The 57,671-nt window shown below is 45.3% G+C and carries 56 protein-coding genes, 1 tRNA gene and 2 riboswitches (1 of these 59 running past the window's edge); of the genes, 12 read left to right on the top strand and 45 right to left on the bottom strand.

What is annotated here, in order from left to right; genetic code table 11:
• The 21 genes from purC to RUW00_RS15565 all read right to left on the bottom strand — a co-directional run.
• Positions 1 to 444, bottom strand: partial view of a phosphoribosylaminoimidazolesuccinocarboxamide synthase gene (gene purC, locus RUW00_RS15660; RefSeq protein WP_007609852.1) — the 5' portion only. It extends 276 nt beyond the left edge of the window; 444 of the gene's 720 nt are visible here — the first part of the coding sequence; it begins with the start codon at positions 442 to 444; its stop codon lies off the left edge, out of view.
• A gap of 75 nt (positions 445 to 519) precedes the next feature.
• Positions 520 to 1,812 (bottom strand): adenylosuccinate lyase, encoded by a 1,293-nt coding sequence (gene purB / locus RUW00_RS15655; protein WP_014417100.1) that lies wholly within the window; start codon positions 1,810 to 1,812, stop codon positions 520 to 522.
• Positions 1,812 to 2,993: a 5-(carboxyamino)imidazole ribonucleotide synthase gene (gene purK / locus RUW00_RS15650; protein WP_022552700.1), complete on the bottom strand. Its 1,182-nt coding sequence runs from the start codon at positions 2,991 to 2,993 to the stop codon at positions 1,812 to 1,814. Before purK ends, purB begins: the two co-directional genes overlap by 1 nt.
• The gene (gene purE, locus RUW00_RS15645; RefSeq protein WP_007609846.1) at positions 2,947 to 3,435 is read right to left on the bottom strand and encodes a 5-(carboxyamino)imidazole ribonucleotide mutase; all 489 of its coding nucleotides are present in this window, start codon (positions 3,433 to 3,435) and stop codon (positions 2,947 to 2,949) included. Before purE ends, purK begins: the two co-directional genes overlap by 47 nt.
• 132 nt (positions 3,436 to 3,567) lie before the next feature.
• A riboswitch (purine riboswitch) is annotated at positions 3,568 to 3,669 on the bottom strand.
• 78 nt (positions 3,670 to 3,747) lie between these two features.
• Positions 3,748 to 3,945 carry an NETI motif-containing protein gene (locus RUW00_RS15640; RefSeq protein WP_007609843.1) on the bottom strand — a complete coding sequence of 66 codons (198 nt, stop codon included), beginning with the start codon at positions 3,943 to 3,945 and terminating at the stop codon, positions 3,748 to 3,750.
• A complete protein-coding gene (locus RUW00_RS15635; RefSeq protein ID WP_014469850.1) occupies positions 3,942 to 4,496 on the bottom strand; it encodes a DUF2179 domain-containing protein in 555 nt (184 codons plus the stop codon). The genes RUW00_RS15640 and RUW00_RS15635 overlap by 4 nt, the downstream gene beginning before the upstream one ends.
• 122 nt (positions 4,497 to 4,618) lie before the next feature.
• A complete protein-coding gene (locus RUW00_RS15630) occupies positions 4,619 to 4,792 on the bottom strand; it encodes a Fur-regulated basic protein FbpA (protein ID WP_076983410.1) in 174 nt (57 codons plus the stop codon).
• A 138-nt stretch (positions 4,793 to 4,930) separates the two neighbouring features.
• Positions 4,931 to 5,713, bottom strand: coding sequence for a hypothetical protein (locus RUW00_RS15625; RefSeq protein WP_021495184.1), 783 nt, complete (start codon positions 5,711 to 5,713; stop codon positions 4,931 to 4,933).
• Between the two features lie 197 nt (positions 5,714 to 5,910).
• Entirely contained in the window at positions 5,911 to 7,233 is a 1,323-nt protein-coding gene (locus RUW00_RS15620) for an NCS2 family permease (RefSeq protein ID WP_007408891.1), read from the bottom strand.
• A gap of 131 nt (positions 7,234 to 7,364) precedes the next feature.
• Positions 7,365 to 7,466: riboswitch (purine riboswitch) on the bottom strand.
• Positions 7,467 to 7,589: 123 nt separating this feature from the next.
• Complete coding sequence (locus RUW00_RS15615; RefSeq protein ID WP_280144912.1) at positions 7,590 to 9,032, bottom strand: DUF4179 domain-containing protein; 1,443 nt, start codon at positions 9,030 to 9,032, stop codon at positions 7,590 to 7,592.
• Positions 9,014 to 9,547: a sigma-70 family RNA polymerase sigma factor gene (locus RUW00_RS15610; RefSeq protein ID WP_021495186.1), complete on the bottom strand. Its 534-nt coding sequence runs from the start codon at positions 9,545 to 9,547 to the stop codon at positions 9,014 to 9,016. The genes RUW00_RS15615 and RUW00_RS15610 overlap by 19 nt, the downstream gene beginning before the upstream one ends.
• Positions 9,548 to 9,864: 317 nt before the next feature.
• Positions 9,865 to 11,097 (bottom strand): MDR family MFS transporter, encoded by a 1,233-nt coding sequence (locus RUW00_RS15605; protein ID WP_280144911.1) that lies wholly within the window; start codon positions 11,095 to 11,097, stop codon positions 9,865 to 9,867.
• Between the two features lie 64 nt (positions 11,098 to 11,161).
• Entirely contained in the window at positions 11,162 to 11,371 is a 210-nt protein-coding gene (locus tag RUW00_RS23035) for an aminotransferase class I/II-fold pyridoxal phosphate-dependent enzyme (protein WP_327945690.1), read from the bottom strand.
• On the bottom strand, positions 11,355 to 11,648 hold the full coding sequence (locus RUW00_RS15600; protein ID WP_230456658.1) for an isocitrate lyase/phosphoenolpyruvate mutase family protein: 294 nt from the start codon (positions 11,646 to 11,648) through the stop codon (positions 11,355 to 11,357). Before RUW00_RS15600 ends, RUW00_RS23035 begins: the two co-directional genes overlap by 17 nt.
• A 14-nt stretch (positions 11,649 to 11,662) precedes the next feature.
• Positions 11,663 to 12,874: an ATP-grasp domain-containing protein gene (locus tag RUW00_RS15595; RefSeq protein ID WP_025649886.1), complete on the bottom strand. Its 1,212-nt coding sequence runs from the start codon at positions 12,872 to 12,874 to the stop codon at positions 11,663 to 11,665.
• Entirely contained in the window at positions 12,837 to 14,099 is a 1,263-nt protein-coding gene (locus tag RUW00_RS15590; RefSeq protein ID WP_094296454.1) for an ATP-grasp domain-containing protein, read from the bottom strand. Before RUW00_RS15590 ends, RUW00_RS15595 begins: the two co-directional genes overlap by 38 nt.
• 347 nt (positions 14,100 to 14,446) lie before the next feature.
• On the bottom strand, positions 14,447 to 15,988 hold the full coding sequence (gene guaA / locus RUW00_RS15585; protein ID WP_014417088.1) for a glutamine-hydrolyzing GMP synthase: 1,542 nt from the start codon (positions 15,986 to 15,988) through the stop codon (positions 14,447 to 14,449).
• 162 nt (positions 15,989 to 16,150) lie between these two features.
• Positions 16,151 to 18,358: a DUF4129 domain-containing transglutaminase family protein gene (locus tag RUW00_RS15580; RefSeq protein ID WP_280144908.1), complete on the bottom strand. Its 2,208-nt coding sequence runs from the start codon at positions 18,356 to 18,358 to the stop codon at positions 16,151 to 16,153.
• Between the two features lie 18 nt (positions 18,359 to 18,376).
• Entirely contained in the window at positions 18,377 to 19,561 is a 1,185-nt protein-coding gene (locus RUW00_RS15575; RefSeq protein ID WP_280144907.1) for a DUF58 domain-containing protein, read from the bottom strand.
• Positions 19,561 to 20,523, bottom strand: a complete 963-nt coding sequence (locus RUW00_RS15570; RefSeq protein WP_315956665.1) for an AAA family ATPase — start codon at positions 20,521 to 20,523, stop codon at positions 19,561 to 19,563. The genes RUW00_RS15575 and RUW00_RS15570 overlap by 1 nt, the downstream gene beginning before the upstream one ends.
• Before the next feature lie 138 nt (positions 20,524 to 20,661).
• Entirely contained in the window at positions 20,662 to 21,534 is an 873-nt protein-coding gene (locus RUW00_RS15565) for a cation diffusion facilitator family transporter (protein WP_014417084.1), read from the bottom strand.
• A gap of 386 nt (positions 21,535 to 21,920) precedes the next feature.
• On the opposite strand from RUW00_RS15565, the gene gabP reads away from it, so the two are divergent.
• The 4 genes from gabP (at position 21,921) to RUW00_RS15545 (ending at position 25,624) form a co-directional block, all read left to right on the top strand.
• On the top strand, positions 21,921 to 23,306 hold the full coding sequence (gene gabP / locus RUW00_RS15560) for a GABA permease (protein WP_012116987.1): 1,386 nt from the start codon (positions 21,921 to 21,923) through the stop codon (positions 23,304 to 23,306).
• A 108-nt stretch (positions 23,307 to 23,414) separates the two neighbouring features.
• On the top strand, positions 23,415 to 24,953 hold the full coding sequence (cotA, locus tag RUW00_RS15555; RefSeq protein WP_014417082.1) for an outer spore coat copper-dependent laccase CotA: 1,539 nt from the start codon (positions 23,415 to 23,417) through the stop codon (positions 24,951 to 24,953).
• 204 nt (positions 24,954 to 25,157) lie between these two features.
• Positions 25,158 to 25,367 (top strand): cold-shock protein, encoded by a 210-nt coding sequence (locus RUW00_RS15550; RefSeq protein WP_007408879.1) that lies wholly within the window; start codon positions 25,158 to 25,160, stop codon positions 25,365 to 25,367.
• Positions 25,368 to 25,465: 98 nt separating this feature from the next.
• On the top strand, positions 25,466 to 25,624 hold the full coding sequence (locus tag RUW00_RS15545) for a hypothetical protein (RefSeq protein WP_003155794.1): 159 nt from the start codon (positions 25,466 to 25,468) through the stop codon (positions 25,622 to 25,624).
• Between the two features lie 30 nt (positions 25,625 to 25,654).
• Here the strand turns inward: RUW00_RS15545 and RUW00_RS15540 are convergent, their stop codons facing one another.
• Positions 25,655 to 26,701 (bottom strand): TolB family protein, encoded by a 1,047-nt coding sequence (locus RUW00_RS15540; protein ID WP_012116984.1) that lies wholly within the window; start codon positions 26,699 to 26,701, stop codon positions 25,655 to 25,657.
• Positions 26,702 to 26,766: 65 nt separating this feature from the next.
• Positions 26,767 to 27,135 carry an RlpA-like double-psi beta-barrel domain-containing protein gene (locus RUW00_RS15535; protein ID WP_007408877.1) on the bottom strand — a complete coding sequence of 123 codons (369 nt, stop codon included), beginning with the start codon at positions 27,133 to 27,135 and terminating at the stop codon, positions 26,767 to 26,769.
• 363 nt (positions 27,136 to 27,498) lie between these two features.
• Between RUW00_RS15535 and RUW00_RS15530 the strand changes: the two genes are divergently transcribed.
• The 4 genes from RUW00_RS15530 to RUW00_RS15515 all read left to right on the top strand — a co-directional run bounded on the left by RUW00_RS15530 (position 27,499) and on the right by RUW00_RS15515 (position 32,287).
• A complete protein-coding gene (locus RUW00_RS15530; protein ID WP_007408876.1) occupies positions 27,499 to 28,539 on the top strand; it encodes a 2,3-butanediol dehydrogenase in 1,041 nt (346 codons plus the stop codon).
• 187 nt (positions 28,540 to 28,726) lie between these two features.
• Entirely contained in the window at positions 28,727 to 29,224 is a 498-nt protein-coding gene (locus RUW00_RS15525) for an RNA polymerase sigma factor SigV (protein ID WP_003155802.1), read from the top strand.
• Positions 29,224 to 30,084: an anti-sigma-V factor RsiV gene (gene rsiV / locus RUW00_RS15520; protein ID WP_021495203.1), complete on the top strand. Its 861-nt coding sequence runs from the start codon at positions 29,224 to 29,226 to the stop codon at positions 30,082 to 30,084. Before RUW00_RS15525 ends, rsiV begins: the two co-directional genes overlap by 1 nt.
• 271 nt (positions 30,085 to 30,355) lie before the next feature.
• Positions 30,356 to 32,287, top strand: coding sequence for an acyltransferase family protein (locus RUW00_RS15515; RefSeq protein ID WP_280144905.1), 1,932 nt, complete (start codon positions 30,356 to 30,358; stop codon positions 32,285 to 32,287).
• Between the two features lie 42 nt (positions 32,288 to 32,329).
• Here RUW00_RS15515 and RUW00_RS15510 read toward each other — a convergent pair whose 3' ends face one another.
• The 8 genes from RUW00_RS15510 to gutB all read right to left on the bottom strand — a co-directional run bounded on the left by RUW00_RS15510 (position 32,330) and on the right by gutB (position 40,124).
• Complete coding sequence (locus tag RUW00_RS15510) at positions 32,330 to 33,334, bottom strand: SPFH domain-containing protein (RefSeq protein ID WP_014417078.1); 1,005 nt, start codon at positions 33,332 to 33,334, stop codon at positions 32,330 to 32,332.
• A gap of 26 nt (positions 33,335 to 33,360) precedes the next feature.
• Complete coding sequence (locus tag RUW00_RS15505) at positions 33,361 to 34,122, bottom strand: TPM domain-containing protein (protein WP_014417077.1); 762 nt, start codon at positions 34,120 to 34,122, stop codon at positions 33,361 to 33,363.
• The gene (locus RUW00_RS15500) at positions 34,122 to 35,147 is read right to left on the bottom strand and encodes a TFIIB-type zinc ribbon-containing protein (RefSeq protein ID WP_017419002.1); all 1,026 of its coding nucleotides are present in this window, start codon (positions 35,145 to 35,147) and stop codon (positions 34,122 to 34,124) included. The genes RUW00_RS15505 and RUW00_RS15500 overlap by 1 nt, the downstream gene beginning before the upstream one ends.
• 50 nt (positions 35,148 to 35,197) lie before the next feature.
• Complete coding sequence (locus tag RUW00_RS15495) at positions 35,198 to 35,884, bottom strand: PspA/IM30 family protein (protein WP_280144904.1); 687 nt, start codon at positions 35,882 to 35,884, stop codon at positions 35,198 to 35,200.
• A gap of 114 nt (positions 35,885 to 35,998) precedes the next feature.
• Positions 35,999 to 36,316, bottom strand: a complete 318-nt coding sequence (locus RUW00_RS15490; protein WP_014417074.1) for a YjdJ family protein — start codon at positions 36,314 to 36,316, stop codon at positions 35,999 to 36,001.
• 232 nt (positions 36,317 to 36,548) lie between these two features.
• Positions 36,549 to 37,511 (bottom strand): carbohydrate kinase family protein, encoded by a 963-nt coding sequence (locus RUW00_RS15485; protein WP_280144903.1) that lies wholly within the window; start codon positions 37,509 to 37,511, stop codon positions 36,549 to 36,551.
• 101 nt (positions 37,512 to 37,612) lie between these two features.
• On the bottom strand, positions 37,613 to 38,989 hold the full coding sequence (locus RUW00_RS15480; RefSeq protein ID WP_190664110.1) for an MFS transporter: 1,377 nt from the start codon (positions 38,987 to 38,989) through the stop codon (positions 37,613 to 37,615).
• Positions 38,990 to 39,062: 73 nt separating this feature from the next.
• Entirely contained in the window at positions 39,063 to 40,124 is a 1,062-nt protein-coding gene (gutB, locus tag RUW00_RS15475) for a sorbitol dehydrogenase (protein ID WP_280144902.1), read from the bottom strand.
• Positions 40,125 to 40,324: 200 nt separating this feature from the next.
• Between gutB and RUW00_RS15470 the strand changes: the two genes are divergently transcribed.
• Positions 40,325 to 42,802 carry a tetratricopeptide repeat protein gene (locus tag RUW00_RS15470; RefSeq protein ID WP_280144901.1) on the top strand — a complete coding sequence of 826 codons (2,478 nt, stop codon included), beginning with the start codon at positions 40,325 to 40,327 and terminating at the stop codon, positions 42,800 to 42,802.
• Between the two features lie 89 nt (positions 42,803 to 42,891).
• On the opposite strand, the gene RUW00_RS15465 is transcribed toward RUW00_RS15470, so the two are convergent.
• The 4 genes from RUW00_RS15465 to groES all read right to left on the bottom strand — a co-directional run bounded on the left by RUW00_RS15465 (position 42,892) and on the right by groES (position 48,126).
• Positions 42,892 to 43,335 carry a hypothetical protein gene (locus RUW00_RS15465; RefSeq protein ID WP_280144900.1) on the bottom strand — a complete coding sequence of 148 codons (444 nt, stop codon included), beginning with the start codon at positions 43,333 to 43,335 and terminating at the stop codon, positions 42,892 to 42,894.
• Between the two features lie 19 nt (positions 43,336 to 43,354).
• Complete coding sequence (locus RUW00_RS15460; RefSeq protein WP_280144899.1) at positions 43,355 to 45,931, bottom strand: hypothetical protein; 2,577 nt, start codon at positions 45,929 to 45,931, stop codon at positions 43,355 to 43,357.
• A gap of 234 nt (positions 45,932 to 46,165) precedes the next feature.
• A complete protein-coding gene (gene groL / locus RUW00_RS15455) occupies positions 46,166 to 47,800 on the bottom strand; it encodes a chaperonin GroEL (protein ID WP_003155941.1) in 1,635 nt (544 codons plus the stop codon).
• Positions 47,801 to 47,841: 41 nt separating this feature from the next.
• A complete protein-coding gene (groES, locus tag RUW00_RS15450; protein ID WP_003155970.1) occupies positions 47,842 to 48,126 on the bottom strand; it encodes a co-chaperone GroES in 285 nt (94 codons plus the stop codon).
• Positions 48,127 to 48,362: 236 nt separating this feature from the next.
• Between groES and RUW00_RS15445 the strand changes: the two genes are divergently transcribed.
• Together RUW00_RS15445 and RUW00_RS15440 are read left to right on the top strand one after the other, a co-directional pair.
• On the top strand, positions 48,363 to 49,097 hold the full coding sequence (locus tag RUW00_RS15445; RefSeq protein ID WP_280144898.1) for a CPBP family intramembrane glutamic endopeptidase: 735 nt from the start codon (positions 48,363 to 48,365) through the stop codon (positions 49,095 to 49,097).
• Positions 49,094 to 49,285, top strand: a complete 192-nt coding sequence (locus RUW00_RS15440; RefSeq protein WP_280144897.1) for a YdiK family protein — start codon at positions 49,094 to 49,096, stop codon at positions 49,283 to 49,285. Before RUW00_RS15445 ends, RUW00_RS15440 begins: the two co-directional genes overlap by 4 nt.
• A 38-nt stretch (positions 49,286 to 49,323) precedes the next feature.
• Here the strand turns inward: RUW00_RS15440 and tatC are convergent, their stop codons facing one another.
• Genes tatC through moaC form a run of 4 tightly spaced genes read right to left on the bottom strand, consistent with a single transcriptional unit; the run spans position 49,324 to position 51,434 of the window.
• Positions 49,324 to 50,082 carry a twin-arginine translocase subunit TatC gene (gene tatC, locus RUW00_RS15435; protein WP_007609791.1) on the bottom strand — a complete coding sequence of 253 codons (759 nt, stop codon included), beginning with the start codon at positions 50,080 to 50,082 and terminating at the stop codon, positions 49,324 to 49,326.
• A gap of 6 nt (positions 50,083 to 50,088) precedes the next feature.
• Positions 50,089 to 50,259, bottom strand: coding sequence for a twin-arginine translocase TatA/TatE family subunit (locus tag RUW00_RS15430; protein WP_003155981.1), 171 nt, complete (start codon positions 50,257 to 50,259; stop codon positions 50,089 to 50,091).
• A gap of 18 nt (positions 50,260 to 50,277) precedes the next feature.
• On the bottom strand, positions 50,278 to 50,925 hold the full coding sequence (locus RUW00_RS15425; protein WP_003155984.1) for a redox-sensing transcriptional repressor Rex: 648 nt from the start codon (positions 50,923 to 50,925) through the stop codon (positions 50,278 to 50,280).
• Positions 50,922 to 51,434 (bottom strand): cyclic pyranopterin monophosphate synthase MoaC, encoded by a 513-nt coding sequence (moaC, locus tag RUW00_RS15420; RefSeq protein ID WP_003155986.1) that lies wholly within the window; start codon positions 51,432 to 51,434, stop codon positions 50,922 to 50,924. The genes RUW00_RS15425 and moaC overlap by 4 nt, the downstream gene beginning before the upstream one ends.
• Positions 51,435 to 51,573: 139 nt before the next feature.
• Between moaC and RUW00_RS15415 the strand changes: the two genes are divergently transcribed.
• Positions 51,574 to 53,502, top strand: coding sequence for an ABC-F family ATP-binding cassette domain-containing protein (locus RUW00_RS15415; protein WP_088056308.1), 1,929 nt, complete (start codon positions 51,574 to 51,576; stop codon positions 53,500 to 53,502).
• 224 nt (positions 53,503 to 53,726) lie between these two features.
• On the opposite strand, the gene tsaD is transcribed toward RUW00_RS15415, so the two are convergent.
• The 6 genes from tsaD to RUW00_RS15385 form a co-directional block, all read right to left on the bottom strand.
• The gene (gene tsaD / locus RUW00_RS15410) at positions 53,727 to 54,767 is read right to left on the bottom strand and encodes a tRNA (adenosine(37)-N6)-threonylcarbamoyltransferase complex transferase subunit TsaD (protein ID WP_020955419.1); all 1,041 of its coding nucleotides are present in this window, start codon (positions 54,765 to 54,767) and stop codon (positions 53,727 to 53,729) included.
• Positions 54,760 to 55,215 carry a ribosomal protein S18-alanine N-acetyltransferase gene (gene rimI / locus RUW00_RS15405; RefSeq protein ID WP_003155993.1) on the bottom strand — a complete coding sequence of 152 codons (456 nt, stop codon included), beginning with the start codon at positions 55,213 to 55,215 and terminating at the stop codon, positions 54,760 to 54,762. Before rimI ends, tsaD begins: the two co-directional genes overlap by 8 nt.
• Before the next feature lie 10 nt (positions 55,216 to 55,225).
• Positions 55,226 to 55,915 (bottom strand): tRNA (adenosine(37)-N6)-threonylcarbamoyltransferase complex dimerization subunit type 1 TsaB, encoded by a 690-nt coding sequence (gene tsaB, locus RUW00_RS15400; RefSeq protein WP_007408854.1) that lies wholly within the window; start codon positions 55,913 to 55,915, stop codon positions 55,226 to 55,228.
• Complete coding sequence (tsaE, locus tag RUW00_RS15395) at positions 55,896 to 56,372, bottom strand: tRNA (adenosine(37)-N6)-threonylcarbamoyltransferase complex ATPase subunit type 1 TsaE (protein WP_014417064.1); 477 nt, start codon at positions 56,370 to 56,372, stop codon at positions 55,896 to 55,898. The genes tsaB and tsaE overlap by 20 nt, the downstream gene beginning before the upstream one ends.
• A gap of 15 nt (positions 56,373 to 56,387) precedes the next feature.
• Positions 56,388 to 57,365 (bottom strand): thiamine-phosphate kinase, encoded by a 978-nt coding sequence (thiL, locus tag RUW00_RS15390; protein WP_095273353.1) that lies wholly within the window; start codon positions 57,363 to 57,365, stop codon positions 56,388 to 56,390.
• Positions 57,366 to 57,547: 182 nt separating this feature from the next.
• A tRNA-Asp gene (locus RUW00_RS15385) sits at positions 57,548 to 57,624 on the bottom strand.
• Positions 57,625 to 57,671: the final 47 nt, after the last annotated feature.

Here is a 57,671-nt window from a genome sequence, read left to right as displayed (position 1 = left end):
CTCAGGAGCAGCTGCTTTTAAGAGCCAGATATGATCTTCTGTGATGAGCGGATCACCCAGTGCGTCATCCTTGTAGTAAAATTCGATAATCGGCTGCGGAAGCTCAGTTCCTTCCGGGATGCCGAGACGTTTCGACATGCTTCCGGCGGCAATGTTTCTGACCACGACTTCAAGCGGAATGATGCTCACTTTTTTGATAAGCTGCTCTGATTCTGAAACACGCTCCACAAAGTGGTTGTCAATTCCTTTGGCGTGCAGATGTTTGAAAATCAGGCTTGAAATTTCATTGTTCAGACGGCCCTTTCCGCTGATCTCCGCTTTTTTCTCACCGTTAAAGGCTGTTGCGGAATCCTTGTAGACCACGCGGAGAATCTGTTCGTCTTCAGTTTGATAAATCCGTTTCGCTTTTCCTTCATAAAGAAGATTATTGTTCACAATATTCACGGAAGGCCTCCTAACCCGAATGTTGGGAATATTCAATCTATGGCGGCTGAAGAAGCCGCCTCCGGCTGGCTTCTTCTATAAACCTAAACGATCAAAGATCAAGTCGACGTTTTTCAGATGATAATTGTAGTCAAAGCAATCGGCAATCTGTTCCGGTGTGAGACGGGACGTGATTTTTTCCTCCGCTTCGACAAGCTGGCGGAACGGCACTTGTTTTTCCCACGCTTCCATCGCTTTCGGCTGAACCGTGTCATATGCTTCTTCACGAGGCAGACCCGTGTCGATTAAAGCGAGCAGCACGCGCTGAGAGTAGATTAAACCGAGTGTGCGGTCCATGTTGCGTTTCATATTTTCCGGGAATACCGTTAAGTTTTTGACGATATTGCTGAATCGGTTCAGCATGTAATTCAGCGCGATTGTCGCGTCAGGAAGAATGATGCGTTCAGCTGATGAATGAGAAATATCACGCTCATGCCATAACGGAACATTTTCGTATGCCGTCAGCATGTACCCGCGGATCACGCGCGCCATGCCCGTCATATTTTCCGACCCGATCGGATTCCGTTTATGAGGCATAGCCGATGAACCTTTTTGTCCTTTAGCAAAAAACTCTTCCACTTCACGTGTTTCACTCTTTTGCAGACCGCGGATTTCCACTGCGAATTTTTCAATGCTCGTCGCGATCAAAGCCAGTGCCGCCATGTAATCCGCATGACGGTCGCGCTGTAATGTCTGAGTGGAAATCGGCGCCGCTTTCAGGCCGAGTTTTTCACAGACATACTGCTCTACGAACGGATCAATATTCGCATATGTGCCGACCGCGCCGGAAAGCTTCCCGACCTCGATCCCTTCTTTTGCCTGCTTGAAACGTTCAAGGTTGCGTTTCATTTCTTCGTGCCAAAGCGCGAGCTTCAGGCCGAATGTCGTCGGTTCCGCGTGTACGCCGTGCGTGCGGCCCATCATGACCGTGTATTTATGTTCTTTCGCTTTTTCTTTTATAATGTCAACAAATCTCTCAATGTCCTTGAGCAAGATCTCATTCGCCTGTTTTAATAGATAGGAAAGAGCGGTATCCACGACATCTGTTGACGTCAGGCCGTAGTGAACCCATTTTCTTTCTTCGCCTAATGATTCTGAAACCGCGCGGGTGAATGCCACGACGTCATGGCGCGTATCCTGCTCGATTTCCAAAATGCGGTTGATGTCGAAAGACGCGTTTTCGCGCATGACCTTGACGTCTTCTTTCGGAATGACGCCAAGCTCAGCCCAGGCTTCACAGGCTAAAATCTCGACTTCCAGCCATGCCTGGTATCTGTTTTCGTCCGTCCAGATCGCGGACATTTCAGGTCTTGAATAACGTTCGATCATTATGCTCGTCCTCCGTCTCTATTCATCCATATGTTCGTGATGTCCTGAATCCATGTTTCATCAGGCTTCCGCAAAAATGTCATATGCCCCATTTTGCGGCCTTTTTTAATCTCATGTTTTCCGTACAGGTACAGTTTGGCTTCCTTTAAAAGCTCCGTATGCTCCTCCGCAAGCTTCACTTCATCACCGAGCAGATTCACCATCATTCCCGGTTTGAGAAGATCGGTTCTGCCGAGAGGAAGTCCGCAGACCGCTCTGATGTGCTGTTCGAATTGGCTCGTTTCACAAAGGTCGAGCGTATAATGCCCTGAATTGTGAGGACGCGGCGCCAGTTCATTAATCAAAAGGTCTCCGTCTTCCGTGACGAACATTTCCACCGCAAGCGGCCCGACAAGCTCCAATTTCTCCGCGAGCTGAACGGCAAGCGCCTCTGCCCGCTTCTGAACCGTTTCCTCCGCTCTCGCGGGTACGATGCTTTGGAACAGAATATTATTTTTGTGGATATTTTCAGCAGCCGGAAAGGTTGAAATCTCACCGTGCACCGATCTCGTCACGATAACGGAAAGCTCCATCCGGAACGATACCCAGCTTTCAAGTATGCACGTGCCGTTTTCTAACAGCGCAGCCGCTTCATCTGTCTGTCCTTCTTCCTTAATGACAAATTGGCCTTTGCCGTCATATCCACCGCGGCATGTTTTCAGCACCGCCGGGAGCCCCAGTGCCTGAACGGCTTCCTCAAGCTCCCGTCCGCTGTTTACGATCCGATAAGGAGCGACTTGACAGCCTGCTGACTGGATCGCCTTTTTTTCCGTTTCCCTGTTTTGGGTGATGAGCAGCAGCTCGCTTCCTTGAGGAAGATATGCATGTTCTTTGAGCCAGTTGAGCGCCTCGTAATCGATATTTTCAAATTCGTACGTAATGATGTCACTGACTCCGGCCAATTTTTGAATCGCTTCACGGTCATTGTACTGGGCGGTAATCTCAATATCGGCGATCTGTCCGCATGGCGAGTCTTTCACGGGATCGACGACAGCGACTTTATAGCCCATCTGTTTTGCGGCGACAGCCATCATTTTTCCGAGCTGTCCGCCTCCGATAATGCCGATGACGGCGCCGGGAAAAATCGTTTTTTTATCAGACAAGCTGATCACTGCTTTCCAGCACCGTTTGTTTTGTCGCATTTCTTCTCGCCTCTAGTTTATCCGCAATGTCATCGTCAAATGCCGACAAAATTTGCGCGGCTAACAGACCCGCGTTCACTGCGCCCGCTTTTCCGATCGCCGTCGTCGCGACCGGCACGCCGCCGGGCATCTGTACGATAGACAGAAGAGAATCAAGCCCGTTAAGCGATTTCGTCTGAACCGGTACGCCGATCACCGGCAGCGTCGTTTTGGCCGCCGTCATTCCCGGCAGATGCGCCGCTCCCCCGGCTCCGGCAATAATGACTTTTAAGCCCCTGTCTCTGGCGCTTTCTGCATATTCAAACATCAAATCAGGCGTCCGGTGCGCGGATACCACCTGTTTTTCATAAGGAATGTGAAGTTCGTCAAGTATGTCGCATGCATGTTTCATTGTCTCCCAATCGGAGGTGCTTCCCATGATGATTCCTGCTAGCGGCTGCATTCTGTTCCCACCTTCTCATGCTTTGTTTTTCAGAAAAAAAAGCCCGGCTTATATTGCAACTATGAGGAAGCAATACAAACCGGGCATGGCGCGCGTATCGTCAGTCGTTCGCTTCTGCGATATCCATGTCAGCTGTTTATCACTTTCCTGCATAGTCCGGCCGTTTACGGCAGCCGGGTAGAAACTTATGGGCCATATTCCCAAGATTATATGAGGTCGTGTTTTGATTTCATGTTTATCTTAACAACGGACTTGGATAATGTCAACGACATTATCGAACGATATAAAAATTCTTTCTTTTAATGTTCGTGTTTAGATCAATTTCCCTTCAAATACGATTTTTTTCCCGCAAGGAACGACTTGAATTGATCCATTTTCTTTCTTTTCTGTAAAGATCGGCTCTTCCATCCGCCGGACGGGCATATAACCCTCTTCCTTCATTAAAGTGAGAATGGTGTCAATCGTTTCATCTTCCGTTACTTCAAACCGTTTCTTTTTTGGCTTTGTCATTCCTTAATTCTCCTCTTCTTCACTGCTTTCACCCAGAATCCGCCGTGGATCGTTTTCGGCTCAAAGGCGATAATAAACGCTTTTTCATCAAGCGTTTTAATCGTATCATAAAGCTGAAGCTCATATTTGCGCGGCGTCAGAATCTGCATGGCGGTCCGGTCTCCTTCAAGTCCGCCCGCAACCCAGCTTGTAACCCCGTATCCTTTTTCCCGGAGCTGTTTCGGCAGGTCCAGATCGAGCTCCTTCGTAATGACGTTGACTGTAATATAGCCGAGCGCCAGTTTCTCTTCAATTTTCATTCCCACTATGACGCCGAGGCCGTAGCCGAGCGCATAGGCAATGACGTTTTGAATTTGATTCAGATTGCCGAGCACGAGACTCAGGCCGGTCACATACACAAGGATTTCAATCGTACTGATGCCTGCGGCGAAATAGCGCTGCCCCTTTAATGTCAGAATCATCCTGATCGTAAAGAAAGAGACATATATAATGTTAATGATGAGAATAATGAGAACCATACCTATACTGTTGGATAAAATCGTCTGCATCACTGATTCCCCTCCTCTGATACTTTGAAAAGCATCAATCCTTCAATTAAGGATAGTTTACCCTCTTTTCATCATTTTCAAAAGAAAAAAAAGCCCGCCCCGCAAGGCAGACTGTTAAGCTCTTATCAGTGAAGCCCGGCTTTTTTCAATCGTTTGACGGCTTCATATTCCTTCTCAAGTTCACTCAGCGTGTACCCGGACAGTTCCTGAACATGGTCTTGATAAAACCCTGAGCGGATCAGCTTTGTCCTCAGGTGCTGTTTTTTCCGATTAATGGCTTCTCGCAACAACGGGGCCATCTTCATCATCCCTTTCCGAATCATAAAGAGTAGTGCCGCTTTCGAATTGCTGTTGCTCTCATCATATCTCGGCCGGGTCCTCAAAACAATACGCTTTATTAGAAAAATTTGTAAACATTGTGAAAGACAAATTTCGACTTATAAAGGGATCAGCGAAGCAGTAAAGTACTCTGAAATGAGCGGCCATGTCACAGCCGTAAAAACGAGCATGATGATGACCGCCGCGGAAATACAGTACATCACGTCAGCCGCAGGCTTTTCAGCCGATTTGTATAGAATCTGCACAAACTGCACCATCGCCGAGGCGGCCAGAAACAAGGTCAGCGCCGTAAACACCACGGTGACGACCGGCAGATTCAATATCGCGAAAATCATCCACACGATAGAGCAGGCGACAGCCGGAACCAAAAGCGATCCGACCCCCGCGGCCGCATCCCGCATCGTAATTTTCTGTTTCATCATATAACGTGATACAAGCCAGACCGCGCCGGCCGCAGCGGCAAAAAAGACGAGCGTATACACGAGAACGACAGTAAAGCCGTCAAAAAACGTATGATGCCGCTCCCCGTATCCGAGAGGCCTTTGCTGGCTTGCCCTCAGCTGAAACCAATTTCCGATTGAGAAAAAGATACTGAATACAAGCATTGAAATAAGAGCATATTTAAAGCGGGAAAAGCCGTCTTCCCCAACGACCTTCACCGGTGATGTCAAAATGCGCAGCGCGAAACGGCAATAACGTTTGGCCGCGGCCCATGCAGAAGCGAGTTTTTCCGTAAAAGCCGGAGCCGGGCGCCGTTCCTTTACTTTTTTCTTTTGCTTTTGATAACGTCCCGCATTTCTGGACATTCTCGACAGCGGTTCTTCATCAGTCCCCTGATGCTGTTTTTCTTCTTCCAACGTTTCTTTTCTTTCTTCCGTCATGTCAGCAACTCCTATCAAAAAAATACGGCGGAATTTGTTAAACAAGAAAATAAAACACTTATATAAGGTACCGAAGCGTCCTTAAACAGTCAAGCGGTTTTCTTCACCCGGACACCCACATGACGTTTTATAGTATGTATTGGTTTTACGGAATAGGACAAAAACAAAAAACCGGCTTAACTCAGCCGGTTTTTCCGTTATTTCAAGAAGATGAAATACAGGATAAAGATGACGAACAGCCCGTACATAATCGGGTGAACGCTTTTTCCTTTTCCTTTGCAGATCATTGTAATCGGGTAGAATATAAAACCGATCGCAATCCCCGTCGCAATGCTGTACGTCAGCGGCATCATAATCATCGTTAAGAATGCCGGCACAGCCACCTCGAATTTATCCCAGGCGATCTTACCGAGCGGCGCCACCATCAGCGCGCCGACAATAATTAAAGCCGGAGCCGTCACATTCGTGGTGACGACTGACAGAAGCGGCGAGAAAAACATCGCCAGCAAAAAGAGAATGCCCGTGACAACAGCCGCGAAGCCGGAGCGCGCCCCCGCCGCAACGCCTGAGCTGGATTCAACATAAGAAGTCGTTGTAGACGTACCGAGTACGGCTCCGATAACGATTGATGTCGAATCTGCCAGAAGCGCTCTTCCCGCACGCGGAAGTTTGTTTTCCTTCATCAGCCCGGCCTGTGTCGCTACAGCCACCAGCGTTCCGGCCGTATCGAAAAACCCGACGAACAAGAAAGTTAAAATGACAATCAGCATTTGTACGGAGAAGATATCCGGAAGGTGCATCCACGCCTGTCCGAAAGTCGGCGCAAGACTCGGCACGCTGCCGACAATGTGCGTCGGAACCGGAATCAGTCCGCAGACCATGCCGGCAACCGCCGTCAGAAGCATTCCGATAAATACGCCGCCGTTTACGCGAAGCACCATCAGAATGACAGTCACAATAACACCGAAAACCGTCAGCAGCACAGGGCCGCTGTGAATATTGCCGATAGACACCAGAGTCGATGAGTTCGCTTCAATAATGCCCGAACCCTGCAAACCGACAAATGTGATAAACAAACCGATACCCGCGCCGACCGCCAATTTCAGCTCAGGCGGAATCGCATTAATGATTTTTTCCCGCAGTCCCGTCAGCGAAAGCGCCACGAAGATAATTCCGGAAATCAAGACGCCGGAAAGCGCAGCCTGCCATGAAATCCCCATGCCGAGGACGACAGAGAAAGCAAAAAACGCATTTAATCCCATACCCGGCGCAATCGCGATCGGATACTTTGCAATGAGCCCCATTAAAATACAGCCGGCCGCAGACGCCAAGGCTGTAGCGGTGAACACCGCGCCCTGATCAATTTTTAATGCTTCCGGAAATCCCTTCACACCGTTTAAAGACAATGTCAGCGGATTGACGAACAGAATGTACGCCATTGACAAAAAGGTCGTTAAACCGCCGATGATTTCATTACGATAGCTTGTCCCCAGCTCATCAAACTGAAAAAATTGCTTCAAGCCAATTGCCTCCTTCATTCTCTCCCATTTATTCTGCCCGTTATCCGCCAAATAAAAAACGCCCCAAATACATTTGGGACGCTTGACTACATACGTTCAGTCTGAATAAATAAGAATGGATTATTTATATCAAACGATTGAGATTGATCCGTAGTCAAGCCATTTACGGTAGCTTGGTAGAAACTTGCGGGCCATATCCCCGCCATTATACGATATCTGCATATTTGATTTCTGAGTCTATTGTATCAATTCAATTTTGAAAACTCAATAAAAAAAACGAACAATTCCGTTAAAAAAATTTGGTTTATTCGTTAATTGACCAAAAATGGAAGACGGCAAAAGCCGCCTTCCCGACATCATTTTCCGTCCGCAGGCCGAACCGGCACCGCGAATGTGATCCCCTTATCATCCGCCAGCAAGTTCATAACCGTTTGATTGACGTACAAAGCGTATGAATCGAATGAGAAATCGCGCAACGAATAGTCTTTATTGGATGAATCATCCAATTCAAAAACGGATTCCATTTCACCCGTTTTAAGGTTCGTGACTTTCGCCTTATTTCCTTTCAGATAATAGCCTTTTTCATACTCATTAAGCGATGGCCAGGTTTTCATTTTTTTCGTATTGCCGAGACCGATTGACTCACCGACATTGATCAGCTGATCTTCATCCGCTTTGCTGTAATTAATTCCTGTGAATTGATAATCGACGATCACCCGTCTGCCTTGCTGTTTGATCTTTTTGATGGTGATGCCGACATGATGATGTTTCGTTTTATAACTGACGGGCAGTTTTGTTTTCAGAGGCACGATTTCTCCCGGCTCTGATTCTGTTTTTATATCGCCCGTTATGAAAAGTGTTTTCGCTTTCGGGTCTATCGGTTTGCTGAATTGAGTTTGGCCGCGTATTCTTTTCCCGCCGCCCGGAAGATTCTTTCTGCCGCCAAGTTCAATATTCGACGCCGTCATTTCATAATGGTTTCCGGCATCATCCGTTGCCTCGTAAATCGAGATGGCATCATTTTTGGCTGCATCATAGAAGTCGATAGAATACAGGAGAGCCGATCCCGTCGTTCCGTTTTCCGCCCGGATATCGAAAAAGCGGTATAATCCGTGATTTACATTCACAGCTTTCGTTCCTTCAAGAGAAACGGACTTTTGTTTTTTAATAGGGAGTGTAAAGCGCCAGTTTCCCGGGATGTCCTTGATTTTTGTAATGACAAGCGGAAGCTTATCACCGTCTTTCAGCTTTGAGCCGTCCGTGAACAGGCGAAGCTGCCCCGCGTACCGTCCGTCTTTCATTTTTTTCATATCACTGTTGTCATGATCCTCTGCTAACATATTCCATGGATCTTTATAATCAACTTGAAAAGAGATGCTCTCCTCATCTGATTTCAAATTGTCAACGGTAAAATTGTAAACGAGCTGTCCGCTGTCGTAATACACACTTTTCACTGTCACCGTAATTCCGCGTGATTCCGCTTTCTCATTCAGTTTTGTCACCAAATTGCTTTTAAACAGCGCAGAACCTGCCTTATCCTGAAACAGACTGTAAATTTGTCCGGCAACAGGAATGTTTCCCATAGCCGTATTAACGGAGGGCATGAATAAGCCTGAGGACAAATACAGAATAAACAAAGCAGCAGCAACCGCGAGTCCGTTTATCACTTTTCGTCCCCATCTCCGTCTGACAGCGCCTTCTTTTCCGGCACGGACAGCGGCGCTGTGTATCACATTTTTCAATTCAGCTTTCGGCACGTCAATGTCCTGATACAATTGCTTCATTTGATGCTTTTCCATATATGTTTATCCTCCTTTTCCAGCTCCTGCTTCAATGCTTTTCTCGCCCTGTGCAGATGCGTTTTTACAGTGCCTTCCGCCATACCGGTCTGTTCAGCGATCATAGCAATCGAGAAATCTTGAAAATAATAAAGCTGAATGGTCAGCTGTATATGTTCGTCAAGCGTTTCCAAGGCATTCCGAAGATCTATGTATTCTTCAATGTTCTTATTCTCCGCGCGCGTATCATGCTGCGGCTCAAACGGGATGACGTCTCCGTGCTTTTTCCTCATCGCAAAAATCGTATGAAGCAAAATCCGGATCAGCCACGTTTTAAAATATTTCGGCTCCTTCAGCTGCGCGATATGAAGAAAAGCCTTGTAAGCCGTTTCCTGAACAGCGTCCAGCGTATCTTCCTTGTGATGCAAATAGAGATAAGCTGTTTTGTATAAAGTATCCTGGTGTGCTGTGATCAGTTTTTCAAAGGCTGCGGCATCACCTTTTTTCGCCTTTTTGATCAATCGTTCTTCCTTCACCTTATCCACCTCCTATGCTGTTAGATATGAATCAAGTCAAAACGGTTTCAAAAAGATGAAAAAAAACGCCTCAAAGTCTAATTTCGGATAACAACGATCCGTTTTCAAACTTGAAGGTGTTTTTTGTTTGTCTCATCTTATGGGGTCAGTCCCTTAGATTAATACCTTCTTTGTTCGCCGTTCAGTCTGTATTCCTCTCCCCAAAAATATAAACACTCTTGTTTCCCATTCTGATGGGGCGCTGCTGAAAAGAAAAAAGCCTTTAAACCTTTGAGGTTCAAAGACTTTGCCATTAATTCTTCATTGTGTTAAAACATTTAACTCCTATGAGATTCTGTTACATCAACTTTTGAATGTCCGCTCTTATCAAGATGTTTTTTTGCCAAAAATAAAACCGGAATTCCCGAGGCTGTCGTTATAAAAATGATCAAAAACATATAGAAGGACCCGTTTACACCAAAAAAGGAAAGAAGAATCCCTCCCAGCCAAGGACCGATTACATTTCCTAAACGGTTAAAGCCTGCTGCTCCAAAGTATGTCCCTTTGAAGCCTGGTTTTGCAATTTCATCCACCAGCATATCAACCATCGAAAAAATCAAAACTTCCCCTATTGTGAAAAACACGACGATAGAGCCCCATATGAATGGGTTGGAAGATAGCGAAAAAAATAATAAACTGAAACTAATTAAAGCATTTCCCAGAATGATTGAATGAATCGGCGGGAACTTTTTCATGATATTCACAATAGGGTATTGAACGATTAAGACGACAATGGCATTCAAAGCTAAAAGCCATGAAAATATGGTCACCCCGTCCTCTATTTTGGCGGCAAAATATTGGGGCAATGTTGTAGAAAAGTGCGCATATCCGGATATTGATAATATCACTCCAAGTAATGTGATAAGAAAAACCTTGTCTTTCCTTGTCACATTAAAAGCCGTAGCAATAGTCGTTTTATTTTCTTTTCGATTGTTCTCGTCTAATTTAAATTTTCGGAATGAAAATACGAGAGATAGACCATAAAGAAAATATGTAAAACCTGCGAACAGAAATGGGAGAGCCGTCTTGGCAGCTCCCAATCTAAGGCCTAAAAGAGGACCGAAAACTACGCCGATATTGATCGCAGTATACCGCAAATTAAACATCTTCAAACGATTTTCTTCTTTGCTTATATCGGATAATAATGCTCTTGACGCCGGTTCAAAGATAGATTGACACAGCCCGTTAAGCGCATTGATGACAAAAAATGCGAGTACACTATCTGCAAACATAAAACTTACAAAAACAAGCGCCCAACAAAATACAGACGTTATCATCACAATTTTCCTGCCAAAAAGATCAGACAAATACCCTCCGTAAAAGCTCATTACAATCCCAGCCAGCGAACTTATTGAAACAATGATGCCGGTTAAAGCAGGAGAAACACCTTTTACTTGTGTTAGGTAAATAGAAAGGAAGGGAATGCTCATCGAGACTGACATTCTGCTAAACAAGGTGCCTAAAATGATATTCCAGCCCACAGGGTGAATTCTTAATCGTATGCCTTTCAAAAAACCACCTGCCTAAACATTAGATGCAGATATAAAGAGGCTCGTTTAAGCTTTCAGCGCTCTGTTATACCTTAACTGCCAGCTGAGTTGTAAAATTATTAATTCTTTTCAAAGCCTCTGTGATAAGATCCTTTGGGATGGCAAAATTCAAACGAATGTTGTTCGGCTCTCCGAATGCTGTGCCGGGAACAGCTGACACGTGCTGTTTTTCCAACAGAAGATGACAAAATGTCTCCGCATCAATTATTTGTTGATCTTCAAACGCGGGTGACATTGTGAATGTTCCCGTAGCCGGAATCACAGTCAGCGATGACCGGCAAATTGCATGATTCATTCATAATGACGGCGGCTTCAAGAAATTCAGTCATCGTTAATATACTGGCATCAGGTACAGTTTGCACAGCCGAGATTCCCAAACCGCTTGCCCATACGGCATTAAATCCGTTTTTCTCTGCTAATTTGGCGCTTAAACCGTCATGAGCTCCCGCAACTTTCACCAAACCTTTACTGTTTAAAGCATCTCTAAAAATTGATGATTTTCTGTTTTTCACCATCATTCTCCCCTTCACCTAATGATTATTTTTATTTTGTCAATCGCATCATGTAATGCGTGATTGACTTCTCGCTCATTTTTCCCCTTTACAATCATCCATCCTGCTCTATCGTAGCTGTTTTTGATCGGTCTGATTCTATCACCGACACTGCAATTTACATGAAAATCTACTACATTCCCCATCATTTTGAGATCGCTGATCCCTTTGATTGCGCGTACAACCCCTTGGTTCGTTTCTAAAAAACGAACGGCGCATACTTCGCTTTGAGCATGTTTCCTTTCCGGTTGATATGGGATGCCCGCCAGTTCCGCAAAAATAGGTGTATGCATATCACATTTCATGGCGATTTCTGTAATGGTCACTATGTTGTCTCCGCCATAGCGGGTGTGTACCTCGCCAACCACAAATCCTTTATTTGTGTGATACCCTTCAATATGCAAGGGGCCAAATACGATCCCCATGGCATGAACAACTTCCTTGACCAGATTCTTATACAAATCCTGATGTTTTTCTTTATGTTTATACGGCGATATATGCCCGGATTCTACAAAAGTCCCGGGGTATAGCAGCTTTTCGGTCACACCAAATATGTCGGCCTTGCCTTGGCAGACAACGGCTTCTATTGAAATTTCCTGCCCTTCTATAAATTCTTCGGCTAATACTGACTTCTCCTCGTCATGTTTTGAACACTCTTTAAAACACGCCTCAATGTCCTCTTTTTTCTCAACTTTTATGACGCCTATACTGCCTTGCTGAGATCTCGGCTTTAAAATGATAGGATGTTGAGATGTATTCCAAAAATCGTATACGTCTTCCACGCTCCTGCACAATCCAAAATCGGGAGAGTTTAGTCCTGCCTTTTTTAAAAGCCGGCGCGTTGTATATTTATCAAGGCATGCTTGCACCACAGACGGAGGATTTCCTTTTAAATGAAATGCCTGCTGAAGTTTGGATACATTGAATAAGCCGGCTTCTTTGAAAGTAAATATGGCATCTAAAGGCTCTTTGTCATGGATTTCTTTAGCGACTGAGAATAGATTCTCATGATTGGTATAATCTAATGCGATTTTTTGGTCAGCTTCCTTTATTAAATGCTCATATTTTTTTAATGAAGCTTCTGTATCTCCTAATAAGACGTCAAAACCAAGTTGTTTTGCCCTCGCAACGGCCTTCTCAATATGCGTTTCAGGAATCCCGATCAGGAACAGTCTTTTCCTCTCCATTGATGAAACACCTCACTTCAGATAAAGCATTTTCAGCATATTCGATCGCTTTTTCTGTATCTTCAGCTTCTGTGATGACATAAGCAATCCGGGAATCATGAAACTTTTCAGGCGGCAGGCCAACATGATCGCCCGGCTGCTTTTCTAAAACAAATTCAACGACCCCGGGCATTTCTTTGATCGATTCGACACCTTCCCACTTTTCTATCACACCAGCACGGTCTGCAATTAAAAACCTGACGCAGGCAGCTCTTCTTTTCGAAGCTTCAAAGCTTATTGTTTCTCCTAATACAGCCAATAGGTTTGCGCGCGTTATATTTATACCTTTGGCTAGAGGAACCAAATGGGTAGTAATAAAATCGCCGCCCAGACGACCGTTGATCTCGATAATCTTGCACCCTTTCTCTGTGATCATGACCTCGGCATGAAAACCACAATTGTTCAGCTCCAAAGCTTTTATCCCTTCACTGGTGATGTGGAATAATTCACGTTCCACAGCCTCCGGCAGCCTGGCGGGAAATGCATGCTGGTATTCTTCGAAATACTGATCCGTCCATTTTTCAGTAACACCTGCAAAGTGAATGACTCCGTCGGAAATCACTCCCTCAATGCTGACTTCTTGTCCGTTCATAAACTCTTCAACAATATACTCGTTTTGATAAAAAGAAAACATTTTATCGTTTTCCGGCACCGCAGCGTTTAACAGCTGCTGATATGCGCGGTTTAAATCTTCAGGCTTTGATATTCGGAATACGCCTTTACTGGCAGAAGCACCCACAGGTTTAACGATCAATGGGTATTCCATATCAATGCTTGCATGATATAATTCGGTCCAATTTGTAAATTTGCAATATTTTGGATGAGGAACTTGTGCGTGGTTCAAAAATTGACGCATCTTCCATTTATTTCGAGCCCGTTCTGCCGCTTCCACCGGACTGCCCTTTAAGTTAAGTTCCCGGGCAGTTACCGCCACCGGAACCACATCTCTATCCCAGAATGTAATGACTCCATCAAAAGGATTTTCTTTGGCAGTTTCCTTCAGAACAGCTATAGTCTCATCAATCTGATAAGTATTTGCGGAAATGTAATGGTCAACGAATGGCCGCGACCATTCAGGCAGTTCAGGGCCGACAACAGAAACCGTCAAGCCCAAATTTTTAGCAGTCTCCAAAGTAGAAATTTTTTTAATATAAGTAGCATTAAAAAATAAAATATGTTTTTCCATCCTTCCGAGCCTCTTTCAACATTTTTTTCTACAAATTAGAAACCTTCTGCGTTTCTAAAGAACTGAATGCAGAAGATAAAAAAAACCCTTGGAAAACACAAACCATTTGTATTTATTCATAATAACATACATTATTTGCTATTAAATGAATATTTTATGAATTCAGTTTTATTAGAAAAATTAGATGAGGAAAATATCGGGAAGACAACTGATTAAAAAACTCGAATATATATAAAACTGCTGCACATCTTCTCCGGTGTTAATGATAAAAGGCCCATTATTCCTAGAACCATGTAAATTAAAAAAGCCTCAAATCTTTATAAATAAAAGATTTGAGGCTTTTCTCATTATTCCCACTCAATCGTTGCAGGCGGCTTGCTCGTAATGTCATACACGACGCGGTTGATGTGTTTCACTTCATTGACGATCCGTGTCGAAATCACTTCAAGCACATCCCAAGGGATACGCGCCCAGTCAGATGTCATGCCGTCGATTGATGTTACGGCACGGATACCGATTGTGTAATCATATGTTCTCGCATCTCCCATGACGCCGACGCTGCGGATGTCAGGAAGAACCGTGAAGTACTGCCAGATGTCGCGCTCAAGACCGTGGTTCGCCACTTCTTCACGCAGAATCGCGTCTGATTCACGAACGATCTCAAGTTTTTCTTCCGTTACTTCGCCGAGTACGCGGATGCCAAGTCCAGGACCCGGGAACGGCTGACGCCATACGATATCATCCGGGATGCCGAGCTCTGTGCCGAGCGCGCGCACTTCATCTTTGAAAAGAGTGTTCAGCGGTTCGATCAGTTCAAATTGCATATCTTCAGGAAGTCCGCCGACATTGTGGTGCGATTTGATCGTTTGCGCAGTTGCCGTTCCGCTTTCAATAATGTCTGTGTAAAGCGTTCCTTGCGCAAGGTAGTCGATTCCTTTCAGCCTGTCCGCTTCATCATCAAATACGTAAATGAATTCGTTGCCGATGATTTTGCGTTTTTGCTCAGGATCAGAAACACCTTTCAGCTTGTTTAAGAATCTGTCTTTCGCATCAACTTTAATGACATTCATATTAAAGCCTTCGCTGAACGTTTTCATGACGCCTTCCGCTTCGCCTTTGCGGAGAAGGCCGTGATCTACGAAAATACAAGTCAGCTGGTCGCCGATCGCTTTATGAATCAAAACGGCTACGACAGAAGAATCGACTCCGCCGCTCAAAGCGCAAAGCACTTGTTTGTCTCCGACGGTTTCGCGGATTTTTTGCATTTCGATTTCGATAAAGTTTTCCATTGACCATTCGCCTTTACATTCACAAGGCCCGAAGACAAAGTTTTTCAGAAGGTCATTTCCGTATTCTGAATGACGGACTTCCGGATGGAACTGAACACCGTACCATTTTTTGTCTTTTTTGCTCATCGCCGAGTTCGGGCAGTGATGGCTTGTCGCGTCTACCGTAAACCCTTCCGGCACTTGTACGACTAAGTCGCCGTGGCTCATCCAGACAACTTGTTCTTCCGGAAGATCTTTGAACAAGTCAGGAGTTCCTTGAATCTGAATGTTCGCTTTTCCGTATTCGCGCTGGCTTGCCGCCTCGACTTTCCCTCCGAGGTAATGAGTCATCAGCTGCATGCCGTAGCAGATGCCCAATACAGGAATATCAAGTTCAAAGATTTTTTCATCACAGCGGAAAGACCCTTCATCATATACACTGTTTGGTCCGCCTGAAAGGATAATTCCTTTTGGATTCATTTCTTTGATTTCCTCAGCTGTCAACGTATGGGGATGCAGCTCGCTATATACGCCAAATTCACGGATCCGGCGGGTAATCAGCTGGTTATACTGACTGCCGAAATCAAGAACAAGAATCATTTCATTCACTAACTTCGTCATGGTTGTCACCTAATCTCCTCTAAGTTTTTGACACAGAAAAAACGGAGGACACACGTTCAGCCCTCTGTCGGCAAGACTTGTCCGGAAGCCCGGCTTTTTAACGCTCCCGGGCTCCCATTTAACATTCATTTATTCTAACAACAGGACGATATGCGGTCAAGACTATCTTCTTTTAATTATATTTTCCCACAACTGTCCCGATTCATTCCAAAGCTTTGCGGCATTATCGCTGCGGTATAACGCACGCTCATAGCGCAGCGTCAGCTCGGACATGTCGTTTGTATGGTGCGCCTCGTCAACCCTCGCGGCAAAATCACGGAGCGTTTCTCCGTCTCCCCTGCTGAACCCTTTTCGTTTCAGCTGTCGGAGCAGTGCGGCATATGCGTCGAAAAAGACGTCTTCATCCGTTCGCCGCTTCAATCTGGCTGCTGTAACGTGCGGAATCCAGCGCGCCCGGAGCAGCCAGGCGAGTGCCGCCGCGGCTGAAATCAAAATGACGATGGCTGCATACGGCCATAGCTGTGCCGCGGTTTTGTTGCGGATCACAGGCTGCGGTGCCGCGCTGTGATCCCGCTTTTTCGGCTTTTCCTCTTTTTCCGGCTTTGTTTCCTGACGCTGCTTGTCAGACGGTTCATCCGAGTTCCCCGCTGAGCCTCCGCTGTCTTTTGCCGCGGTATGATTTTGCTCTGACGTAAACTCCGTCGGATTGGTGAAGCCTTTCGTCGGCTCAAACGTCACCCAGCCCTGATCCGGAAAATACACTTCTACCCACGAATGGGCGTTGTTGTTCGTGACTTCATAAATGTGGCCGTTATGGTCGCCTGCCCCTTTATACTCGCCGGATGTATAACCCTTCACCCAACGGGCGGGAATACCCGCAGATCGGAGCAGCACGGCCATTGCCGATGAAAAGTTATCACAATATCCTCTTTTCGTTTCAAACAGAAATTGATCGACATAATCCTGATTGTGCTCCGGAACCGCGACATCCTGTGTATGATACGAAAATGCGGAAGATCCGAGATAATCCTCGATCGCCTTCGCTTTATCGAACATATTATGATGATCCCGCGTCAGTCTGTCCGCAAGCTGTCTCACTCTTTTCGGAAGGCTGTCGGGGACCTGTAAATACCGGTCATTGAATTGATTCTGCTCACGGTATCGTTTTACTTTCACTTTTCTGAGATCATTCAGCTTAAAGACGGGCGCCTGAAAAGTCACCGTGTACCGTCCCATATTGCGGATGTTGCCCACTTGTTCACTGACCGGCGTAATTTGCTCGGTGTTTCCGTTCATTTCAAGCTGAATCGAGTGCTTCGGTTTAATATTGGAGACGCCGATCGGATACATGACGTGATTATAGAGATAATTCTCATCAATGGACACCTGTGCCGTATATCGTCTCGTCTGCACACTCCGGTCAAACCATATATCTTCCACGTTGCCTCCGTTCAGTTTATAGGACATGCCCTGATCGGTCTCCACCCAGCCTTTCCCCGTGTATGTATCCTTCGTTTCCACCCGGAAGTACGCCCGTTCTTTTCCCTTCCATGTGAAAACCGGCGTATCATCCTCCTGAAAAGGGCCGCCCAATGTTTCATCATGATTGCCGTAGCCGATTTTGCTTTCGGCGGCGGGCACTTCTTTGTGGTTTGTTATTTTTTTAAGAAACGGCACGGGGTCCGGCCAGTTCGGGTCTGATTTCGGAGCCGCCAGACCGAATACGACGGAAGCGCAGATAAACAGCATCAGCGGCAGAAACCATTTGAGTATCAATCTTTTTTTAAACGCTATGTGTTCCGTAAGCCGGATGCGCTCCATATACAAAAGCCCCATCATCAAAAAGCCGATAAAGACGATCCGGATGACGGCGTATGCGGCATCATAGGGAGTAAACGTATCAAGCACGGTGATATACGCCACCGTCATGATAAAAAAGAATAAGATTTTCCGCTGATAGATCACCCAGTAATGCAGCAAATACACGAGCAGCCATAAAAGCACAAAAAACAACAACGTGCGGAATGACGGATTCATTTCATTCCATCTTCCGGTCCCGATGTGGCGGGCATTTTGCATCACGTCCCGCAAAAAAGAAACGAGCCATTCCGGCTGAAAAACCGAACCTTTATAAAACAGGATGTGAATACTGATCAACGTAAACAGAATGCAGGACGGCACGGTTACGTACCACCTCATCCGGAAAAATGACAGCAGAAATGCCAAACCGATAAAAACGATGAAAAAACCGGTATGTTTTGTATCCGTAAAATTGTGCAGCGGCCTGAGCCATTCCCATAACAATAAAAAAGCGAGAAAATAAAACAGCAGCAGACTCAGCCTGCTTCCCTGGTTCTCGTCATGCGGCATGGCGCGCCACCTCTCTTTCTAAACAACATGGGACACCCGTTTGTCCCTGATCATTTGCACCTTAATATTTTTTTGCGCGAAGATGAGAGCGAGTTTCCGTTCTTTCTCCGAAAGCGCGGCATTCGTTTCTTTCGCCAAAAACACCGTCATGTCAGCACGGCCGGGCTCAGCCTGTTTGAGAAGGTCTTCTGTAAGACTGCCCGTCACGACGGCAATGGAAGCTTTGCGGACGCGCGGATCCGCCAGCTCTTTTTCTAAACGCCCGCCTGCACCAGCTTCTTCCGATTCTGAAGCTGATGCCAGGTAACGCAGCATCTTTCTGAAATGCCGGTCTCCCTCCCCGACGGGAAATACGGTCCGGTCGCTCCCCAATGAAATAAACCCTGCGGGAGAGCCCTTCATAAACGCCGTGTAAAGCAGGGATGCCGAAGCTGACACCGCGGCTTCAAACGAAGGGGACGGCCTGCAGTCCAAAAGGAGAATCATATTCATACTCTGCAGCGGGTCAAATTCCTTCGTCATCAGCTCATTTCGCCGCGCCGATGTTTTCCAGTCAAGTGCGGAAAACCGGTCGCCCGGCTGATAATTTCTGACGCTCGCGGCCATTGCGGAGCGGTGTACCTGAAACGGAGCGCCGGCACCCGCTCCCTCTTCCCCGGATGCAGCCTGCAGCTTATAGTGAACAGACCCGTACGCCGGGAAAACCAGAACCGTATCCGTTACGGAAAACGACGCCGTCTTGTCCAAAAGCCCGAGAACATCCCCCGTCCGCACTCTTATCGTATGTAAATGATGCTCTCCGCGCGGCACCTGCGGCAGCTCATATTGTAACGTCAGCTTCCTTTGAAACCACGGAAACACGAGCTGTTTCGCACTGCGCCTCTCGCCAAGCGTTTCCGGCATCACATCTTCAATGACCATATATGTCAGCGGAAACGGCAGGCGCCTCGTCAGCCTGATGATGACAGACAGCCTGTCGCCTGAGGTTAACTGGGCGGAGGACACGTCACGCGTCACCTGAAACGCCCGCAGCGGGTACACAGCGACCAGCCCGGCGTAAACGGTAAACGGCAAAAACGCATAAAATAAAAACCAGCTCACAAATCCGCCCTGAAACATGGCATAAGAAAAGACAGCCGCCGTCAGTACGGCCAACATAAGCAGCTTCCAGCCATATAGAAGCCAATGCATCTTCTTTCTCATTAGCGGACCGACATCCTTTGGACGGGAACTTTTTCCGTTTGCATGATGTCTTCTATAACCGCTTCCGCCGTCACATCGTTAAATTTCGCCTCGGCGGTCAAGATCATTCTGTGCGGCAGCGTATACGGAGCCAAATACTGGACGTCATCAGGAATGACGTAATCGCGGTCATGAAGCAGCGCGTACGCCTGCGCGGCTTTCATTAATGAGATTGAACCGCGCGGACTTACGCCCAGATGTACGGACGGATGCCGGCGGGTATGCTGAGTAATGCCGACGATATACGCTTTAATTCCCTCATCCACCCGCACCTGCTCCAGTTTTTGCTGAAGGCTGATAAACTGTTCTTTAGAAATGACGGGCTCGATTGTTTCAAGCGGATTGCGCCCTTCCTGCAAAGACAGAACTTGAAGCTCTTCCTCGGCAGTCGGGTAGCCCATGCGCAGCTTAAATAAAAACCGGTCAAGCTGGGCTTCGGGAAGCGGATACGTTCCTTCATATTCAACCGGGTTTTGTGTGGCCATGACGAAAAACGGCTCAGCCAGCCGCATTGTCTTTCCGTCAATCGTGACATTCCCTTCCTCCATTGCCTCAAGCAGGGAAGACTGCGTTTTCGGAGAGGTTCTGTTAATTTCATCAGCCAGCACGATATTCCCCATGATCGGTCCCGGGCGGTATTCAAATTCCATCGTTTTCGTATTATAAATAGAGACACCCGTCACGTCTGACGGCAGAAGATCCGGCGTGAACTGAATCCTCTTAAAGTCAGCTCCGATCAGCTTGGCCAAAGCGCGGACCATCATCGTTTTTCCGACTCCCGGCACGTCTTCCAGCAGCACATGCCCTTTTGCAAGAATGGCGGCCAGACTGAGTATGGCGATATCCCGTTTTCCTATGATGATGTTTTCAATATGCTCAACGGCTTTCTCCAGCAGCGGATGCAGCTCTTCTTTATAAGCCATTCTTCTCCTCCTAGTCATCTCTCAAATTTCAATTATCGTAACCTAACTTTACCACAAAATATAAACAGTATAAAAAAACGTTTCCAGCGAATTGTTTCCAGTCTGAAAAAGGAAAAAGCCCCCTTTAGAAAGGAAGCTTTATTTCAGCTGGAGAGGCTCCATATGAACGTGTGAATGGTCAATGGCATGTTCCTCTTTCATCTTGCGTTCTACCTCATTTGCGATCTCATGACTCTCTTTAATGTTCAGATCAGACGGCACTTCAATGACGACATCAATATGAACGGAGCTGCCCAGATATCTCGCTTTAATATCTTTTAAACGGCTGACGCCCGCAATCTGTTCAATCGTCTTTTTATAATCAGAAATATGTTTGACATCAAAACCGTCAGTCAGCGAATGAGAGGATTCCTTAAAAATATCCCACGCGGTTTTGCAGATGATCAACCCGATGATAAACGCGGTAACCGTATCCACCCAAGCCAAATGGAACTGTGAAGCAAAAATTCCGATAAACGTGCCGATACTGACGAGCGCATCTGATTTATTATCAGCGGCCGCAGCTGAAAGGGCCTGGCTGTTTACCTTTTTGGCAAGCCCTTTCGTATAGCGGTAGACCATCAGCATCACGACGGCGCTCCCCGCGGCCGTCCAGGCGGCTATCATATCCGGCGTCTCCTCTTTAACGGAAAAAATAGATTGCGCGGCGCTGAACAGCACTTGCATTCCGACAAGCATCATAATAATGGAAGCGATGAGTGACGCGACGGTCTCTGCCCGAAAATGGCCGTAAGGATGATCTTCGTCAGGAGGTTTCTGAGAGATGCGCAAACCGATGAAAACAGCCGCAGATGCCACGATATCAGTCGTATTATTTAAACCGTCGGCCTGAAGCGCTTCTGAGTGAAACAAATAACCGATCACAAGCTTCACAGCCGACAATGCCGCATATGCGCCAATACTGACAATCGCTCCGGTTTCGCCTTTTTTCAATTCATGATATCTCTCCACTGAAAATCCTCCTTCCCGTTCAATTTTTCCTTCATTATCATACAAAGCGAAGACACAGTGGGTCTATAGAAACATGATTCACTTTCCACAGAAAAATAGTAAGCATAGAACATTTATGCGCTCAGGAAACTTATTTTTATTCACGAAACCCCTCTCATCCCAATCGTACCAAGGATTCTCGCCACCCTATGTTCATGGAATTATTTTCAAACCCATTAAAACACAAAAATAACAGAAAATTATTTCTTTTCCTTCCCGCACCTTCTGCTGTACGGACGAGAAAAAATGTCATATTTTCTTACATCACTTTCAACTGTCTGTGGCATTTATGATAGAATAATACTTGTCGGAATATTCAGCATAAACAAGCCAAAAGGAGGCAAAGAATGAATCAGCCTAACTCTTTATCAAAGGGATTAAAAACCCGGCATATGACTATGATTTCAATTGCCGGCGTGATCGGCGCCGGATTATTTGTCGGAAGCGGATCCGTCATTCATTCCACCGGACCCGGAGCGATTGTCTCCTACGCTTTAGCAGGATTATTAGTGATTTTTATTATGAGAATGCTGGGGGAAATGTCCTCCGTCAACCCGACAAGCGGTTCGTTTTCACAGTACGCGCATGACGCCATCGGTCCTTGGGCCGGTTTTACGATCGGATGGCTGTATTGGTTTTTCTGGGTCATCGTCATTGCCATTGAAGCCATTGCAGGCGCCGGAATCATACAGTACTGGTTCCCGGGCATTCCGTTATGGCTGACGAGTCTGCTTCTGACCGTGCTGTTAACACTGACGAATATTTATTCAGTTAAATCGTTCGGCGAATTTGAATACTGGCTTTCCTTAGTGAAGGTAGCGACGATCGTTGTCTTCTTAATCGCGGGATTTGCGTTCATTTTCGGAATCGTCCCCGGCAGCAAGCCGGTCGGGCTGGAAAATCTGGCGGGCAGCGGCGGATTTTTCCCTAAAGGTCCAAGTTCCGTTCTGCTCGGCATCGTCGTTGTCATTTTTTCTTTCATGGGATCTGAAATTGTCGCAATCGCAGCGGGAGAAACGTCAAATCCGGTCGAATCCGTCACAAAGGCGACCCGCTCAGTCGTTTGGCGGATCATTATTTTTTACGTCGGCTCCATTGCGGTTGTGGTCACACTGCTGCCGTGGGATTCAGCCAATATTTTGGAAAGCCCCTTCGTTGCCGTTTTGAGCCATATCGGGGTTCCCGCAGCCGCTCAAATCATGAATTTCATCGTCCTGACAGCCGTTCTGTCCTGCCTGAACTCCGGGCTTTATACGACGTCACGGATGCTGTATTCACTGGCAGAGCGAAATGAAGCGCCGCGGCGTTTTATGAAACTGAGTAAAAGAGGCGTACCGGTTCAAGCCATTATCGCCGGCACCTTTTTCTCCTATATTGCCGTTGTTATGAACTACTTTTCTCCCGACTCCGTATTCTTATTTCTGGTCAATTCATCAGGGGCGATCGCACTGCTCGTCTATCTCGTCATCGCCGTCTCACATCTGAGAATGAGAAAGAAAATCGAACGGACAAACCCTGAATCTCTTAAAATCAAAATGTGGTTCTATCCGTACTTAACCTACCTGACGATCATCGCCATTTGCGCCATCTTGTTATCTATGCTGTTTATCAGCTCAATGCGGTCTGAATTTCTGCTGACAGGATTTATTACTCTGCTGGTGCTTGCCTCATATGTATTCCGCAAAAAACAAAAACCGAAAGAGAGCGCTTCCGAAAGCCGGGTTGCGCAATAACCGCAAACACCCCCCTCAAAAAAGGGCGGGTGTTTTTTTAACCAACCTGTTCCAGGCAGCATTAACTGTAGTACAGGATTTCAATAAATGATAAGGACAGGATGAAAAATGGCACTAGAAAAATTTGCAGATGAACTGCCGATTATCGAAACACTCCAGCCGCAGAAGAAATCAGACGGCAGCACGTATTATGAAGTCACCATGAAGGAATGCTTTCACAAGCTGCACCGCGATCTCCCGCCGACCCGGCTGTGGGGGTATAACGGTTTATTTCCCGGCCCGACGATCGACGTGAACCAAGATGAGAACGTCTATATTAAATGGATGAATGACCTGCCGGATAAGCATTTTCTGCCTGTGGATCATACCATTCACCATTCAGAAAGCGGCCATCAGGAACCCGATGTCAAAACCGTCGTCCATTTACACGGAGGAGCAACGCCGCCGGACAGCGACGGCTACCCGGAAGCCTGGTTCACAAAGGATTTTAAGGAAACGGGTCCTTATTTTGAAAAAGAGGTATACCATTATCCAAACAAACAGCGCGGGGCTCTGTTATGGTATCACGATCACGCCATGGCGATTACGAGGCTCAATGTGTACGCCGGGCTTGCCGGGATGTATATCATCCGCGAGCGAAAAGAAAAGCAGCTGAAGCTTCCCTCCGGAGAGTACGACGTACCGCTTATGATTTTGGACCGCACGTTAAATGACGACGGTTCCTTGTCTTATCCGAGCGGACCTGCTAACCCTTCCGAAACGCTGCCCGACCCTTCCATCGTCCCGTTTTTTTGCGGAAATACCATTCTCGTCAATGGTAAAGCGTGGCCGTATATGGAAGTTGAACCGCGGACATATCGTTTCCGCATCCTTAATGCCTCCAATACAAGAACATTTTCTCTCTCGCTCAATAACGGCGGGAAGTTTATCCAAATCGGTTCTGACGGCGGACTGCTTCCCCGCTCTGTCAAAACACAATCTATCAGCTTAGCCCCGGCAGAGCGGTATGATGTGCTCATCGATTTCTCCGCCTTTGACGGAGAACATATCATTTTAACGAACGGCACCGGCTGCGGGGGCGACGCCGATCCGGATACAGACGCCAATGTGATGCAATTCCGCGTCACAAAACCGCTGAAGGGAGAAGACACAAGCCGTAAGCCTAAATATCTTTCAACAATGCCTAATGTGACATCAAAGAGAATACACAATATCAGGACGCTTAAACTCACAAATACGCAAGACAAATACGGCCGGCCCGTTTTGACGCTGAATAACAAGCGATGGCATGATCCTGTGACAGAAGCGCCGAAGCTCGGCACAACGGAAATCTGGTCGATTATCAATCCGATGGGGGGCACCCATCCGATACACCTGCACCTTGTCTCCTTCCAAATCCTTGACCGGCGCCCTTTTGACTTAGAGCGTTATAACAAATTCGGCGACATTGTGTATACAGGCCCCGCCGTCCCGCCTCCTCCAAGTGAGAAAGGCTGGAAAGATACCGTGCAGGCGCACTCGGGAGAGGTCATCAGAATCGCGGCGACTTTCGCTCCTTACAGCGGACGCTACGTATGGCACTGTCATATTTTAGAGCACGAAGATTACGACATGATGAGACCGATGGACGTCACGGATAAGCAGTAAACAAACATCCCCCCTTTTCTGAGAGGGGCTTTTTTATTTATCCAAAAAGAAAAAATAAGAAGACACTTATTTGCATATACTGTAATAACAGGAAGACGGTGCACCCTCATTGGAAATCTGGATAGAAAAAGGAATTAGGAGATTAGGGAAAAGTATGAGACAATGAAGGAGTGCACGAAAATTCATAAGGGAAGAAGTGACTTTATGTCTTACTACAACAAACGTAATCAGGAACCGCTGCCTAAAGAAGATGTCAGTACGTGGGAATGCACAAAAGAGGACTGTATCGGCTGGAGCAGAAAGAATTTTGCCGGCAGTGATACCCCGACTTGCCCCCTTTGCGGCAGTAAAATGATCGACGGCGTCCGTTCGTTGGTAAATCTCCAAAACAATAATCAAACGGCATCAAGTTAGACCTCCCTTTTACGAGTCTCAACATAGAGAAGGCCTCCATGTCTCATGAGAGGCCTTTGCGTTATCATGTCCTTTTATGATGCAAAGGAGCAATGAACATGAAAAACGATCGGCAGCAGAAAGATCTGAAGGAAATGGCAAAACGGCGGAAAATGAACCTTGCCGCACAGTCATTCATCGAAACGCTCCATTTTGCCGTTCCGATTCTCCGTTTTTTCAAATGGCTCGCCTCAGCCGCAGCCAGCTTTGTTCATTAAAAAACACCCAGCAGGCGCTGAGTGTTTTTTTCATGATTGGATGACGGAAAAACTGTTGATAATGCCGTTGTCATTTTCCCAGACTTTTTCGCATTTTTTCGTATCCAAATGATAAGCATAAATGGTCCGGACCTTCGCATTCCGCCCCGTTTCATCCTTCAGACGCTTAGCGCCTTTTGCTTCCGCCATGAAATAAATGATGCTGCCGTCTTTAGAAAACTGAGGCTGGGCATCAATCAGCGGAGCGAAGTCCTTCCCGTTTGAGATAATCGTTTCATCTTTTTTCGTTTTGACATTCATCAGACGGATGGACGCTTTTTGTTCCGTCCCTTTTTGAGTATAAGATGTAAAGACAAGATTCTTTCCGTCCGGTGACACCGCCACGTCGCTGATAAACTGTTCAAGGTTTGTCAGATCCTGAAGGTGTTCGCCCGCTCCTGCTGCAAACCGGATATTCGTCGGTTCAGGGTCAATCCCCTTCTCATTTGCCTCATCCGTTTTTTGATAATCCTCTTTTACGGAATAATGCAGAAGCGCAAAATCGTTTTGGCTGCGGTTATAAAAGAAGCTGCTTACACTGTCGTCTTTCTCATCGGCGGCGGGATACAGATTTTCATAACGTTTCGTTTTCAAATCAAAAGATGCGAGACGGAAAATATCTTCATCCGCTTTTCCGAGACGGAAATAAATGTGCGTCAGATCCTTTGATAAAAACAAACTGTCAGCGCTTGCCGTTCCTTTATAAAGCACCGTCTTCTTTTTCGTCTTCAGATCAAGCTTATACAGACGCATCTCATTTTGGTCATTATTCCCGACAAAATAGAGCACCTGATGGGCATCATCCAGCGCAAACGCCGGATATGCCGAAAGCTTTTCCTCGTACAGCACGCGGCCGTCCTCGTAATATTTCGTCATCAGATCTTTGTCTGTAATGGAAACAAGCAGCTTGTCATGACCGCCGGAGACAACGGCTTTTCCGCCGCCGTCGCTTTTTCCTTTAATCAGTAAAACGGCCGCGATGACCGCCGCCGCCAAAACGGCGGCCAGCAACATCCAGATCCATCGTTTCTTCTTCATTATCAATCTCTCCGTCAATCAGAAAAAGCAAGAATCAGTGTCCTTGCTTTTTAAGATGGTCTATTTTAATAGCTGTAGTGTCCGGATACTCTTCCTTTGCTTAATGGATATCCGAGCGCTTTGAACGCTTTCGGGCTGACATCCAATACGGCATTCGGCAGACGGCCTACATCATTTTTGTATACGGTGATAACCTTTTTCGGTTTTGCTTTCGCATAAGCTCTGATTTTCGTTCCGTTTCTCGGAACGTCAAATCCTAATTTTGTCGCGCAATCCCAGTGTCCCAGTTTTTTACCGGAAGATCCTTTTTTACCGACTCCATTATACCATGTAATATTTCCGTTCACTTTTTTAGCACTTGCATCAGAAGAGTAACTGATCGCTCCCAGCGTGCTTCCTGCTAAAATCAATAAGGCTAAGAATAACTTCTTCAAGCTTTCGTCCTCCTGATTCTTTATTCTAGGCAAAATTATACACCAGAAAGACGATTATAATATTTCAATCACTTTACATGTTCATTACAACGTGATGAGACATGCACATAACGACGGCACAATTTCCTGTTCTATATAATTCCATGGTAAATTATACTACAAAATTTAATTCATTAGCGTTATAATATTCATAGAGTATTTCTGCATTCAATATGGACTTTTTATAAGGCCTATTGATAGTTGCATAATATGATATATTTTGAGAAATCAGGCTTTAGGAAGCAGGCACTTTATTCCTTTTAACCGTGGTTCATATTGATCATGTACCTATACTCGTTTCAATCAGACTAGGAGTGATAATCAATGAAAGCGGCAAGATGGCACAATCAAAAAGACATTCGAATCGAAAACATTGATGAACCTAAAGCAGAACCGGGTAAAGTCAAAATTAAAGTCAAATGGTGCGGGATTTGCGGAAGCGACCTTCATGAATATTTGGGAGGCCCGATCTTTATTCCGGTCGGCAAACCTCATCCGTTAACAAACGAAATGGCGCCCGTCACGATGGGTCACGAATTCTCAGGAGAAGTCGTTGAAGTGGGCGAAGGCGTCAAAAATTACAGCGTCGGCGACCGAGTCGTCGTGGAACCGATTTTTGCCACACACGGACATCAGGGAGCCTATAACCTTGATGAACAAATGGGATTCTTAGGCTTAGCCGGAGGCGGCGGCGGATTTTCTGAATATGTATCCGTTGACGAAGAATTGCTGTTTAAGCTTCCTGAAGAGCTTTCTTACGAACAGGGCGCGCTTGTTGAGCCGTCAGCGGTAGCGCTTTACGCCGTCCGCCAAAGCAAATTAAAAGCGGGCGACAAGGCGGCAGTTTTTGGCTGCGGACCGATCGGGCTGCTTGTGATTGAAGCCCTGAAAGCGGCCGGCGCCACAGATATTTACGCGGTTGAACTTTCACCGGAACGTCAGGAAAAAGCGAAAGAACTCGGCGCTATCATCATTGATCCGTCAAAAACGGACGATGTCGTTGAAGAAATCGCTAAACGCACAAACGGCGGCGTTGATGTTTCTTATGAAGTAACAGGCGTTCCTGTCGTTCTCCGCCAGGCGATCCAGTCAACAAACATTGCCGGTGAAACGGTTATCGTCAGCATCTGGGAAAAAGGAGCGGAAATTCATCCGAACGATATCGTCATCAAAGAACGGACCGTAAAAGGCATTATCGGATACCGTGACATCTTCCCTTCCGTTCTTGCACTGATGAAAGAGGGCTACTTCTCAGCAGATAAGCTCGTCACGAAAAAAATCGTGCTCGACGACCTGATTGAAGAAGGCTTCGGCGCTTTAATCAAAGAGAAAAACCAAGTGAAAATCTTAGTCAAACCGAACTAAACCGTTCGCTGAATATCAGACACATCCGAAAAAGAGCCGTTCCGGCTCTTTTTTTCATCTCATCGTCTTTCCTTCCTTTTCCTTTTAAAAATGATCCCCTCTGCGCAAACTATTTTTTACCCTGTCCCGTCTATCCTTAGGCAGCAGCCTATGATACGTATTTTTAAAAAAGGAGCCCTTTGAAGCAATGAAGAACGAAACAGCCAAAGCGTCGCTTGTGACGTGCATAACTGAGCGCAAGGAAGACTTTTACCGGCTTGCGTACAGTTACGTAAAGAACAAGGATGACGCGTTAGATATTGTTCAGGAATCAATTCAAAAAGCGCTGACATCGGTCGAATCCGTCAAAAACCCCGATGTGATCAAAAGCTGGTTTTATAAAATTTTAGTGCGCACGGCCATTGATTTTCTCCGCAAACAGAAAAAACTGAAAGTGATGGACGATGAAACGATCGAGTTTTTAAGCCGCGGAAAGGAAGATCACTACAAGGACACAGACCTTCACGAAGCGCTCGATGACCTCCCGCATCAATATAAAACCATTATCATTCTGCGTTTCTTTGAAGACCTGAAATTAGAAGAAATCGCGGACATCACGGGGGAAAACATCAACACCGTCAAAACACGCCTTTATAGGGGGCTGAAGCTCATGCGCATTCAGCTGACGAAGGAGGATCTTTCTTAATGGAAAAGAGATTAGAACAATTAAGAGAAGAGTATAAAAGTGTGCCCATTCCTAAGGAACTGGACAGCATTGTCGAAAAAGCCCTTCGGCAAAAACCGAAGAAAAAACGAATCGTGATGTGGCCGACATCCGCGGCAGTCGCTGCGGCCGTCTTATTTACCGCCGTTGTCAATATCAATCCGGATGCCGCACAAGCCATGTCTAAAATCCCCGTCATCGGCAAAGTCGTCCAAGCCATCACATTCACGGAGATGAAGGAAGAAAAGAACCAATCAAGCATTGATGTGAAAACGCCCGCTCTGTCCGGACTTTCCGATCATAAACTCGAAGACAGCATCAACCGGCATTATATGAAAGAAAGCAAAGAGCTGTATCAGGAATTTATGAAGGCGACCTCAAAAAGCAAAAAAGGCCACCTCAGTATTTACAGCGATTATGAAACCGTTACTGACACAGCGGATCTGATCTCAATCCGACGTGATATCGAAAAAACGCAAGCTTCCTCTTATACACAAAGCCGTTACATCACGATCGATAAAAAGAATGAGGCCGTACTTACGTTAAAGAGCTTATTTAAAGATGACCGTTATATTAAAGTCATCAGCCAAAATATTAAAGAACAAATGAAAAAACAGATGAAAGAAGATCCGAATAAAATATACTGGGTCGAAGATGATGATATGACGGAGCCTTTTAAAGCCATCCGCGCCGACCAGAATTTTTATATTACAGATAAGCACAAACTTGTTATTTCATTTGACGAATATGAAGCGGCACCCGGATATATGGGCGTTACAGAGTTTACAATACCGACCTCCGTCATCTCCAAGCTGCTTGTCGGAGACCGCTACATCAGATAAAGAAAGAAAAAAATCCATGATATCCGCAGATCATGGATTTTTTCTTTCGTCCCGCAACAGCCAAGATGCACAAGGGACCCTTTTCATATAACAGACGCCGGACGGGGGCTGAAAAGTTTAAGAAAATCACAGCATTTCATTCATTTTTTCTGAAACAAAATCCCCTTCCGAATGCGTCTAATTAACGGAACAAATGGAAGACTGTACAGAAATCTGCCATAGCCATCCGCAAAACAGCGAGAATTTCCGCGCACATTATTGGAGGAATACCATGTCAGACAAGTCACTGCATCACCGCTATATTCCCGGACTGGATGGACTTCGCGCCTTTGCCGTCCTCGCAGTTATCGCATATCATCTGAATTTTAACTGGGCCGACGGCGGTTTCATCGGTGTTGATATCTTTTTTGTTTTATCGGGGTATTTAATTACATCTATTATATTGCCTGCCCAAGGCAATGCCATCACCCTTGATTTGCGTGATTTTTGGGTGCGCCGGATCAGGCGGCTTCTGCCGGCGGCTTATCTCATGATTATCACGACGGTCATTTGGGTCGTATTGTTTAACAGCGAGCTCCTGCATACCGTACGCGGAGATGCGGTCTCCTCACTTTTTTACATAAGCAATTGGTGGTTTATCTTTCATCAACTTTCTTATTTCGACAGCTTCGGCTCCCCTTCGCCATTAAAAAACCTTTGGTCGCTGGCGATTGAAGAACAGTTTTATATCATATGGCCCTTCCTGCTGCTTGCGGGGATGTACATATGTAAAACACGGGCCCGGCTTGCGGCCGCGGTCATGTTCCTCGCGTTATGTTCAGCAGTCGTGATGAGTATGATGTATGTGCCCGGCGGAGATCCGAGCCGCGTTTATTACGGGACGGATACCCGCTCATTTGAATTGCTGATCGGCTGCGCTTTAGCTTTAGTGTGGCCGATGAAACGATTATCTTCCAAACGGCTGCCGAGCAGCATGAAACACCTGCTTCACGGGACGGAGCTTGCTGCTTTTGCCGCGCTGCTGCTTTGCGTCTTTTACACGGATGAATATGAACCCTTCCTGTACAAGGGCGGCATGCTTTTGATCAGCATCACCGCAGCGGTTCTTGTCGCATGTTTATGCCATCCGAGCAGTTTTTTGGGACATGTCCTTTCATGGAAGCCGCTTCGCTGGATCGGAACGAGATCATACGGAATCTATCTTTGGCATTACCCGGTTATCGTACTGAGCACACCCGTACAGGAAATCGGAAATCCGGTTTATTGGCACTGCGCCGTCAGAATCGGCGCCACTTTCATTCTTGCCGAGCTATCTTACCATTTCATTGAACAGCCGATCCGCACTGCGGGCTTCCGGCCATTTTTACGCCGCGTGTTTCTGAACCGCTTTCTGGAATGGAAGACGTCCTCTGTCATCAGCAGAATGTCGCTCGGCCTTATTCTTGCCGCCATTCTCGTATTTGCGGGCGGGCTGTCAGGGATAGCCGAAGAGAAAAAACAGCCGCAATGGACGTACGCGCAAAATGATCAGCAAGAAACCGCCGCCTCTTCGCACAAAACGGCCGATCACGATCAGCCTGCAATAGAAGAAGACAGCAAGAAAAAACACGGCGGCGAAAAAACGGACACCGCGTCAGACAAAAACAAGAAAGAACCAACAGACAAATCAAATACAAAGAAAAACGAAGAGAAAAAGGAACGGTCATCTCAAAAAACGGCTGATTCAAAACAAACACAGCCTCAGCAAGACGTGCTGGCCATCGGTGACTCGGTGATGCTGGACATTGCGTCATACCTGCGGCAGTCCCTCCCTCATGTCACCATCGACGGAAAGGTAGGAAGACAAGTCTCTCAAGCACTCCGGCTCACTTCGGAATATGCGTCATTTAATCAGCCGAACAAAGCGGTCATCATCGAGTTAGGGACGAATGGCTATTTCACAAACAGCCAAATTGAATCACTGATCAGCTCCTTTTCAAAAGCCGATATCTATCTTGTCAACACACGTGTGCCGCGGCAATGGGAAAGCAAAGTAAACGAATCATTGCGCCGGCAGGCCGAGTCACGGAAAAATGTGACGCTTGTCGATTGGCACGCAAAAGCATTGCAGCACCCTGAATACTTCACACCGGACGGCGTCCATCTCATACCTGAGGGTTCTAAAGCGCTGACATCTCTCATCGTTCAAACAATGAAATCATGACAAAAAAAAGAGGCCCCAAAAAGGCCTCTTTTTCGTATATCGTCAGGCAAGCTTCTGTCCGCAATTCGGGCAAAAATTCGCGCCTTCCGTTTTCGTTCCGCAGTTCGGACAGAATTTCGGCTTATCCGCTCCTTCCGAGCCGTTCGCCGGTGCCGTCCCCTGATTCTGCTGACTTTGATCTTGCTGCGGCTGGTTCTGCTGATTTTGATTCATTTGGTTCATCATTTGATTTGCCACATTCATTCCCATCATCATGCCCGCCATGTCGGAGGCGGCGCCGCTTCCGTTCATTTTGCCGGATGACATTCCGTCCGTCATGGAAATCTGCTGATAGCGGTTCACATCGCCCACCATGCCGTAAGAAGCGTTTTTCGTAATCATATCCTGAACTTCCTGCGGATAGTTAAAGCTCATAATATTGAAGCCCGTAATCGACATGCCGTCTCCGATCAGCTGCATATCAAGATCTTCTTGAATCCCTTTTCCGATTTCAAAGGAATTCGACTGCAGATTGAACATGTCTTTTCCTTCTCTGGTGATCCATTTCATCAAAAGCTGATCGAGAATAGACGTAATCCGGATTTTAATGTCCTCCACTAAATAGCTGTCTTTGACACCCGCAATCTTATCAATCAATCCGATGTAGTCAATGACCTTGAAGTTAAATGTGCCGTTTGCGCGGATCGGCATACCGCCCGGCATACCTGCCGCCGGAATGTTGATAGCGTTTTTTGTGCCCCACTTCACGGTGAACTCCTTCGTATTCACAAACAGCACTTCAGCCCGCATGCCGCTGTTAAAACCAAACTTAAACCCTTTTAGTGTAGATAGAAACGGAATGATTTCTGATTCGATATCATAATCGCCGTCATCACGGAAAATCCCTTCAATCTTCCCATTGTATAAAAAGATGGCATCCTGTCCCGGCCGGATGATCAGACGGCTGCCTTTTTTAATTTCACGGTTATTCCATTTATAGAAAACCATGTCGTCTCTGAATTCTTCCCATTCCACCACATTTGCTAACTGATTTCTGAAAAAACCCATGTATGCTCAAATCCTTTACATATAATTTAAAAACTTCCCTTGCTTCCGCTGTAACTCGTGCCGCCCCTCGTGACTCCGCCGTCATTGTCATTATCTTTATCAGGCTTTTTTTCTCTTGTAACGTCGGTTCGGATATATGTGTCGTGCTGGCTCAGCACTTCAGACGTATCGTGATCCATATACGTGCTGCCGGTGACGGTGACCTTGCCGCCGGAATTGTACACCATCACAGTGACGGCGATTCCGGCCGCGGCTGCGGCAATAATGAGCTGAAACCACCATGTGAGCAGCAGATTGTCAGACTTGTCGTCCGGGCTTTTCCCCATATCTTTATAAGCCATCTTGATGTAGGTCTGAAACGCCTTTTCATAATGGCCTGCGGAAATATCTGACGAGATCGTATTCCTGATCGTATTCAGCCGGCTGTTATTCAAATACGTCTCCGCCTTTTTATATCCGGAGATAAATACTTCCCGATTTTTCATATCAATGGTCAATATCGCCGTACTTCCGCTAAAATGACTGTCATAAAAATCACCGGCGTACTGCTCGATGTCCTTACCGCCCGTTCCGTTTGCGGTAAGAATGATAAAATCAGTATGGCGCTTTGCCCCCAGCTTCCCGGCCAATTCCTCAAGTTTCTTCGTTTCATCCTTCGTTAATAAATGAGCATTGTCGTAAACATATTGCTTCTGTTCCGCGGCAGACGCCGATGTATGTAAAGAAAAAGACAGCATCAGAAAAAGGACAAAGCAGAAGAGACACGCTTTTTTTATCGATACTTTCATCAAAAACCGCCTCCTATCATAAGTGAGACGAGTCTTAATGCTACAAACGCACCGGCGGTTATGCCGCCGAACCACGCGGCCACTTTTCCGGCACTGATCGGCGGTTTGCCGACAACCTTGCCCGTCTGCCCGTTCATCGCAAAAATGTGCTCAGCCCGCTCATAGTCGTAGCTGACCATCCAGACCGGAAGCAGTACGTAAAAGCTGCTGATTTTATCGGTCTGAATCTGCTCATCCGTAATGTCAGCCGTCGTATATCCGGAGAAGGTGGATCTGATATAAGAATCAATATAATGGCTGATTTTATCCTTCGCCCGCGGAAAGAGATCGTCATCGGTATAATTGTACTTTTCCGCTATATATCCCGCTAAATAGGCCGTATTAAACTCCTTCAGCTCACTGTATGAGTAAGGCTCCAATTTGTCCATTAATTCATCATTCATTTTTTCTGAAGCGTCGACCGGAATTTTGAGATAATCAAGATTGATATCGCGGTACGCGTTGTAATACTCGGTCTCCGTCACCCGGTATTCTCCATCATCATAGTGATGCACTCTCGTACAAACGGCATTGACCTGAACCTTGCTGTTTAAATCAAACATCCAAAACGGCACGTACATGCCCGTTATGCTCTTCACCCGATCGGCAGACATAAATCCTTTCGGTGTCAGACGGCCGTTTCGGCACCACTTTTTAAAAGCGCTCATGGCCTCTTCTTTACTGATCGTAAAAGGGATCACCATCGAAGGCGCGAGATTTCCCGATAATCGGTCGGCGAGAACGGCGGCTCCTCCGCAAAACCCGCACGTCGTGGCCGTCGTTTCCGCCTCAGTCATTAATACCGCGCCGCAATTCTCACAGCGGTACTCGTTCGCCTCATTTTCGGAAAATCTCGTCGTTATATACTCTTTTGGCAGGCTCTCAATCTGATCCTGCCGCCCGCAGCTGTGACATGTCAGCATGCCGGATGAACTGTCAAAGACCATATCATCGCCGCAGTTCGGGCATTTATAAGAAATGATCATTCTGTTTCTCTCACTTTCTCTTTATATCGGACAAAGCTGCAGCCCGCTGTCTATTGATCTTTACTGAAAAGCATTTTCTGCTTGAGCGCCGCCAATTCATCATCGACACTGCTTTGATTGCTGTCATATTTAGCCGTCAGATCGTCAATATCGTCTTTCGGAGACGCGTTCAGCTCAACCATCGCATTGGCATGATCAAGCGCTTGGTTGACCTTGTCTTCCATTCTGCCGAAAGCTGTCAGCGATTGGCCCGCATTTGACACAGAGGACCCCAATTTGTTCATTCTCTCCTGCGTTTTTGCCACAGACCACTTCGCTTTGATGGCATTTCGGCGCGACTCAAGCTCTCCGATATCAGCGACAAGCTTGTCATGCATTTTGCGCATTTGAGACGCGTTGGATGAAGCGAGCTGATAAGCCGTTTGCAGCTCGGTCAGTCTTGATTCAACAGCCGCTTTCCTTTCCAAAAATGTCCGCGCATCAGCTTCATTGCCGGCCTGCAACGCTTTCATCGCATAACTTTCCATCTTTTCGGCATCAGCCTGGCATTCAGTTAGCGCTCTTTTCGCCCGCTGTTCCTCAGCCATGACAGAAGCCGTCTCCGCTTTCACTTTTCCTAAATCACTGTTCAGATTCCGCAAATATTGATCAACCATTTTTTCAGGGTTTTCAGCTTTATCCAGCAACGCATTGATATTACTTGACATGATGTCTTTAAATCTTCCTAAAATACTCATTTTTCATTTTCCTCCCAAAATTAAATAGTAACAAGTTCACAGTTATATATACTGTTTTTTTCAAAAAAAGTTTCATTTTCTCTTGAATTTATGTATTTTTATATGAAAATAGTCTCATTCAGCCCATTTGTGCCGGCGGAAATTCTTTATGACCAGATACAGTGAGAACAAAAAATAAACAAACAGCCCGATCATCAACCCGCTCACTAACGGATAATGCTTCGCCGCATACACAAAGAAATCCAGCTGCGAAATCTGTTCCGGACTTGTAATCGTATCCGTCCCATTCAAAAGCTTTGAGAATTTAGCCGTATAATTCCAATCAAACGAATCAGAAACAAGCTCACTCCCCTGATACCAATTGACAGCGGCAAGACAAAGAAAACAAAAAACAGAAAACGCGCATTGCACAATAAGAAAAACATGTTTCATGAAAAACATTCCTCCGCGGTTCAATATCATAGGCCGTCACACTATACATGACGGCAGCAGCAGAAACTTGGTTTTACTCAGAACTGATAAAAACGTGATTGTATGTACTTCACAGCGGTTCAATTTACTGGATGCCTTTCTAAAGTATACCGTATATCGTAAAGGGTTTCAGACCTAAATAAAGAGGATGCTTCCCGAAGTCCGATGACTTTCAAGAAACATCCTCCATACTTTACAGTGATACTTCAACCTCTTTTAAGCTCGGCAAAGCATCGATCGCACCGATTTTGGTGCACACGAGCGCCCCCACCTTATTGGCAAATGAGACAATATCACGCAGCTTCGCAAAATCATCGGCTGCCGTCTGAATCTCATCGGTGCGCGCCAGCTGATACAGCGCCGCGCCGACAAACGCATCTCCCGCTCCCGTTGAGTCTATTGATGTCACCGGAATGCTCGGAATGATGTCAATATCCTTCCCATTTGATAGAAGGGTTCCGCTTTTCCCGAGTGTCACCGCCACAATGCCGGCTCCGATCTCATGAAGAACCGCAACACCTTCTTTATGATCCTTCGCACCGCTGATGATCTCAAGCTCTTCGTCACTGACTTTCACAAAATCACTTACGGCAACGGCTTTTTTTGCGGTGTTTATAAACTCTGAAACTCTTCCTTTCCATAAATCCTCACGGTAGTTAGGATCGAAGGAAATAAACTGTCCATTGTCTTTCGCAATCGACATCAGCCGTAAATAGGCTGAGCAAAACGGATCAGATAACAATGCTGTCGCTGATCCGAAATGAAGGATTTTCGCATCGTTTACCTTTTCCAGATCAATATCATCCAGCGTAAACAAAGCGTCCGCTCCTCTGTTAAACACAAAGTCGCGCTCCCCATTTTGTTTTAATGAAACAAACGCAAGCGTTGTAGGCGCTTTCTCATCCATGACGAGCATAGAGGTATCGACGTGTACGGCGTCCAATGTCTGCTTCAGAAAATACCCGAACGGATCTTTGCCTGTTTTTCCGCTGAAAGCGGCGTCTCCGCCCAGCTTAGCAATGGCTGCCGACACATTCGCCGGTGCCCCGCCGGCACTTTTTAAGAAATTACGTCCTTCCGTCAAATCAACATCCACTTCGGTACAAAAGAAATCAATTAACAATTCTCCAATACAAATAACAGATTGGCTTCCCACATTATCACACTCATTTATCAATTCTCGATTATAGTTTCAGTATAGTGCTTTCTGTCATAAATACAACCGTTTACATAGAATATTTTAAATTTTACGTATACTCATCTTGCAGCTCTTTGCTCCAGATCAGACATCACCTGCTGATATTTTTTTTCAGTTAAAGGATAAAAAGAAATAAGAATAATAGACAGCAGAATGAACAATCCCGGAATGAGCGCATTCATATTTTTAATCGCATTCAATGACGAGGCCGTCTGATCGGTATTCGCGGCATATCCGGCGATTCCGAGATAAACGGCCGAAAATGACCCGGCTAGCGCAACTCCGAGCTTATTGATGAAACTCATGCTCGAAATCACCACGCCATCAGCCCGGACTCCGGTTTTCCATTCCGCATAATCGACACAATCGGCAACCATTCCCCAAGCAAGCGTATTTAAAGGCGTCGTAAAAAATCCCGAAACGAAAAGCCAAAAGAAAATAAGCGGCAGCGAAGAATACGATGTAAACTGAAGGCCCGCATAAGAAATCAGCGATAGCGCCGCCGTGATGATCATAACCTGCTTCCGGCCCCGCTTCTCAGAAAAGAAAGGAATAAACAGATTGCTGATCAGCGCTGCCCCGAAAAACAACACGGTTCCTAAAAACACAAATTCCTTATGGCTGACGTTATACGTAAAATAGTACACCATCGTGCTGAGCTTAATGTTAAACCCAATCGCAAACGCCAAAAATGCAGAAACCAAAATGAGCAAAGGCTTGTTTCGGAACAAAACAGACAACGTCTTTTTCATTCCTTGTTTTTTTCTTTTTTCAGGCTGAATCCGTTCCCGCACAGTAAAGAAACTGAACAGATTCAACGCGATGCTCACCGCCGCATAGATAAGCGCCGTCATCTGGAATCCAAACGCCTGATCTTTCCCGCCAATGGCGTCCGCAAGCGGTGTCGCACAGGAAATCGATAACAGAATGCCGATATAAACCAAAATCATCCGGGTCGTCGTCAGAACCGTCCGTTCCTCCACGGAATTCGTCATCCGTCCCGTTAAGCTGTTGACCGGAATCGTCTGCATGCTGAAGGACATCCCGAGCAGAATATAAGTGATGTACGCATAAACCATGTTCCCCGTCTCGCCGAAATGAGGGGTCGTGAAGCATAAGAACGTAAATAGCGCAAAAGGAAACGCCACCCACAAAAGATACGGCCTTGCCTTTCCCCACCTTGTATTCGTCTTGTCTAAAATCACGCCCATAATCGGGTCAAAAATAGCGTCCAGCACCCTTACGATAAGAAACAAAGCTGCGATGACCGCAGGCTTAATGCCGCCGACGTCTGTATAGTAGAATAATAAGTATGCGTTTACAAACTGAAAGATAATATTGTACGACATATCGCCGAATCCGTAGCCGATCCGTTCCATCCAGGACAGGCCGCGATGTTTCGTCTTTACTGCCGCTGCTTTTTCTGTTTCAATCATCATTTCCCACCCCAAGAATCCGTTTTCATTTTTGATAAGCAAGAGGGAGAATGCAAAGATCCTCCCCGTTCACTCAGCGATTTGGATACACCATCACTTTTAAGCATTCATTTTTGTATTGAAAGGCCCGTTCCATCGCCTCTTCCGTCTTCTCCAGCGGATATTGGTCCGTTATAAGGTGCTTCGTGTCCACTATGCCGGAAGCGAGAAATTCAATTCCCTTCGGATACGTATTCGCATAACGGAAGATTCCGTATATATCAATCTCGTTATCTGCAATAAATGGCACATTGAGCGGAATCTCGTTCTGAGAAGGCAAACCGACAATCGCCAGTTTTCCGCCCCGGCGCACGGAAGCCAGTGCGGATTGCAATGCCGCCGGATTCCCCGCTGTTTCCCAAGCAGCATCAACGCCTCTGCCATTCGTGATCGTTTTGATTTCTTCACCGGCATCCTGTTCCCGGACATTGATGACATGCGTCGCTCCCATTTTTTTCGCAGCTTCTAACCGCAGCGGCTCCAAGTCGGTCACAATAATTGTGCCTGCCCCGTATGCTTTCGCTGCCGCAACGGCCATCAGCCCCACAGGGCCCATTCCCATGATCGCAACCGTTGAACCGGGCTGAAGCTTTGTTCTCGCGGCCGCATGAATGCCGACAGAAAACGGTTCGATCAAAGCCGCATCTTCATAGGATAGTGAATCCGGAATCGAGAAAACAAAGTCCTGACGCATTTTGATATATTGGACAAACGCGCCGTCAACCGGCGGTGTCGCCAAAAACTGTACATCCGGGCAAAGATTATAACGCCCCTCCTTACACGCCTCACAGTGTCCGCATGTGACACCGGGTTCGACGGCGACACGGTCTCCCACCTTGAATTGATCGACAGACGATCCGACAGCGGCAATTTCTCCCGCGCATTCATGACCGAGGATAAATGGTTTTTCCACTACATAATTGCCTATTCTGCCATTTGTATAGTAATGCAGATCAGATCCGCAAATTCCGACAGCCATCACCTTAATCAACACTTCATCATGATTGATCTCAGGCACGGGCAATGTTTCGATTTTGATTTCTCTCGTGTTGTGCATAACCGCCGCTTTCATATTTTGAGGCACTGTGTGAGTCATTTGGCAAAATCCTTTCTCTGCTTTGAAATGTAAGTGCATACATTTTTGTTTTCTCTATTACTGCCCCTATTTTATCTGCTTTTCAAGACGTACAACAGCCTTTCCTGCTGTATAAAAGGACAGCCGCACTGTACTTTTTATTTTTTCATATACAAAAAACACTGAATTGATAAAATAGTACTAATAGGAGGTGCAGGCTAATGGCTGAACTTGAAAACCGGACACAATTTGCAGAACTGCTGGCACCTGCCGTCAAATCGCTGAAACATCATCCTGATTACAAAATCAAAAGGACAAAGAATGTAAAAGCCGGACAGTCTTTTATAGATCAAATCGCACTCCGAATAGGCGTTTCCTCTAACACGATCAAAAGCTGGATCGGACAGATGGGCGCAAACTACATTCCCGGACGAATTGACGACGGAAAGCTGTTCGGAATGATCTGGATCATTATAGAAAAGACTGACATGGATCCTGAATGGCTGACCGGCCTTCTGGAAACCACCACCATTCCCGTCATCAAACCCGCATTGCCCGTTTGGACGGCGTCTTGTCTAAAAAAAGCAAAAATACTCCGGAAAGACGGATCATTCGGAGCGCCGAGTGATGAAGATATTGAAAAAGCAGTAAAGCGGCTGTTTCATGATAGACCAAGCCACGAAACGAATGCGCTTACAAGAAAGTCCGTTACGCATAACTTACCGTCACGCCGGACCGGGAACTTTATCGGACGCGGCTTTGATATGGAAGCAATCCGGCAATGGATGCTGTCTCCGTCACCGGTCTGTTTAATCACGGGCTGGGCCGGCATGGGAAAAACAACAATCGCTCTTGAAGCAGCCTACCTTTGTGCCGGCAGTTCACCAGATTGGCCGGCATTCAACAGCATCATCTGGATCAGTGCGGATTGGAAAGGATTGAGCTTCAGCGATTTTTTAAACACGATCGCCTATCAGCTCGGACGCACAGAACAAATCGACAAATCAATCAACGAAAAACGGTTCGTCGTCCGCAATGCATTAGCCGCTCATTCAAACGAAAAACCAGTATTGCTGATCGTTGACAGCATTGATACAGCGGAACGTGACATTCACGAATTTATCATCGGCCTTCCGCAAGGCGTAAAAGTCCTCCTTACGGCACGGGAAAACGTAAAACAGACATACCGGGACGGCCTCGGGGAACTGGCGGCCATCCAGCTGAGCGGCCTTGAACAAACGGATGCCCTTGAATTTTTCCATCAAGAAGTGCACCGCTGTCTGCAAACATGCAACCTCCCGCATAAACGGGAAAAGCTGGAGCAGCTATTGCAGCTATCGCCTGACCTTAAGAATGAATTCATCTCGGCAGCCGCCGGCAATCCGAAGGCGATGGCACTCAGCATCGCTTACATGTCAGACGACGACATCCCCGCTCCCCAGCTCATTCAAGAGCTTAAACAGGCAGGCTATTCACTATTGGAATTGTTTGAGATTCTCTTTGGCCGCACATGGGACAGATGTCATGAAGACACACGAAAACTGTGGCAGACGCTTTGCTTTTTCGCTAAGCCCCCTGATGAAAAAAGCTTGGCTCAAGCGGCCGGATTAGACGTCCGGCGGTTTCATTACGCGATTGAGCAAATGCGGTCATATGCTTTAATACAGCCGGAACGAGGCGAAGGAAGAATTCAATACGCTGCCCATCAAACCGTTGTCGCTTACGGAGAACAGCACTTATCCGAAAATCACGAATTTGAAAAAGAAGCCCGCAGCCGCTGGGCGCATTATTATATTGATTATGCGGAAACCCATATAAAGCGGGAACAGCCCAATTCTGTCTATTGGAGCTACTTGCTGGGACGGAATTTAGAGCAAATGAAAAAGGAATGGCCGAACATCCTAAAGGTCATCGAATGGTCGAGCGAAACCGGACAACATGACATCCTGATCAAACTCATCATCCGCATCAGCCACTTTCTAAGCAGAATCAACCTGCCCCTGCGAATCGAATACGGATTAAAAGCCGCCGATGCCTCCCGTCAATCAGGCGAACACACGCGGGAAGCTTACTTTCGGATCGACACGGCAGGCTGGGCGCTGATGGAAGTCAACGATTCAGACGGAGCTCTCAGGCAAATAGAAGCCGGCCTGAAGATACTCGAACAATCAGGCGCGCCGGATCACGACGACTTGAAAGTATGGGGAACCGCCCTGCTATCGAGGCTGCTGTTAAAAATCGGAGAACCGAAAAAAGCGGCAGCAATGCTGGACGGCATCAAAGATCAGCCCGTCTCGCCCATTATCCGGCACAGGGTTCTTCTGGTCCGCGGCGACCTGAGTTTCGCCCGCTCTCACTACGAAGAAGCCATCACATTATACGAAGCGGCAAACACAACCAGCGCCGCATACGGCGGCGAAAAAACAATAGAAGCCTATTTCAACCTGGGCATGGCTTACGTAAAGTATGATCAACTCGAAAAAGCGGAAAAAGCCTTTGAACAAATGCTCTATGACAAACACAACGCCAATCAAGTTGAACTGATCTACTATTATTACGGAATGGCACAGCTGTTGTATCGTAAAGGAGAGAAAACGAAAGCGATGGAATCGAATCAGAAAGCCATTCGTCTGATTGATTCGTGGGAGCCTGGGATTGGGATTCGGGGTGAGGTGGAAGGATTAAATACGTTGATTTGAAGATTCGCTAGATCCACCAAAATAATTCATAGATTCATAAAATATAACAACGAAACTCATATCGGGTTTCGTTGTTATATTACAAGTTATTATAGTTTTAAATTTTCAAGTCTCATTGAATCATTATTTAACTGAAATCTTATATTATAAGCAGTCCACAATATTTTGTTTTCTCCCTCAGAACAAAAATTCCCCAGTTGGAAATTTTCTATAAGTTCTTGTTTAAATCTTAAAGTACCCATTTTTTTATATCTCTTTAATCTTGGAGGAAGACATGTTAAATTCATTATTTCTTTTATAAAGTTATCGGTAATAAAATACTCGTAACTTAAAAGAGTTATTTCTTCAATAATTTCATTATTATTGACTGTTACCAAAGCAACTTTATCAAGAAAAGTAAAACTCAAATATTTATCATTAGTAGTAAATACAAAATCCTCATTATAAAGTGAAGATATTTTCATATCAATATTCCTTTTAAAGTAATTGATATATGCATCGAATGCATTTTTACTAACTGATAACTGTTTCATTGTATGTCAATTCACCTTTCTAGATTAAATCTTCATCCATAAATTCATTTACAGCATCAGTATCTAATTGATCATACTCTCGAACATTTCTATTTAATATTTTCTTAAAAACTTTATCTACGATTTCAGGGGTTATCACTTCTTGTGAAAACATCTGAATAAGGTACTTACTGAAGATATTTCTAGAATTTGATAGATGAACATAGTTATCTCTATACAGTTTATGGATTTTCAATAATACATCCAAAGTAATAAATACAGGCCTAGCATTTGAGTTTTCTCCCAAATTCTCATAGAAATGCTCTTGCATAGTTGTAAATTGTGCCTCTTTAAACTTATTAGAAATAAAAATATGACCCGTCAGCTCTTTCTTATCGCTAAAATTTTTAATAATATCATTATCATTTAATTTATTTACATATTCTGTAGCTTTTCTCTGTTCACTTTTTGTTAAATTGTAGCCTTTATTGTCCTCATTTAACTTACAGTCATAAGAAAAAACACGTTTGATTTCGTTTTCTGTTGCACCACGTTGAAAATGGGTAATTGCAAAAATTCCTTCAGGAAGAGCTTTTCCACTAGCCTCCTTTCCCCACTTTATAGAGTTTGGAAACAAATCTTTAAGAATTGCATAAATGTCATCTTCAAATTTTTTATTAGTATATTTCTTAGAACTAATTAGAGATGGACTTTCAACAATTGAACTCAAAGAGGTTGCTGCAATACTAGCTGCATTATGGACGTAAGATTTAAATCTTTGCTTTAAATTTGATATTACTTTAGAGTATAAGGATGGGAACATTTGTTCCTCCCTTACATATATATTACCAAATGTAATAGAGTGTAGGCAATCACTATTATAAGAATGAGAAAATTTTTCTAATTGACCAATTAAAATTATAATTGTTGGTGTCATCATCGTTTTTAATCTATTTATAATTGAAAGGGGTATACTCTGATCAGTAATTAATACCTGCAATGTTTCATCTTGTTCTTTATGTTTTAGGTTGAAAAAGCTATAAAGTTCATTCTCACCTAGAACTAAATTTGATTCACCTTTAGATATATCCCAACTATCTAATTTCTTCAAAGATTTTCTAATAAATGCTTTAATTGACTGTAAATTTAAGCTATACTCATTTATATTCTTTATTTTCAAATCTGGGTTTTCACATTCTGGACATCCATTATTCAAATCTATCTCTTCCGTAATTTCACGCTCCAAATTACATATTGAACAATAAAAATTTCTCTTAACTATAGGATCAATTATTGAATTTTCTTTGAGTTCTTGAAGAACTTCCAAAGCATCTGAATCTAAATTATCTTCCTTTTTTATTCCCATTATATAATCCACTTTGTCTGCTTTGCCTGCTTCAAATTTTGAATTTATAATTTCTTGATTAAGTGGTATTCCAAACTTAAGATTGAAATTCTTCACGATATTTTGTTTAGTTTCTTCATCTAACCTACTATCGTTCATTGTAAATAAAACATTGCCGCTCTCCAAAATAATTGATCGGATGCTCCTACTTTTCCCTTTAGATTTTATTGTTAGGCTTTCTATATCCTTAAGGCTTTTTAGATTTATACAATTATTTATATGTGCATAAATAACTGATGGCCAAATATCCTGATTCTCCAACTCCAAAGTTACTTTTGGCGAGTTACTAATAGGACTTTCTCTAAAAGTTATTTTATTTACTATAAAATCATTAAGTTCAGCTTTATTGGGTGAAATGCCTTTAGTAAAAGCTATAATTACATCTTCCGGTGAATAATCATTAAAAATCTCCGTCTTTACTAATGTAGGATGGCATCCATTAAAATTTTCTTTAAAGTACTTTATAAGTCTTCCTTTTTCCTTTTCAGAAGCTCCCTTTATCTCTATGGTTTTCTCATCAACATCGATACAGAATAGCAGTGGAACTACTTCCTTATTTCTTAGTGCTTTGTCAAAGTCGGGACGAGTAGCATCATTGATTTGTTTATACAGTATAACAATAATCTTCGAATTTATATTCAAATAAGAAAAAACTTTGTACTTTCTGTCCACTCCTGCAAACAATGCATCTACTAAGGTCTCTTTATATTCATTCGGTATCTTTAAAGCTTCTTTTTTTGATATTTTCTTTTCAAAGGTATATAAGTCACCTGTATTCTTTATATCCCACGAGTAGAGAGTATAAATATCAATCATTGTCTGCAAGGAATTATCAATTAGATGCTTTAACTTAACTAAAGTTGAAGAATTAAATTGTTCAGTTTCACTCTCAAATTTGTATTTATAATACTTGTTTATTGCACTTCTTCTTCTATTTTTAAAATCTTGAAGAATAAGTATCTCTCTTTTTTTGTCTAAGTCTATATTCAATAAAGAAGTAATATTATTCTCTTTTCTTTCGTCCACTCTTATATTGTATAAGATGCATAAATCAGCAATAACATCTTTTTTTTGTTTATTTAAAGTATTTTGCAATTGAGAATTGATAATGAGTGGCTCAAACTCCATTATTGAATCAATAGAAACCCCCAATTCTCTCCAAAATCTCTTATCAGCTAGATTTACATCTTGGTATTCTGAATTTAAAGACACTAAAGTTCACCCTTTTACAATTTTTATACTTTATTTGATAATACTATAAAATGTTTCGTTTTTTTACACTTTTTTGTTTTTTAGTATTAATCTGTATTACAAATTTTTTAAAAAAAGAGACCACTTCCTATTTTAGGAAGTGGTCTCTTTTTTATAGAGACTGTATTAATTGATCCCTGTTCATCAAAAAGGAACCAGTATGATACACTCAAAATGTCAATTTTAATCTTATGTTTACATCATGCCGCCCATACCGCCCATGCCGCCCATGTCAGGCATTCCTGCGCCGCCGGCGTTTTCTTCCGGTTTGTCAGCGACAACGGCTTCAGTTGTTAAGAGCATTGCTGCTACAGAAGCTGCGTTTTGCAGGGCTGAACGTGTAACTTTTGTCGGGTCAACGATACCTTTTTCGATCATGTTTACCCATTCGCCGGTTGCTGCGTTGAAGCCTACGCCGATTTTTTCGTTTTTCAGGCGCTCAACGATGACAGATCCTTCAAGACCCGCATTGTGTGCGATTTGACGGATCGGCTCTTCAAGCGCGCGAAGCACGATGTTGATACCTGTTTGCGCATCGCCTTCAGCTTCCACTGCAGCGACTTTGTTGTATACGTTGACTAGCGCTGTACCACCGCCGGATACGATGCCTTCTTCAACAGCTGCGCGAGTTGAGTTGAGGGCGTCTTCGATGCGAAGTTTACGCTCTTTCAGCTCAGTTTCAGTCGCAGCGCCGACTTTGATGACAGCTACGCCGCCGGCAAGTTTCGCAAGACGCTCTTGTAATTTTTCTCTGTCGAATTCAGAAGTTGTTTCTTCCACTTGAGCGCGGATTTGGTTGACACGTGCAGCGATTTTTTCAGTGTCGCCGGCGCCTTCTACGATTGTTGTGTTTTCTTTCGTTACCACAACTTTAGAAGCGCGTCCCAATTGTCCGATTTCAGTAGATTTCAGGTCAAGGCCTAAGTCTTCTGTGATTACTTCTCCGCCTGTAAGAACAGAGATGTCTTCGAGCATTGCTTTACGGCGGTCACCGAAGCCAGGAGCTTTAACGGCAACAGCGTTGAATGTGCCGCGAAGTTTGTTGACAACGAGTGTAGCAAGAGCTTCCCCTTCAACATCTTCAGCGATCAGAAGCAATGGTTTGCCTTGCTGTACAACTTGCTCAAGCACAGGAAGGATTTCTTGAATGTTTGTGATTTTTTTGTCTGTGATTAAGATGTAAGGATTATCAAGAACCGCTTCCATCTTATCAGAGTCAGTCACCATGTAAGGAGACGCATATCCGCGGTCGAATTGCATACCTTCAACAACTTCAAGCTCAGTTGTGAAACCTTTAGACTCTTCGATTGTGATAACGCCGTCGTTTCCTACGCGCTCCATTGCTTCAGCGATAAGGCTTCCGACTTCCTCATCAGCAGCAGAGATCGCAGCAACCTGAGCGATAGACTCTTTGCCTTCGATCGGCTTAGAAATTTCTTTTAAGTTTTCGATTGCAACGGTTACAGCTTGTTCCATACCTTTACGCACGCCGACAGGGTTAGCCCCCGCAGTTACGTTTTTAAGGCCTTCGCGGATCATAGCCTGCGCAAGTACAGTCGCAGTCGTCGTACCGTCACCGGCAACGTCGTTTGTTTTGCTGGCTACTTCAGCTACAAGCTTCGCACCCATATTTTCAAACGCATCTTCAAGTTCAATTTCTTTTGCGATTGTCACACCGTCATTTGTAATTAACGGAGAACCGAATTTTTTCTCCAGAACCACGTTGCGTCCTTTTGGCCCTAAAGTTACTTTTACAGCGTCAGCAAGCGCATCGACACCGCGAAGCATAGCGCGGCGTGCTTCTTCACTAAACTTAATATCTTTTGCCATGTTAACGAAACCTCCTCGAATTTTTAAAAATATTTATTTGCTTAGCCGATAACAGCTAAAATGTCGCTTTCACGTAAGATTAAGTATTCAGTACCTTCGTATTTCACTTCAGTACCGGCGTATTTTGAGAAGATAATGCGGTCGCCCTCTTTTACTTCTAAAGCAACGCGCTCTCCGCTTTCCAACACGCGACCTGAACCGGCTGCCACGATTTTGCCTTCTTGCGGCTTTTCTTTTGCAGAATCCGGTAATACGATTCCGCTGGCAGTTTTTTCTTCAGATTCTACGAGTTCAATGACAACGCGATCACCTAATGGCTTTAACAATGTAATAACCTCCTCAATAGTATGAATATGTAATTTTAGCACTCAGCTCTAAAGAGTGCTAACACAGTTATTATAATAAAGAATCTCACTTCCAATTTCAAGTCATAAGAATAAAAAATTTTCACGCTTACATGATTCTCTCTCACACTGATTTTCTCCTTTTTTCACGTAAAGTTCACTTGTGTTACAATAAGAACAAATAAGTTGATTTTATAGGATAAAGGAGTACATATCATTTGAGAAAACAGTATTGGTATATCATTTTGACATATGTTATCATGCAGCTTTCCGTATTGGTCGGCATTCCTTTAATGTACAAATTCGGCTATGCGGGCGGGCACCCTACGAATGCGAATCTCACCATGGCTCAGGGGATTTATTCCGTCGTAAGCTTTTTTATCTGCCTGATTATCGTTCTCTTGATTTTGAGAACCGCGCCGAAGCAGACATTAAGAAATGGGAAGAAAGCATCCGCCGGCATGTCCGTTCTCTGGGCGGTCGCGGGAATATGGCTCGCTTTATTTTCTCAGGGAATCGCCGGGATGATTGAGCAGTATGTCTTTCACGTGGACAGCGGTTCCGAAAACACGAAAGCCATTCTCAACATTATTAAAGCCATGCCGCTCATGATTATCGTTTCTTCTATCGTCGGGCCGATTCTTGAAGAAATCATTTTCCGGAAGATCATCTTCGGGGTATTATATGAAAAAACGAATTTCTTTATCGCCGGACTGATCAGTTCCGTCATTTTCGGCATTGTGCATCAAGACCTCACGCACCTGCTGCTGTATTCGGCCATGGGCTTTACCTTTGCGTTCTTATATGTGCAGACGAAACGGATTATTGTGCCGATATTCGCCCATGTCATGATGAATACCATTGTCGTGGTCATGCAGCTCGGCCCCGCCCAAAAATATATTGAACAGCATAGTGAGCAAATGCAATTAATTATTGGAGGATTGTTTGTATGAGGAACCCAATGACTTGGGGCTTGATTTATTTCGCAGTCGGCTGTATCTTTACGTATTTGGCCGCAAGCTCTCCGGGAAGCATGTGGTCTTTTTATTCCATACTGCTGATGGTTTTCGCCGCTTATAATATCAGCATTTCGTTTAAAATGTTCGCTTTCTCATTTAAAGTGAAAAGAAATCAAAAATAAAAGAAAAGCCATTTCTCTTCATTGAGAAATGGCTTTTTTTATGCTGATACGTCCTGATCAGATTCACTGCCGGTCTGCCTTTTCCGGTACGCCGCTTTTGAGATCAGAATGCTGATCTCGTATAAAATGCAAAGCGGAATGGTAATCATCAAGTGAGACAGCAGCTCAGGCGGCGCAATCATCGCGGCGATCACAAGCAGCACAAAATACGCGTACTTCCTGATCTTTGATAAAAACCTCGGCGTGATAACACCGAGTCTCGTTAAAAACATGATCAGCACCGGCATCTGAAACAGCAGCCCGAACGGAATCGTCAGCTGCAGCAGAAAATGAAAGTACTCGGTAATCCCGATCACCTGGTTGACATCCAGGTCATTCGAGACCCGCTTCATAAAATCAACGACCAGCGGAAATAAAATATAATAAGAAAACGACACACCGCCGACAAACAGCACGATCGAAATCGGAATATAGCTGAGTGTTACTTTGCGCTCCTTCTCATACAGACCCGGGCTGACAAACGCCCAAATCTGATAGAGAATAATCGGCGAAGTCAAAATGATGCCGATGATAAACGCGAACTGCAAAAAGATAAACAGCGGATCCGTCAGGTTAAAAGCATTAAGGGTGAGCTCTTTTACTTCATCGGCTTTTTGAAGATACACAATGATAGGTTTTGCCAGAAAAAAGCCTGCAATAAAGAAAACCGTAAAGGATAACGCCACAATCAGCAATCGTTTCCGAAGTTCGGCAATATGCTCCACAAGCGTCATTTGATTCACTCTCATACGCGTCATCCTATCTTACTGTTCTTCTTTCTTTTTTTCCTCTTCTTCACCGGCTAATCCCTTAGTAGCGTTCTTAAATTCACGAAGCGTGTCTCCCGCCGCTTTTCCTAATTCGGGAAGCTTCTTCGGACCGAAAATAATCACCGCCACCACACCGATAACCGCCAGGCTTCCAGGACCGATCATGTGCAGCTCCTCCTTTCGCTATTCAATTTCTTCCAAAACAGAATAATGCTTTAAGAAATAAACCAATGATTGAAGCTCTACAGCTAAATCTATATGATGAATTCGAATGTGATCCGGCACATTCAAACGGGCCGGCGTAAAGTTAAGGATTCCCTTGATTCCGAGCGACACGAGCCGGTCGGTGATTGACTGCGCGGCAACCGCCGGAACGGTAAGAATCGCCACGGGTTCATCCTTAATGTGAAGCTCTAAATCATTAAGATCAAAGACAGGCACACCGCCTACCTCAGTTCCTATTTTACTCTGATTCACATCAAAAGCCATAGATATTTTGGTGTTATTATTTTTTGTGAAATTATAGTGAAGAAACGCCGTCCCTAAATTCCCGACACCGATCAAAATGACATTCGTCGTTTCATCCTGATCCAGTGTTTTTCTGAAAAATGACAGCAGGTAATCCACATTATAGCCGTATCCTTTTTTGCCGAGCGCCCCGAAATAGGAAAAATCCCGGCGGATCGTGGCCGAATCGACTTTTACCGCGTCGCTCAGTTCAGCTGATGAAACGCGCTGCTTTCCTGACGCGTGTAAATTCTTTAAAAAGCGATAATAAAGCGGCAGCCGTTTTGCCGTCGCCTGTGGAATTTTTGATTGATCCTTGTTCATGATTGGTCCTCCACTTTATACTCAGATGCATCTCTTTTAAAATCACCGTTTTTGCCTCCTGTCTTTTCCATGAGGCAGGTCGGGCCGATGACCATTCCTTTATCCAGCGCCTTGCACATGTCATAAACGGTCAAAGCGCAGACTGAAGCGGAAGTTAGCGCTTCCATTTCCACACCTGTACTCCCTTTCGTTTTTACGCTTGCCTGTATATGAAGAACGGCTTCGGAATCCTTTTCCTCCCAGCCGAATGAAATGTCGACGCTGCTTAAAGAAAGCGGGTGGCACATCGGGATAATCGCTGACGTCTGCTTTGCGGCCATAATTCCTGCCACCTGTGCGACAGCCAGCACGTCTCCTTTTCCGATCTCGCGGTTTTTGATTCTGCTGTACACGTCATGCTTCATGTGTACGCTGGATATCGCAGCGGCAGTACGGACTGTTGAAGATTTATCGCTTATATCCACCATGCGGGCACGGCCTTCTTCATTAAAATGAGAAAATCCATTCATATTTAAACTCTCCTTACTTCTGATCATACACTATTTTCTCCCTGATGTCTTATCCTATAATGTTCCAATTCTGATGTATTGTTTGCTGACAGCAGGTTGATAAGCTACACTTAACTTATTATAACAGAGGTGAAATAATATGATGATCTTACAAATTAATCAGCTATCCAAATCTTTTGGCGCTGATCCTATTTTAAACAATATAAAGCTTGAAGTCAGATCTCGGGATCGCATCGCCATAGTAGGCAGAAACGGAGCCGGCAAATCAACTCTCCTTAAAATTATCGCAGGTCACCTTTCATATGAAAAGGGTGAATTAATCAAACCGAAAGAATTAACGATGGGATATCTTGCCCAGCACACAGGCTTGGAATCCCGGCTTACCATAAAAGAAGAACTGCTGAGCGTTTTTGATTTCCTGAAAGCAATGGAAAAAGAAATGCGCTCTATTGAAGAAAAGATGGCCACGGCCGCCCCGGCGGAGCTTGAGACGCTGATGAAAACCTATGACAGGCTTCAGCAGGATTTCAAGGATAAAGGCGGCTATCAATATGAAGCGGACGTCCGCTCTATCCTTCACGGCCTCGGCTTCGGAAAATTTGACGATTCCGTGAAAGTGCAAAGCCTGAGCGGCGGTCAGAAAACAAGACTTGCGCTCGGAAAACTGCTGCTGACCCAGCCTGATCTGCTTATTCTGGATGAACCGACGAACCATCTCGACATCGATACGCTTACATGGCTTGAGCATTATTTACAGGGATATTCAGGCGCCATTCTGATCGTTTCCCACGACAGATACTTTCTTGATAAAGTCGTCAGCCAAGTGTACGAGGTCTCACGGACAGAAAGCAAAAAATACCTCGGCAACTACAGCGCCTATTTAGAACAAAAAGCTGAGCAGTATGAGAAAGACCTGAAGCTGTATGAAAAACAGCAGGACGAAATCGCCAAGCTTCAAGATTTTGTCGACCGCAATCTGGCCAGAGCTTCTACAACGAAAAGAGCCCAAAGCAGACGAAAACAGCTTGAACGGATGGACGTCATGGCAAAGCCGCTCGGGGATGAAAAATCAGCCGCCTTCCGTTTTGACATTACAAAACAGAGCGGAAACGACGTCCTGCGCGTACAGGATGTTTCCATCAGCTATGACGGCCAGCCTCCGCTCTTGAAAAACCTGACCTTCGGCATTACAAGAGGCGAAAGCGCCGCCCTCGTCGGACCGAACGGAATCGGCAAATCAACTTTGCTGAAAACCATTATGAATACAATCAGTCCGGAATCCGGGTCGATCACGTACGGTTCCAACGTCACAATCGGCTATTATGATCAGGAGCAGGCTGAACTGACCTCGTCCAAACGCGTGCTGGACGAGCTGTGGGATGAATATCCGGACATGCCGGAAAAAGAGATCAGGACATGCCTCGGCAACTTTCTGTTCAGCGGAGACGATGTCCTGAAACCGGTCCGTTCGTTAAGCGGCGGGGAGAAAGCAAGAGTCGCGCTTGCCAAGCTGATGCTTCAAAAAGCAAACTTTCTCATCCTAGATGAACCGACAAACCACCTTGACCTGGACAGTAAAGAGGTGCTGGAAAACGCCCTGATCGACTACCCGGGAACACTGTTATTTGTCTCGCATGACCGTTACTTTATTAACAGAATCGCCACAAGAGTGCTGGAGCTGTCACCTGATCATGCAGAAGAATATTTGGGAGACTATGACTATTACACCGAGAAAAAAGCCCAGCAGCTGGAACTGGAAGAAATGAAGCGGCAGGAAAAGGAGCAGGCTCAGCCTGCCGGCAAGGTCAAACAGGATACGAAAAGAACTTACGAGGAAGAAAAAGAATGGAAGAAGAAAGAACGGCAGCGCCTGAGACGCATTGAAGAAATCGAAGCGGCCGTCTCATCCGCCGAAGAGAAAATCAGCGCCAATGAGGAGCTGCTGTGCGATCCTGACGTGTATCAGGATCATGAAAAGGTACAGACCATTCACGCGGAGAATGAAGCTCTGAATCAAGAGCTCGAAAACTTATTAGCAGAATGGGAGGAACTCTCCTCAGAAGAATAGAAAACGTCAAGCACCTCTTTAAGGGGTGCTTTTTTATCCACAGCTATCCTCCTTGTCAGCCATGTAAGTAAGCGTTTTATACACACTATCCACAAAATTTTCTGACTTTATCCACTTTACTAACAACTTACAGCCCCTTATCCAGCCTGGATTTCTGAATATATTCACAATCCTGTGGATATGTTAGAATTATCTGTTAATAAGTAAAAAAAAAGCCTCACGTTTTACAACGTGAGACGATCAAAAGATGTTAATTCCAAACCGGGCTGTCCGTTCATATCATATGAACCCCGGATCCCCTTTTCAAAAGCAACGGTTCCGGCAGCCGCAATCATCGCTGCATTGTCCGTGCATAAAGAAAGCGGCGGGATGACAAGCTCGGGATCTCCCGAATGACTGAATTCCTGCTGCAGTGCGGCTCTCAGCCCTTTGTTAGCGGCTACGCCCCCTGCCAGCAGCACTTGTTTAACCCCGTATTCTTTCGCGGCCTTTGAGGTTTTTGCCGTCAGTACATCAATGACACTCTGCTGAAAGCTTGCGGCAAGATCCTCCGGAGGAATCACCTCATTTTTTTGCGAGGCGTTATGAAGCGTGTTAATCACGGCTGACTTTAGGCCGCTGAAGCTGAAATTGTAAGACCCTTCTTCCAGCCATGCACGCGGAAGCGGAATGGAATCCGTTCCCACAGCAGCCAGCTTATCAATCTGCGGCCCTCCCGGATAAGGAAGCCCCATCGTTCTTGCCACTTTGTCGTAAGCTTCGCCTGCGGCATCATCCAGCGTTTCACCGATAACCTCGAATGAACCGTGCTCTTTCATATAAACCAATTCCGTATGTCCGCCTGACACAACCAAAGCAAGCGCCGGGAACTGAAGCTCTCCTATCAGCCTGTTTGCATAAATATGACCCGCAATGTGATGGACGCCGACTAGCGGTATTTGATGGGCAAAGCTTAACGCCTTTGCCGCATTGACTCCGATTAACAGAGCTCCGACAAGTCCGGGTCCTTCCGTTACGGCAATCGCATCAAGATCATCAAAGCCCATCTCCGCTTTTGAAAGAGCTTCCTCAATCACAAGGGTAATCTGCTCCACATGATGTCTGGACGCTATTTCAGGCACGACCCCGCCGAAACGTTTATGGCTTTCTATTTGAGAAGCGACAACGTTTGAAATAATTTCATTCCCGTTTTTTACGACTGAGGCCGCTGTTTCATCACAGCTTGTTTCGATTCCTAATACATAAATATCTTGTTTTTCACTCATGTAATGTCACCCACATTAATAACGCATCTTCCCCGTTATCTGTATAGTATTGTTTTCTGATTCCACCGGCCTGAAGACCGAATTTTTTATATAAGGATTGGGCGGGATGATTTGAGACCCTGACTTCGAGAGAGAGCCTTCTTGCCTTTTTTTCTCTGCACAATTCTATCGCAGAGCGAAACAGCGCTTCTCCCAATGATTGGCCCCGATATTCCGGCTTAATGGCTATGTTCGTAATCTGCGCGTCATCTATAATAATCCAGATTCCGCAATACCCCGCCAGACAGCCGTCCTTTTCAATGACAAGGTAGTGGGCATACGGATTTTCCAAAAGCTCATGATAAAATGAATCCTTCGTCCACGGAGAAGTAAAGGATGCTGTTTCAATTTCATAAATTTGATCAATATCTTCCGGCCGCATGCTTCGAATCGCCGTTTTCGTTTTCATCCCTATCACCCTATTTTTGAGATTCCATCCATTTCGCTTCAGCCTCTGCCAGACGCAAATAATCCGGAACAAGGCTGTGGACATCCGCTTCTTCTTTTTCCAAGCCTAAAAACGCCAGCTCTGACGGCCGCGGATTATGCTGTGCAGCCGTTCCTATCACTGCTTGAGATGTCAGCTCATGCAGAATGGTTTCTTCATGAATGGCTGTATCATGCCCTAAAAATAAAACCGGAGACGCTTTTTCTTTCAGCATGCCGAGCCAGTCAGTCAAAAGGACATTCTGATCAGGAAGAACGGATTGTAATCGGCCGTCCTGATATTCATAAAGTCCCGTATATACCTGTCCGCGCCGGGCATCAAATAACGGGCAGATCAGTCCTTGAAAGTGCCGTCCGTTAGCCGCCAGCACCTCCAGGCTCGAGACAGCGGAAACCGGAAGCTTCAGCGACCATGCCAATGTTTTTGCCAGCGTCACACCGATTCTGACACCTGTATACGATCCCGGTCCTTTTGCCACCGCTATTTTTGTAAGATCCTGCGGTGTTAGGCCGCAATCCTTCAGCAATGAATTGACAGCAGGCATGGCCCGCACGGAATGATTCTTTTTTAAATATGTAATATACTCCGCCATCACCGTTTTGTCACGAACGAGCGCGGCACCCAGCGTGTAATTTGACGTATCAATTGCCAGTATTGTCATGTTTATTTATCTCCTCACAAAGCGTTTCATACCGTGTTCCGCAAGCCGTAAAGGTAATGTCCCTTGCCTCATCACCGGCTCTCTTGATGACGATCTGCAGCCGTTCAGCAGGCAGCTGATCCTGAATTAAATGAGCCCATTCAATTAAACAGACGCCTTGTCCCTCAAAATATTCTTCAAGCCCTAAGTCTTCGCTTTCATCCTCCATACGATACACATCCATATGATATAGAGGAAGCGAACCGTCATGGTATTCTTTTATAATTGTAAAAGTCGGGCTGTTTACCACTCTCGTGATTCCCAGTCCTTCGGCAAAACCCTTTGTAAAAGTCGTTTTTCCCGCGCCTAAGTCGCCTTCCAGTGTCAAAATGTCTCCCGGCTTTGCCAAAGAAGCGGCAAGCTTGGCTACGGCTTTCGTTTCTTCGGGGTTTTTCGTTCTCCATTGTAATGTCTTCAAAGTGAGTCACCCGTCTTATTTAAAATGATTGTATCCTTTTTTCTCAAGGACGATTTGTCTGTGATCATTGGCTGTCAAAAGAACACATGCTTCCTTCCGTTCAGACACCGCCCCTATCTTCGCAATCGGAATGCCCGATTGAGTGCAGTAATCAAGCAAAGAAATCCACTCTTGCTGAGAAACCGTTCCAACCAATTCAAAATCTTCACCGCCGAATAACACCCATTTCTTCCACTCAGAATCTGCCTCAGGCAAATCCGGATGCACCGGCAGAAGTTGTTCTTCAATTTCTATCGTAACTGAACTTGCCGCAGCTATTTCATGCAGCTCACTGGCCAATCCGTCACTGATATCATTCAAAGCCGCGCGCTGAAGCTGAGAGCAGAAGCGGCCGACCTGAACTCTCGGAACGGGCCGTTTATGTTTTCGGATAAAATAATCACTCGTATGAAAAGCAGAAGGGAGTGTTTCTCCCAATAAAAGAGACAGTCCTGCTGCGGACGAGCCGATATCCCCCGTAACAAACACAACATCCCCGGGTCTTGCCGAGCTTCGCAGACAAGCGCGATCCTTCTCAACTTCTCCGATGACAGTAACGGTAATTACGGCTTGACCGGAAGCGGAGACGGTATCTCCCCCGATCAAATCCATTTTATATAGTTTCGCCAGTTCCGCCATTCCTTCATACATTGCCTGGACGTCAGCTTTCTGCCAGCAAGAAGGAACCGCTAGAGACACCAAATAAAACTTCGGAATGCCTCCCATCGCCGCCACGTCACTAATGTTAACAGCAAGCGCCTTATAACCGATATCATGAGGAGAGGAATACTCTAATTTAAAATGGACATTCTCCACCATTGTATCAAGGCAGACAATTTGCTGCATATGGGGTGACGCTGTATAAACCGCACCATCATCACCGATCCCTACATCGACGGAAGGATGATAATGCGAATGCGGCGTAATACTGTGAATCAAATCAAACTCATCCATATATCTCCCGTCTCCCTTTCTGACGCTCTTGTGAAATACAGCTCTTTCTAGTGTATCGGATTATGTTTCAATATCCAAGACTTTAACGATATAAAAGAAAGCTTGGTTAGATACCAAGCTGCCAGCATTTAAAAGAAAACACAAAAAAAACGAAAACATGATCGTTTCGTTTACAATAAAAATGGCGGTCCGGACGGGACTCGAACCCGCGACCTCCTGCGTGACAGGCAGGCATTCTAACCAACTGAACTACCGGACCATTTAATTTTTGGTTGCGGGGGCAGGATTTGAACCTGCGACCTTCGG

The sequence above is a fragment of the Bacillus sp. IS1 genome (assembly GCF_032461585.1).
Lineage (GTDB): Bacteria > Bacillota > Bacilli > Bacillales > Bacillaceae > Bacillus > Bacillus velezensis.
Note: the sequence above shows the minus strand (reverse complement) of the source record. Positions and strands in the feature narration are given on the sequence as shown.

Excerpts from the sequence above, each read along its gene's own strand:
- purB (WP_014417100.1), bottom strand. The coding sequence starts at position 1,812 with ATGATCGAACGTTATTCAAGACCTGAAATGTCCGCGATCTGGACGGAC.
- purK (WP_022552700.1), bottom strand. The coding sequence starts at position 2,993 with ATGCGACAAAACAAACGGTGCTGGAAAGCAGTGATCAGCTTGTCTGAT.
- purE (WP_007609846.1), bottom strand. The coding sequence starts at position 3,435 with ATGCAGCCGCTAGCAGGAATCATCATGGGAAGCACCTCCGATTGGGAG.
- RUW00_RS15640 (WP_007609843.1), bottom strand. The coding sequence starts at position 3,945 with ATGACAAAGCCAAAAAAGAAACGGTTTGAAGTAACGGAAGATGAAACG.
- RUW00_RS15630 (WP_076983410.1), bottom strand. The coding sequence starts at position 4,792 with ATGGCCCCGTTGTTGCGAGAAGCCATTAATCGGAAAAAACAGCACCTG.
- RUW00_RS15625 (WP_021495184.1), bottom strand. The coding sequence starts at position 5,713 with ATGACGGAAGAAAGAAAAGAAACGTTGGAAGAAGAAAAACAGCATCAG.
- RUW00_RS15615 (WP_280144912.1), bottom strand. The coding sequence starts at position 9,032 with ATGGAAAAGCATCAAATGAAGCAATTGTATCAGGACATTGACGTGCCG.
- RUW00_RS23035 (WP_327945690.1), bottom strand. The coding sequence starts at position 11,371 with ATGTCACCCGCGTTTGAAGATCAACAAATAATTGATGCGGAGACATTT.
- RUW00_RS15595 (WP_025649886.1), bottom strand. The coding sequence starts at position 12,874 with ATGGAGAGGAAAAGACTGTTCCTGATCGGGATTCCTGAAACGCATATT.
- RUW00_RS15590 (WP_094296454.1), bottom strand. The coding sequence starts at position 14,099 with ATGGAAAAACATATTTTATTTTTTAATGCTACTTATATTAAAAAAATT.
- guaA (WP_014417088.1), bottom strand. The coding sequence starts at position 15,988 with ATGACGAAGTTAGTGAATGAAATGATTCTTGTTCTTGATTTCGGCAGT.
- RUW00_RS15580 (WP_280144908.1), bottom strand. The coding sequence starts at position 18,358 with ATGCCGCATGACGAGAACCAGGGAAGCAGGCTGAGTCTGCTGCTGTTT.
- RUW00_RS15575 (WP_280144907.1), bottom strand. The coding sequence starts at position 19,561 with ATGAGAAAGAAGATGCATTGGCTTCTATATGGCTGGAAGCTGCTTATG.
- RUW00_RS15570 (WP_315956665.1), bottom strand. The coding sequence starts at position 20,523 with ATGGCTTATAAAGAAGAGCTGCATCCGCTGCTGGAGAAAGCCGTTGAG.
- gabP (WP_012116987.1), top strand. The coding sequence starts at position 21,921 with ATGAATCAGCCTAACTCTTTATCAAAGGGATTAAAAACCCGGCATATG.
- cotA (WP_014417082.1), top strand. The coding sequence starts at position 23,415 with ATGGCACTAGAAAAATTTGCAGATGAACTGCCGATTATCGAAACACTC.
- RUW00_RS15550 (WP_007408879.1), top strand. The coding sequence starts at position 25,158 with ATGTCTTACTACAACAAACGTAATCAGGAACCGCTGCCTAAAGAAGAT.
- RUW00_RS15545 (WP_003155794.1), top strand. The coding sequence starts at position 25,466 with ATGAAAAACGATCGGCAGCAGAAAGATCTGAAGGAAATGGCAAAACGG.
- RUW00_RS15540 (WP_012116984.1), bottom strand. The coding sequence starts at position 26,701 with ATGAAGAAGAAACGATGGATCTGGATGTTGCTGGCCGCCGTTTTGGCG.
- RUW00_RS15530 (WP_007408876.1), top strand. The coding sequence starts at position 27,499 with ATGAAAGCGGCAAGATGGCACAATCAAAAAGACATTCGAATCGAAAAC.
- RUW00_RS15525 (WP_003155802.1), top strand. The coding sequence starts at position 28,727 with ATGAAGAACGAAACAGCCAAAGCGTCGCTTGTGACGTGCATAACTGAG.
- rsiV (WP_021495203.1), top strand. The coding sequence starts at position 29,224 with ATGGAAAAGAGATTAGAACAATTAAGAGAAGAGTATAAAAGTGTGCCC.
- RUW00_RS15515 (WP_280144905.1), top strand. The coding sequence starts at position 30,356 with ATGTCAGACAAGTCACTGCATCACCGCTATATTCCCGGACTGGATGGA.
- RUW00_RS15510 (WP_014417078.1), bottom strand. The coding sequence starts at position 33,334 with ATGGGTTTTTTCAGAAATCAGTTAGCAAATGTGGTGGAATGGGAAGAA.
- RUW00_RS15505 (WP_014417077.1), bottom strand. The coding sequence starts at position 34,122 with ATGAAAGTATCGATAAAAAAAGCGTGTCTCTTCTGCTTTGTCCTTTTT.
- RUW00_RS15500 (WP_017419002.1), bottom strand. The coding sequence starts at position 35,147 with ATGATCATTTCTTATAAATGCCCGAACTGCGGCGATGATATGGTCTTT.
- RUW00_RS15495 (WP_280144904.1), bottom strand. The coding sequence starts at position 35,884 with ATGAGTATTTTAGGAAGATTTAAAGACATCATGTCAAGTAATATCAAT.
- RUW00_RS15490 (WP_014417074.1), bottom strand. The coding sequence starts at position 36,316 with ATGAAACATGTTTTTCTTATTGTGCAATGCGCGTTTTCTGTTTTTTGT.
- RUW00_RS15480 (WP_190664110.1), bottom strand. The coding sequence starts at position 38,989 with ATGATTGAAACAGAAAAAGCAGCGGCAGTAAAGACGAAACATCGCGGC.
- gutB (WP_280144902.1), bottom strand. The coding sequence starts at position 40,124 with ATGACTCACACAGTGCCTCAAAATATGAAAGCGGCGGTTATGCACAAC.
- RUW00_RS15470 (WP_280144901.1), top strand. The coding sequence starts at position 40,325 with ATGGCTGAACTTGAAAACCGGACACAATTTGCAGAACTGCTGGCACCT.
- RUW00_RS15465 (WP_280144900.1), bottom strand. The coding sequence starts at position 43,335 with ATGAAACAGTTATCAGTTAGTAAAAATGCATTCGATGCATATATCAAT.
- groL (WP_003155941.1), bottom strand. The coding sequence starts at position 47,800 with ATGGCAAAAGATATTAAGTTTAGTGAAGAAGCACGCCGCGCTATGCTT.
- RUW00_RS15440 (WP_280144897.1), top strand. The coding sequence starts at position 49,094 with ATGAGGAACCCAATGACTTGGGGCTTGATTTATTTCGCAGTCGGCTGT.
- tatC (WP_007609791.1), bottom strand. The coding sequence starts at position 50,082 with ATGACGCGTATGAGAGTGAATCAAATGACGCTTGTGGAGCATATTGCC.
- RUW00_RS15430 (WP_003155981.1), bottom strand. The coding sequence starts at position 50,259 with ATGATCGGTCCTGGAAGCCTGGCGGTTATCGGTGTGGTGGCGGTGATT.
- RUW00_RS15425 (WP_003155984.1), bottom strand. The coding sequence starts at position 50,925 with ATGAACAAGGATCAATCAAAAATTCCACAGGCGACGGCAAAACGGCTG.
- moaC (WP_003155986.1), bottom strand. The coding sequence starts at position 51,434 with ATGAATGGATTTTCTCATTTTAATGAAGAAGGCCGTGCCCGCATGGTG.
- RUW00_RS15415 (WP_088056308.1), top strand. The coding sequence starts at position 51,574 with ATGATGATCTTACAAATTAATCAGCTATCCAAATCTTTTGGCGCTGAT.
- tsaD (WP_020955419.1), bottom strand. The coding sequence starts at position 54,767 with ATGAGTGAAAAACAAGATATTTATGTATTAGGAATCGAAACAAGCTGT.
- rimI (WP_003155993.1), bottom strand. The coding sequence starts at position 55,215 with ATGAAAACGAAAACGGCGATTCGAAGCATGCGGCCGGAAGATATTGAT.
- tsaB (WP_007408854.1), bottom strand. The coding sequence starts at position 55,915 with ATGACAATACTGGCAATTGATACGTCAAATTACACGCTGGGTGCCGCG.
- thiL (WP_095273353.1), bottom strand. The coding sequence starts at position 57,365 with ATGGATGAGTTTGATTTGATTCACAGTATTACGCCGCATTCGCATTAT.